Origin of the sequence: Burkholderia sp. CCA53 (genome assembly GCF_001685525.1) — a bacterium.
GTDB classification, from domain to species: Bacteria; Pseudomonadota; Gammaproteobacteria; order Burkholderiales; family Burkholderiaceae; genus Burkholderia; species Burkholderia multivorans.
Genome location: NZ_BDDJ01000001.1, coordinates 568,057 through 621,877 on the forward strand (window position 1 = coordinate 568,057; position 53,821 = coordinate 621,877).

At 67.8% G+C, this 53,821-nt stretch carries 59 protein-coding genes and 2 tRNA genes (2 of these 61 running past the window's edge); 30 read left to right on the top strand and 31 right to left on the bottom strand.

Features of this window, described 5'->3' with window-relative positions; translation table 11 throughout:
* From moaA to BCR55_RS02615, 5 genes are all read left to right on the top strand, one after another.
* A protein-coding gene (moaA, locus tag BCR55_RS02595) for a GTP 3',8-cyclase MoaA (protein WP_065494139.1) crosses the window boundary here: on the top strand, positions 1-992 show its 3' portion. 121 nt of this gene lie to the left of the window's left edge; only the last 992 of its 1,113 coding nucleotides appear in the window; its start codon lies beyond the left edge, outside the window; its stop codon occupies positions 990-992.
* Positions 993-1,012: 20 nt separating this feature from the next.
* Entirely contained in the window at positions 1,013-1,633 is a 621-nt protein-coding gene (mobA, locus tag BCR55_RS02600) for a molybdenum cofactor guanylyltransferase MobA (protein WP_065494140.1), read from the top strand.
* 111 nt (positions 1,634-1,744) lie between these two features.
* The gene (glp, locus tag BCR55_RS02605; protein WP_065494141.1) at positions 1,745-3,037 is read left to right on the top strand and encodes a gephyrin-like molybdotransferase Glp; all 1,293 of its coding nucleotides are present in this window, start codon (positions 1,745-1,747) and stop codon (positions 3,035-3,037) included.
* Positions 3,038-3,082: 45 nt separating this feature from the next.
* Positions 3,083-3,358: a hypothetical protein gene (locus BCR55_RS02610; RefSeq protein WP_065494142.1), complete on the top strand. Its 276-nt coding sequence runs from the start codon at positions 3,083-3,085 to the stop codon at positions 3,356-3,358.
* Positions 3,355-3,840, top strand: coding sequence for a GNAT family N-acetyltransferase (locus tag BCR55_RS02615; RefSeq protein ID WP_006401289.1), 486 nt, complete (start codon positions 3,355-3,357; stop codon positions 3,838-3,840). Before BCR55_RS02610 ends, BCR55_RS02615 begins: the two co-directional genes overlap by 4 nt.
* A 118-nt stretch (positions 3,841-3,958) precedes the next feature.
* Here BCR55_RS02615 and BCR55_RS02620 read toward each other — a convergent pair whose 3' ends face one another.
* The 5 genes from BCR55_RS02620 to pncB form a co-directional block, all read right to left on the bottom strand.
* Complete coding sequence (locus BCR55_RS02620) at positions 3,959-5,437, bottom strand: DNA recombination protein RmuC (protein ID WP_065494143.1); 1,479 nt, start codon at positions 5,435-5,437, stop codon at positions 3,959-3,961.
* Complete coding sequence (locus tag BCR55_RS02625; protein ID WP_006401291.1) at positions 5,434-6,423, bottom strand: D-glycerate dehydrogenase; 990 nt, start codon at positions 6,421-6,423, stop codon at positions 5,434-5,436. Before BCR55_RS02625 ends, BCR55_RS02620 begins: the two co-directional genes overlap by 4 nt.
* A gap of 81 nt (positions 6,424-6,504) precedes the next feature.
* Positions 6,505-7,935 carry a sodium:proton antiporter gene (locus BCR55_RS02630; RefSeq protein ID WP_006411659.1) on the bottom strand — a complete coding sequence of 477 codons (1,431 nt, stop codon included), beginning with the start codon at positions 7,933-7,935 and terminating at the stop codon, positions 6,505-6,507.
* A 40-nt stretch (positions 7,936-7,975) separates the two neighbouring features.
* Entirely contained in the window at positions 7,976-8,638 is a 663-nt protein-coding gene (locus BCR55_RS02635) for a lactate utilization protein C (protein ID WP_006411655.1), read from the bottom strand.
* Between the two features lie 89 nt (positions 8,639-8,727).
* Positions 8,728-9,927 (bottom strand): nicotinate phosphoribosyltransferase, encoded by a 1,200-nt coding sequence (gene pncB, locus BCR55_RS02640; RefSeq protein ID WP_006401294.1) that lies wholly within the window; start codon positions 9,925-9,927, stop codon positions 8,728-8,730.
* Positions 9,928-10,179: 252 nt separating this feature from the next.
* Here pncB and fdxA point away from each other — a divergent pair, with 252 nt between their 5' ends.
* The 8 genes from fdxA (at position 10,180) to BCR55_RS02680 (ending at position 14,577) form a co-directional block, all read left to right on the top strand.
* Positions 10,180-10,503 carry a ferredoxin FdxA gene (fdxA, locus tag BCR55_RS02645; protein ID WP_012213808.1) on the top strand — a complete coding sequence of 108 codons (324 nt, stop codon included), beginning with the start codon at positions 10,180-10,182 and terminating at the stop codon, positions 10,501-10,503.
* 97 nt (positions 10,504-10,600) lie between these two features.
* Positions 10,601-10,676, top strand: a tRNA-Asn gene (locus BCR55_RS02650).
* A gap of 69 nt (positions 10,677-10,745) precedes the next feature.
* Positions 10,746-10,821, top strand: a tRNA-Asn gene (locus BCR55_RS02655).
* 107 nt (positions 10,822-10,928) lie between these two features.
* Positions 10,929-11,411 (top strand): CreA family protein, encoded by a 483-nt coding sequence (locus BCR55_RS02660; RefSeq protein ID WP_006408127.1) that lies wholly within the window; start codon positions 10,929-10,931, stop codon positions 11,409-11,411.
* A gap of 56 nt (positions 11,412-11,467) precedes the next feature.
* Positions 11,468-12,379, top strand: coding sequence for an AraC family transcriptional regulator (locus BCR55_RS02665; protein ID WP_059940816.1), 912 nt, complete (start codon positions 11,468-11,470; stop codon positions 12,377-12,379).
* A 136-nt stretch (positions 12,380-12,515) separates the two neighbouring features.
* A complete protein-coding gene (locus tag BCR55_RS02670) occupies positions 12,516-13,283 on the top strand; it encodes an AzlC family ABC transporter permease (protein ID WP_035489357.1) in 768 nt (255 codons plus the stop codon).
* Positions 13,280-13,618, top strand: a complete 339-nt coding sequence (locus BCR55_RS02675; protein ID WP_006403031.1) for an AzlD domain-containing protein — start codon at positions 13,280-13,282, stop codon at positions 13,616-13,618. Before BCR55_RS02670 ends, BCR55_RS02675 begins: the two co-directional genes overlap by 4 nt.
* 182 nt (positions 13,619-13,800) lie before the next feature.
* Positions 13,801-14,577: a DUF4088 family protein gene (locus BCR55_RS02680; RefSeq protein ID WP_065494144.1), complete on the top strand. Its 777-nt coding sequence runs from the start codon at positions 13,801-13,803 to the stop codon at positions 14,575-14,577.
* A 123-nt stretch (positions 14,578-14,700) separates the two neighbouring features.
* On the opposite strand, the gene BCR55_RS02685 is transcribed toward BCR55_RS02680, so the two are convergent.
* The gene (locus BCR55_RS02685; protein WP_006400675.1) at positions 14,701-15,156 is read right to left on the bottom strand and encodes a hypothetical protein; all 456 of its coding nucleotides are present in this window, start codon (positions 15,154-15,156) and stop codon (positions 14,701-14,703) included.
* A gap of 257 nt (positions 15,157-15,413) precedes the next feature.
* On the opposite strand from BCR55_RS02685, the gene BCR55_RS02690 reads away from it, so the two are divergent.
* From BCR55_RS02690 to fumC, 3 genes are all read left to right on the top strand, one after another.
* On the top strand, positions 15,414-15,635 hold the full coding sequence (locus BCR55_RS02690) for an RNA-binding S4 domain-containing protein (RefSeq protein ID WP_006400677.1): 222 nt from the start codon (positions 15,414-15,416) through the stop codon (positions 15,633-15,635).
* Positions 15,636-15,763: 128 nt separating this feature from the next.
* On the top strand, positions 15,764-17,152 hold the full coding sequence (norM, locus tag BCR55_RS02695) for a multidrug efflux MATE transporter NorM (protein ID WP_006400678.1): 1,389 nt from the start codon (positions 15,764-15,766) through the stop codon (positions 17,150-17,152).
* A 118-nt stretch (positions 17,153-17,270) separates the two neighbouring features.
* Complete coding sequence (gene fumC / locus BCR55_RS02700) at positions 17,271-18,665, top strand: class II fumarate hydratase (protein WP_065494145.1); 1,395 nt, start codon at positions 17,271-17,273, stop codon at positions 18,663-18,665.
* A gap of 52 nt (positions 18,666-18,717) precedes the next feature.
* Here fumC and BCR55_RS02705 read toward each other — a convergent pair whose 3' ends face one another.
* On the bottom strand, positions 18,718-19,230 hold the full coding sequence (locus BCR55_RS02705; RefSeq protein ID WP_006400680.1) for an acyl-CoA thioesterase: 513 nt from the start codon (positions 19,228-19,230) through the stop codon (positions 18,718-18,720).
* An 80-nt stretch (positions 19,231-19,310) separates the two neighbouring features.
* Positions 19,311-19,442 carry a hypothetical protein gene (locus BCR55_RS33760; protein ID WP_006400681.1) on the bottom strand — a complete coding sequence of 44 codons (132 nt, stop codon included), beginning with the start codon at positions 19,440-19,442 and terminating at the stop codon, positions 19,311-19,313.
* Between the two features lie 212 nt (positions 19,443-19,654).
* Here BCR55_RS33760 and BCR55_RS02710 point away from each other — a divergent pair, with 212 nt between their 5' ends.
* Complete coding sequence (locus BCR55_RS02710; RefSeq protein ID WP_006400682.1) at positions 19,655-20,362, top strand: helix-turn-helix transcriptional regulator; 708 nt, start codon at positions 19,655-19,657, stop codon at positions 20,360-20,362.
* Positions 20,363-20,522: 160 nt separating this feature from the next.
* Entirely contained in the window at positions 20,523-23,093 is a 2,571-nt protein-coding gene (locus BCR55_RS02715; RefSeq protein ID WP_065494146.1) for a DUF6600 domain-containing protein, read from the top strand.
* A gap of 96 nt (positions 23,094-23,189) precedes the next feature.
* Here the strand turns inward: BCR55_RS02715 and BCR55_RS02720 are convergent, their stop codons facing one another.
* Both BCR55_RS02720 and BCR55_RS02725 read right to left on the bottom strand, forming a co-directional pair.
* Positions 23,190-24,161 carry a thymidylate synthase gene (locus BCR55_RS02720; RefSeq protein ID WP_006400684.1) on the bottom strand — a complete coding sequence of 324 codons (972 nt, stop codon included), beginning with the start codon at positions 24,159-24,161 and terminating at the stop codon, positions 23,190-23,192.
* Positions 24,162-24,202: 41 nt separating this feature from the next.
* A complete protein-coding gene (locus tag BCR55_RS02725; RefSeq protein ID WP_065494147.1) occupies positions 24,203-25,588 on the bottom strand; it encodes a sigma-54 dependent transcriptional regulator in 1,386 nt (461 codons plus the stop codon).
* A 473-nt stretch (positions 25,589-26,061) separates the two neighbouring features.
* On the opposite strand from BCR55_RS02725, the gene BCR55_RS02730 reads away from it, so the two are divergent.
* Positions 26,062-26,382 (top strand): hypothetical protein, encoded by a 321-nt coding sequence (locus BCR55_RS02730; protein ID WP_065494148.1) that lies wholly within the window; start codon positions 26,062-26,064, stop codon positions 26,380-26,382.
* Positions 26,383-26,411: 29 nt separating this feature from the next.
* On the opposite strand, the gene BCR55_RS32950 is transcribed toward BCR55_RS02730, so the two are convergent.
* Positions 26,412-26,582 (bottom strand): hypothetical protein, encoded by a 171-nt coding sequence (locus tag BCR55_RS32950; protein ID WP_006400687.1) that lies wholly within the window; start codon positions 26,580-26,582, stop codon positions 26,412-26,414.
* A gap of 26 nt (positions 26,583-26,608) precedes the next feature.
* On the opposite strand from BCR55_RS32950, the gene BCR55_RS02735 reads away from it, so the two are divergent.
* Positions 26,609-27,109, top strand: a complete 501-nt coding sequence (locus tag BCR55_RS02735; RefSeq protein WP_006400688.1) for a dihydrofolate reductase — start codon at positions 26,609-26,611, stop codon at positions 27,107-27,109.
* 89 nt (positions 27,110-27,198) lie between these two features.
* On the opposite strand, the gene pmbA is transcribed toward BCR55_RS02735, so the two are convergent.
* Positions 27,199-28,569: a metalloprotease PmbA gene (gene pmbA / locus BCR55_RS02740; protein WP_006406224.1), complete on the bottom strand. Its 1,371-nt coding sequence runs from the start codon at positions 28,567-28,569 to the stop codon at positions 27,199-27,201.
* A 128-nt stretch (positions 28,570-28,697) separates the two neighbouring features.
* Between pmbA and yjgA the strand changes: the two genes are divergently transcribed.
* A complete protein-coding gene (gene yjgA, locus BCR55_RS02745) occupies positions 28,698-29,300 on the top strand; it encodes a ribosome biogenesis factor YjgA (RefSeq protein ID WP_276512803.1) in 603 nt (200 codons plus the stop codon).
* Entirely contained in the window at positions 29,284-29,901 is a 618-nt protein-coding gene (gene mog / locus BCR55_RS02750; protein ID WP_006406226.1) for a molybdopterin adenylyltransferase, read from the top strand. Before yjgA ends, mog begins: the two co-directional genes overlap by 17 nt.
* Positions 29,902-29,917: 16 nt before the next feature.
* Here the strand turns inward: mog and orn are convergent, their stop codons facing one another.
* Positions 29,918-30,553, bottom strand: coding sequence for an oligoribonuclease (gene orn, locus BCR55_RS02755; RefSeq protein WP_006406227.1), 636 nt, complete (start codon positions 30,551-30,553; stop codon positions 29,918-29,920).
* A gap of 117 nt (positions 30,554-30,670) precedes the next feature.
* On the opposite strand from orn, the gene BCR55_RS02760 reads away from it, so the two are divergent.
* The 3 genes from BCR55_RS02760 (at position 30,671) to BCR55_RS02770 (ending at position 33,248) form a co-directional block, all read left to right on the top strand.
* Complete coding sequence (locus BCR55_RS02760) at positions 30,671-31,930, top strand: M48 family metallopeptidase (protein WP_065494150.1); 1,260 nt, start codon at positions 30,671-30,673, stop codon at positions 31,928-31,930.
* Positions 31,927-32,868: a ribosome small subunit-dependent GTPase A gene (gene rsgA, locus BCR55_RS02765; RefSeq protein ID WP_006400695.1), complete on the top strand. Its 942-nt coding sequence runs from the start codon at positions 31,927-31,929 to the stop codon at positions 32,866-32,868. Before BCR55_RS02760 ends, rsgA begins: the two co-directional genes overlap by 4 nt.
* 62 nt (positions 32,869-32,930) lie before the next feature.
* Positions 32,931-33,248 (top strand): DUF2007 domain-containing protein, encoded by a 318-nt coding sequence (locus tag BCR55_RS02770; RefSeq protein WP_006400696.1) that lies wholly within the window; start codon positions 32,931-32,933, stop codon positions 33,246-33,248.
* 72 nt (positions 33,249-33,320) lie between these two features.
* On the opposite strand, the gene BCR55_RS02775 is transcribed toward BCR55_RS02770, so the two are convergent.
* From BCR55_RS02775 to rpsP, 6 genes are all read right to left on the bottom strand, one after another.
* Positions 33,321-34,259 carry a CobD/CbiB family protein gene (locus BCR55_RS02775; protein ID WP_012213825.1) on the bottom strand — a complete coding sequence of 313 codons (939 nt, stop codon included), beginning with the start codon at positions 34,257-34,259 and terminating at the stop codon, positions 33,321-33,323.
* A 120-nt stretch (positions 34,260-34,379) separates the two neighbouring features.
* A complete protein-coding gene (locus BCR55_RS02780) occupies positions 34,380-35,066 on the bottom strand; it encodes a CoA pyrophosphatase (RefSeq protein ID WP_006400698.1) in 687 nt (228 codons plus the stop codon).
* Between the two features lie 87 nt (positions 35,067-35,153).
* The gene (rplS, locus tag BCR55_RS02785; protein WP_006400699.1) at positions 35,154-35,546 is read right to left on the bottom strand and encodes a 50S ribosomal protein L19; all 393 of its coding nucleotides are present in this window, start codon (positions 35,544-35,546) and stop codon (positions 35,154-35,156) included.
* 133 nt (positions 35,547-35,679) lie between these two features.
* The gene (trmD, locus tag BCR55_RS02790; RefSeq protein WP_006400700.1) at positions 35,680-36,474 is read right to left on the bottom strand and encodes a tRNA (guanosine(37)-N1)-methyltransferase TrmD; all 795 of its coding nucleotides are present in this window, start codon (positions 36,472-36,474) and stop codon (positions 35,680-35,682) included.
* Between the two features lies 1 nt (position 36,475).
* Complete coding sequence (gene rimM, locus BCR55_RS02795) at positions 36,476-37,147, bottom strand: ribosome maturation factor RimM (RefSeq protein WP_006406230.1); 672 nt, start codon at positions 37,145-37,147, stop codon at positions 36,476-36,478.
* Positions 37,148-37,189: 42 nt separating this feature from the next.
* Positions 37,190-37,444, bottom strand: coding sequence for a 30S ribosomal protein S16 (gene rpsP, locus BCR55_RS02800; RefSeq protein WP_006400702.1), 255 nt, complete (start codon positions 37,442-37,444; stop codon positions 37,190-37,192).
* Positions 37,445-37,599: 155 nt separating this feature from the next.
* Here rpsP and BCR55_RS02805 point away from each other — a divergent pair, with 155 nt between their 5' ends.
* Both BCR55_RS02805 and BCR55_RS02810 read left to right on the top strand, forming a co-directional pair.
* A complete protein-coding gene (locus tag BCR55_RS02805) occupies positions 37,600-38,739 on the top strand; it encodes a sorbosone dehydrogenase family protein (protein WP_006400703.1) in 1,140 nt (379 codons plus the stop codon).
* A 109-nt stretch (positions 38,740-38,848) separates the two neighbouring features.
* On the top strand, positions 38,849-39,316 hold the full coding sequence (locus BCR55_RS02810; RefSeq protein WP_006400704.1) for an NINE protein: 468 nt from the start codon (positions 38,849-38,851) through the stop codon (positions 39,314-39,316).
* Between the two features lie 37 nt (positions 39,317-39,353).
* Here the strand turns inward: BCR55_RS02810 and BCR55_RS02815 are convergent, their stop codons facing one another.
* Together BCR55_RS02815 and BCR55_RS02820 are read right to left on the bottom strand one after the other, a co-directional pair.
* Positions 39,354-40,532 (bottom strand): PA0069 family radical SAM protein, encoded by a 1,179-nt coding sequence (locus BCR55_RS02815; RefSeq protein ID WP_006400705.1) that lies wholly within the window; start codon positions 40,530-40,532, stop codon positions 39,354-39,356.
* 101 nt (positions 40,533-40,633) lie between these two features.
* Complete coding sequence (locus tag BCR55_RS02820; RefSeq protein WP_006400706.1) at positions 40,634-41,122, bottom strand: winged helix-turn-helix transcriptional regulator; 489 nt, start codon at positions 41,120-41,122, stop codon at positions 40,634-40,636.
* 145 nt (positions 41,123-41,267) lie between these two features.
* Between BCR55_RS02820 and BCR55_RS02825 the strand changes: the two genes are divergently transcribed.
* Positions 41,268-42,554 (top strand): D-amino acid dehydrogenase, encoded by a 1,287-nt coding sequence (locus BCR55_RS02825; protein ID WP_006406234.1) that lies wholly within the window; start codon positions 41,268-41,270, stop codon positions 42,552-42,554.
* Positions 42,555-42,757: 203 nt separating this feature from the next.
* Here BCR55_RS02825 and BCR55_RS02830 read toward each other — a convergent pair whose 3' ends face one another.
* The 5 genes from BCR55_RS02830 to BCR55_RS02850 all read right to left on the bottom strand — a co-directional run bounded on the left by BCR55_RS02830 (position 42,758) and on the right by BCR55_RS02850 (position 47,190).
* The gene (locus tag BCR55_RS02830) at positions 42,758-43,693 is read right to left on the bottom strand and encodes an electron transfer flavoprotein subunit alpha/FixB family protein (RefSeq protein ID WP_006400708.1); all 936 of its coding nucleotides are present in this window, start codon (positions 43,691-43,693) and stop codon (positions 42,758-42,760) included.
* Between the two features lie 15 nt (positions 43,694-43,708).
* The gene (locus tag BCR55_RS02835; RefSeq protein WP_012213833.1) at positions 43,709-44,458 is read right to left on the bottom strand and encodes an electron transfer flavoprotein subunit beta/FixA family protein; all 750 of its coding nucleotides are present in this window, start codon (positions 44,456-44,458) and stop codon (positions 43,709-43,711) included.
* Between the two features lie 228 nt (positions 44,459-44,686).
* Positions 44,687-45,484: a MetQ/NlpA family ABC transporter substrate-binding protein gene (locus tag BCR55_RS02840; protein WP_059940811.1), complete on the bottom strand. Its 798-nt coding sequence runs from the start codon at positions 45,482-45,484 to the stop codon at positions 44,687-44,689.
* Between the two features lie 28 nt (positions 45,485-45,512).
* Positions 45,513-46,166: a methionine ABC transporter permease gene (locus BCR55_RS02845; RefSeq protein ID WP_006400712.1), complete on the bottom strand. Its 654-nt coding sequence runs from the start codon at positions 46,164-46,166 to the stop codon at positions 45,513-45,515.
* Positions 46,156-47,190 carry a methionine ABC transporter ATP-binding protein gene (locus BCR55_RS02850; protein WP_006414351.1) on the bottom strand — a complete coding sequence of 345 codons (1,035 nt, stop codon included), beginning with the start codon at positions 47,188-47,190 and terminating at the stop codon, positions 46,156-46,158. The genes BCR55_RS02845 and BCR55_RS02850 overlap by 11 nt, the downstream gene beginning before the upstream one ends.
* A 217-nt stretch (positions 47,191-47,407) precedes the next feature.
* On the opposite strand from BCR55_RS02850, the gene BCR55_RS02855 reads away from it, so the two are divergent.
* Positions 47,408-48,316 (top strand): alpha/beta hydrolase, encoded by a 909-nt coding sequence (locus BCR55_RS02855; protein WP_065494151.1) that lies wholly within the window; start codon positions 47,408-47,410, stop codon positions 48,314-48,316.
* 15 nt (positions 48,317-48,331) lie between these two features.
* On the opposite strand, the gene BCR55_RS02860 is transcribed toward BCR55_RS02855, so the two are convergent.
* Positions 48,332-49,255 (bottom strand): histone deacetylase family protein, encoded by a 924-nt coding sequence (locus BCR55_RS02860; protein WP_006400715.1) that lies wholly within the window; start codon positions 49,253-49,255, stop codon positions 48,332-48,334.
* Positions 49,256-49,298: 43 nt separating this feature from the next.
* Between BCR55_RS02860 and mltB the strand changes: the two genes are divergently transcribed.
* Entirely contained in the window at positions 49,299-50,642 is a 1,344-nt protein-coding gene (gene mltB / locus BCR55_RS02865; protein WP_083211761.1) for a lytic murein transglycosylase B, read from the top strand.
* Between the two features lie 81 nt (positions 50,643-50,723).
* Here the strand turns inward: mltB and cysM are convergent, their stop codons facing one another.
* The 4 genes from cysM to rfaE1 form a co-directional block, all read right to left on the bottom strand.
* Positions 50,724-51,626 (bottom strand): cysteine synthase CysM, encoded by a 903-nt coding sequence (gene cysM, locus BCR55_RS02870; protein ID WP_006400717.1) that lies wholly within the window; start codon positions 51,624-51,626, stop codon positions 50,724-50,726.
* Between the two features lie 208 nt (positions 51,627-51,834).
* Positions 51,835-52,191, bottom strand: a complete 357-nt coding sequence (locus tag BCR55_RS02875) for a helix-hairpin-helix domain-containing protein (RefSeq protein ID WP_065494153.1) — start codon at positions 52,189-52,191, stop codon at positions 51,835-51,837.
* A 75-nt stretch (positions 52,192-52,266) separates the two neighbouring features.
* A complete protein-coding gene (gene rfaD / locus BCR55_RS02880) occupies positions 52,267-53,259 on the bottom strand; it encodes an ADP-glyceromanno-heptose 6-epimerase (protein ID WP_006400719.1) in 993 nt (330 codons plus the stop codon).
* A gap of 48 nt (positions 53,260-53,307) precedes the next feature.
* Positions 53,308-53,821: the 3' portion of a D-glycero-beta-D-manno-heptose-7-phosphate kinase gene (gene rfaE1, locus BCR55_RS02885; protein ID WP_006400720.1), read on the bottom strand. 437 nt of this gene lie beyond the right edge of the window; 514 of the gene's 951 nt are visible here — the last part of the coding sequence; its start codon lies off the right edge, out of view; its stop codon occupies positions 53,308-53,310.

Here is a 53,821-nt window from a genome sequence, read left to right on the forward strand (position 1 = left end):
TCTCGGTGACGGATCGCTGCAACTTCCGCTGCGTGTACTGCATGCCACGCGAGGTCTTCGGCAAGGACTATCCGTTCCTGCCGCACAGCGCGCTGCTCACGCACGAGGAGATCGAGCGCGTCGCGCGGATCTTCGTCGCGCACGGCGTCGAAAAGATTCGCATCACCGGCGGCGAGCCGCTGCTGCGCAAGAACCTCGAGTTCCTGATCGAGCGGCTCGCACGCCTGACCACGCGCGACGGCCGCCCGCTCGACCTCACGCTGACGACCAACGGCTCGCTGCTGGCACGCAAGGCGCGCGCGCTGAAGGACGCCGGCCTCACGCGCGTGACGGTCAGCCTCGACGCGCTCGACGATGCGCTGTTCAAACGGATGAACGACGCGGACTTCGCGAGCGCCGACGTGCTCGACGGCATCTTCGCCGCGCAGGCCGCAGGGCTCGCGCCCGTGAAGGTCAACATGGTCGTGAAGCGCGGCACGAACGACACCGAGATCCTGCCGATGGCCGAGCGCTTTCGCGGCACCGGCGTGATCCTGCGCTTCATCGAATACATGGACGTCGGCACGTCGAACGGCTGGAACATGACCGAGGTGCTGCCGTCGGCCGACGTCGTCGCGCGGATCGCCGAGCGCTTCCCGCTCGTGCCGCTCGAGCCGCATACGGCCGCCGAAACCGCGCAGCGCTGGGGCTACGCGGACGGCAGCGGCGAAATCGGCGTGATCTCGAGCGTCACGCAGGCGTTCTGCGGCGACTGCACGCGCGCGCGGCTGTCGACCGAAGGCAAGCTCTATCTGTGCCTGTTCGCGTCGAGCGGCCACGATCTGCGTGCGCTCGTGCGCGGCGGCGCGACCGACGCCGAGATCGCGACCGCGATCGCGCGCATCTGGCATGCACGCACCGACCGCTACTCGCAGCTGCGCGGCAGCGCCGCCGCGGCGGACGCGACCGACGGCGCGCGCAAGCGCGTCGAGATGTCGTACATCGGCGGCTGAACGGGCCGTCGCTTTGCACGATGTCCGCTTCCTCCGCCCGCCCCCCGATCGCCGGCCTGCTGCTCGCCGGCGGCCGCGCGACCCGCATGGACGGCGTCGACAAGGGGCTGCAACAGCTCGACGATGCGCCGCTCGCGCTGCACGTGCTGCGCCGGCTCGCCCCGCAGGTCGACGAGGTGCTGATCAGCGCGAATCGCCATCTCGATCGCTACGCGACGCTCGGCGCGCCGTTCGGTGCGCGCGTCGTGCCCGACGACACGGCCGACTTCCCCGGCCCGCTCGCCGGGCTGCTGGCCGGCATGCGCGCCGCGAGCGCGCCGCTCGTCGCGTGTGCGCCGTGCGATTCCCCGTATCTGCCCGCCGATCTCGTCGCGGCGCTGCACGCGGCGCTCGATGCGCAGCATGCGGACATCGCGATGGCGGTCAGCGTCGACGCCCAAGGTGCACGCTCGCCGCAGCCGACGTTCGCGCTGCTGCGCACGTCGCTGGCCGTCGATCTCGCCGCGCGGCTCGCGGCCGGCGATCGCAAGGTGCGTGCGTGGTACGCGCGCCACAAGACGACCGAAGTCGAGTTTCATGACGAGCGTGCGTTTTACAATGCCAACTCCTGGCAGGAACTCGCCGCGCTAGCCCGCCGCTGACGGCGCCGGCGCCGCCGTTCCCGCGCGCCGCCCCGCCGCTCGCGACCGCGCCACGCACACTGCTCGCGCCTCCGGCCACGAACCCTGTACGCCTTGCGGCGCAGTCCGACGATGATCACGCAACCCTCGCCCGCTCCCAGAGCCGCACCCGATTCCGACCTGCCGCTGTCGCTCGCCGACGCGCAGGCGCTCGCCTGCCGTTTCGCGACACCGGTCGCCGCCAGCGAATCCGTGCCGTTGCGCGACGCGCTTCATCGCGTGCTCGCCGCCGACGTGCGCGCACCGTTCGACATTCCCGCGTACGACAATTCGGCGATGGACGGCTATGCGTTCGACGGCGGTGCGTGCGCGTCGGCGCACGGCGACGTCGCGATGCGCGTCGTCGGCGCCGCGCTCGCCGGCCATCCGTTCGACGGCGCCGTGCCGGCCGGCGCATGCGTACGCATCATGACGGGTGCGCCGATGCCGGCCGGATGCGACACCGTGATTCCGCAGGAACGCGTGCATGTCGACGACGACGGAATCCGCTTCGCCGCACGCGAAATCGCGCGCGGCGCGAACTGCCGCAAGGCCGGCGAGGATCTCGCACGCGGTGCATGCGCGCTCGCGGCAGGCCGCATCCTGCGCGCCACCGACATCGGCCTGCTCGCGTCGTTCGGCATCGCGCACGTGACGGTGCGACGGCGCGTGCGCGTCGCGGTGTTTTCGACCGGCGACGAATTGCGCGAGCCGGGCGCCGCACTCGAACGCGGGGCGCTCTACGACAGCAATCGCGCGATGCTGATTGCGATGCTCGAACAGTTGCACGTCGACGTGCTCGATCTCGGCATCGTCCGCGACGATCCGGCCGCGCTCGAAGCAGCATTGCGCGACGCGGTCGCGCGCGATGCCGACGCGGTGATCACGTCGGGCGGCGTGTCGGTCGGCGAAGCGGATTTCACGCGCGACGTGATGGCGCGGCTCGGCGAAGTCACGTTCGCGAGCCTCGCGCTGCGCCCGGGCCGGCCGCTCGCCGTCGGCACGCTCGCGCGCGGCGACGGCGCACCGGGCCACGCGCTGTTCTTCGGGCTGCCCGGCAATCCCGTCGCCTCCGCGGTCACCTTCGACGCCATCGTGCGCGCGGCGCTGCTGACGCTCGCGGGCGCCTGCGTGCCGCCGCCGGCGATGTACACCGCGTACACCACGCAAGCGCTGAAAAAGCGCGCGGGCCGCACCGAATATCTGCGCGGCATCGCGACGCGCGCAGCGGACGGGCGCTGGCACGTCGCACCGGCCGGCTCGCAGAGCTCCGCATCGCTGAGCGGCCTCGCGGCCGCCAACTGTTTCATCGTCCTGGGCCACGATGCCGCGGCAGTCGACGCGGGCGCCCCGGTCGACATCCTGCCGTTCGGCAGCCTGATCTGAATCTGAATCCAACTATCGGTATCTCTCTACGGGGGCATTCTGCACATGAAGAAACAAATCTCGTCGATCGCCGCGGGGCAGACCGCGAAAGCGCTGATCCTCGTCTATCTGACGTTCAGCGTGCCGATCGTGCTGCTCGGCATCCTCGTCGCGTACGTGCGCTACGGGATAGTCGAACTGAGCACGATCCTGAGCGCGCTGTTGCTGAACGCCATCCTCGGCTTCGTGCTGCTATGGATCGCGTGCCACGCGTACAACTGGGTCGCATCGCGCTTCGGCGGCATCGAGATCGTGCTGTCCGACCCGCCGGAGGAAGCGTGAGCGACACGCCGCTGATCCGCGCGGCCGACGCGCGCGACGTCGGCGCGATCCTCGCGCTGATGCGCGAACTCGCCGAATTCGAAAAGCTCGCGCACCTGTTCGTCGCGACCGAGGCCGATCTGGCGGATGCCCTGTTCGGCGCGCATCCGGCCGCCGAAGCGCTCGTCGCCGAGCGCGACGGCGCGATCGTCGCGTATGCGCTGTTCTTCCATAACTACTCGACGTTCCTCGGCCGTCGCGGCCTCTATCTCGAGGATCTCTACGTGCAGCCGTCGCAGCGCGGCACCGGGCTCGGCACCGCAATGCTCAGGCAGCTCGCGGCGCTGGCGGTCGAGCGCCGCTGCGGCCGCTTCGAATGGTCGGTGCTCGACTGGAACCAGCGCGCGATCGACTTCTACGAGAAGATGGGCGCGACCGTGCTGCCCGACTGGCGCATCGTGCGCGTGACGGGCGATGCGCTCGACGCGCTCGCCGCACGCTAGGCGGCGTTCGCCCGTTCGATTCGAGCGCCGAAAGTAATACGCCCGAGCCGGTGCAAATCGGCTCGGGCGTGTCTCATGGGCAGGCGCCGCACCGGCACCGGCGTGTGCCGATACGTGGTCAGGTCTCGTCGGCGTCCGCGCCGTCCGCCGCTTCCGCGCCGAGCAGCCCGGCTGCCGCATCGCCGGGCAGCGCCTCGACCTGCTTCAGCTTGCGGTTCATCACGCGCGTGCGCTGCTCGGCCGCCTCGATCGAGCGCGTGACCGTCTCGAGCTGCGACTTCGTGCGTGCGAGCACGTCGCCGAACTTGCCGAACTCCGTCTTCACCGCGCCGAGCACCTGCCACACTTCGCTCGAGCGCTGCTCGATCGCGAGCGTGCGGAACCCCATCTGCAGGCTGTTGAGCAACGCGGTCAGCGTGGTCGGGCCCGCCACCGTCACGCGATAGTCGCGCTGCAACAGATCGGTCAGGCCCGGACGACGCAGAATCTCCGCGTACAACCCTTCGGTCGGCAGGAACAGCAGCGCGAAATCGGTCGTGTACGGCGGCGCGACGTACTTCTCCGCGATCGTCCGCGCCTCGAGCCGCACGCGGGCCTCGAGCGCGCGCGCCGCGTCTTCGACCGCAACCGCATCCGCACGCTCCTGCGCATCGATCAGCCGCTCGTAATCCTCGCGCGGGAATTTCGCGTCGATCGGCAGCCAGACGGGCGGCGCATCGCGCACGCCCGCTTCGCGCCCCGGCAGCCGGATCGCGAACTCGACGCGCTCCGCGCTCTTCGGCACCGTCGCGACGTTCTTCGCATACTGATCGGGCGTCAGCATCTGTTCGAGCAGCGCCTCGAGCTGCACTTCGCCCCAGGTGCCGCGCGTCTTCACGTTGGTCAGCACCTTCTTCAGATCGCCGACGCCGGCCGCGAGCGTCTGCATCTCGCCGAGGCCGCGATGCACCTGCTCGAGCCGGTCGGACACGAGCTTGAACGATTCGCCGAGCCGCTGCTCGAGCGTCGCGTGCAGCTTCTCGTCGACGACGCGGCGCATCTCGTCGAGCTTCGCCGCGTTGTTGGTTTCGATGTCCTTGAGCCGCTGCTCGAGCGTCGCGCGGACTTCGCCGATCCGTCGATCGTTCGCTTCGGTCAGCTGCGTCAGTTGCCGATGCAACGTGTCGCCGAACACCCGGAGCGCCGCCGTCTGCTCTTCGCGCGCCTGCTGCGCGTGACGCAACATGCTGTCGCGCATCGCGTCGAACTGCTGCGCGTTGCCGGCGACCAGCGTCGCGAGCTGCTGCGCGAATCCTTCGATCTGGTTGTTCTGCACGGTCGCGACGCTCGTCAGCTGCGCCGCGAGCGTCTGCTGAAACTGCGCGAAACTGCCGCCCAGTTCGGTGCGCGCGCCGCGTGCGCTCTCGACGATCTCGCCGCGCAGCTCGCGTTCGAGCCGCTCCAGTGCGCGCGCCTGTGCGTGCGCCGCATCCTCGATCTGGTCGACGAGCACGGCCGCGTCGTCGTGGCGGCCGCCGCCGCGCACCAGCGCGACGACCGCCACCGCCAGCGCGACGGCCAGCACGACGAGCGCGGCTACCAGCAACGCGATCGTCATGCGCGCGGCTTCCCGATCACGTCCGGGTTGATCGGATTCGGCGGCTGCCCGGCACGCGGCCCTTCGCCGAGCGCGGCGATCAGGTTGTCGGCCGCGAGGTTCGCCATCGCGCGGCGCGTCTTTTCCGTTGCGCTCGCGATGTGCGGCGTCAGCACGACGTTCGGCACTTCGAGCAGCGCCGGATGCACGTTCGGCTCGCCTTCGTAGACGTCGAGGCCGGCCGCCGCGATCGTGCCGTTGCGCAGCGCGGCCGCGAGCGCCGCGTCGTCTACGATCCCGCCGCGCGCGATGTTGGTCAGCGTCGCGGTCGGCTTCATCTTCGCGAGCTCGGCCGCGCCGATCGTGTGGTGGTTTTCCTTCGTATACGGCAGCACCAGCACGACGTGATCGGCACGCGCAAGCAGCGCGTCCTTCGACACGTACTCCGCGCCGAGCTCCGCCTCGATCTCGGGCGCGACGCGCGACCGGTTGTGGTAGATCACCTGCATCCCGAAGCCGCGCGCGCGACGCGCGAGCGCCTGGCCGATGCGGCCCATGCCGATCACGCCGAGCGTCGACCCGTAGATGTCGCTGCCGAGAAAGCCGTCGTAGGCCCACTTCTGCCAGTGGCCGGCACGCAGCCAGTGCTCGGATTCGGCGATCCGCCGCGCGGCGGCCATCATCAGCGCCCAGCCGAAATCGGCCGTCGACTCGTTCAGGACGTCGGGCGTGTTCGTCGCGAGCACGTTCGCCGCGTTGAACGCGGCCATGTCGAAGTTGTTGTAGCCGACCGCCATGTTCGACACGACGCGCAAGCGCGGCGCCGCCGCCAGCGTCGATGCGCCGACCGGATCGCCCGCCGTCAGCGCGCCGTCCTTGTCGGCGAGCCGCGCGGCGAGCGCGTCGGGTGCGAGTGCATCGCCGTTGTTCCAGTCGACGTCGAAATACTGCTTGAGCCGTTCGATCACGTCCGGAAAGATCGGACGCGCGACGAGGATCTTCTGCATCGCCATCTCCGCATGCGGCGGACGGCGCGCGACGCGACATGCGCCGCCGGAGCCGCCCGCGTGAGGTTGAAAATCGTCAGCTTACGCCGTGAAGAAGATCCACGACGTCAGCAGGAACACCGGCGCGAGTATCGCGACCGCCCAGCCGAGATACGCGAAAAAGCTCGGCATCTTCACGCCGCGCGACTCCGCGATCGCCTTCACCATGAAGTTCGGCGCATTGCCGATGTAGCTGTTCGCGCCCATGAACACCGCTCCGGCGGAAATCGCCGCGAGCGTCGTCGCGCCGGTCGTCATCAGCGCCTGGGCGTCGCCGCCCGCCAGGTTGAAGAACACGAGATAGGTGGGCGCGTTGTCGAGGAACGACGACAGCAGGCCGGTCGCCCAGAAATACATCGCGTCGATCGGCTTGCCGTCCGGTGCGGTGACGAGATGGACGATCGGCGCGAACGCACCGTCGGCGCCCGCGCGCAGAATCACGATCACCGGCGCAATCGTCACGAAGATGCCCGCGAACAGCTTCGCGACTTCCTCGATCGGAGCCCAGTTGAACGCGTTGCCTTCGCGCGCGGAACGCGGCGTCAGCGCGAGCGACGCGAGCGTCACGCCGATCAGCGCGACGTCGCGCACGAGGTTCTGCAGCGCGACGTGCGTGCCCCATACGTCGAACGCGATCCCCGGTTTCCAGATCCCGCTCATCAGCACGAGGCCGACCACGGCCGCCAGCAGCACGAAGTTGATCTTGCCGTCGATCGACAGCGCGCCGCCGTCGGGCGTCGGATCGAGCGCGGCCGGCCGCTCCTCGCCGCCTTTCCGGTAGAAGTACGTATCGAGCGCGAAGAACAGCGCGAGCAGCACGACGCAGATGAACAGCATCGGCAGCGCCAGATGCACCGTCGTCCAGAAGAAGCCGACGCCGTTCAGGAAGCCGAGGAACAGCGGCGGATCGCCGAGCGGCGACAGCGAACCGCCCGCATTCGCGACGAGGAAGATGAAGAAGATCACGACGTGCACGACGTGCTTGCGGTTGTCGTTGGCGCGCAGCAGCGGCCGGATCAGCAGCATCGCGGCGCCGGTCGTGCCCATCACGCTCGCGAGCAGCGTGCCCAGCGCGAGGATCGCGGTATTGAGCTTCGGCGTGCCGTGCAGATTGCCGTTCACGCAGATGCCGCCGGCGACCGTGTAAAGCGCGGTCAACAGCACGATGAACGGCACGTATTCCTCGAGCAGCGCATGCACGAGCGTGCCGAACGCGGTGCCCGCACCGAACGCGAACGCGAACGGCACGAGGAACACAACCGCCCACGCGGCGGCGATCTTGCCGAAATGGTGATGCCAGAACGCCGGTGCAACGAGCGGGAACAACGCGATGGACAGCAGGATCCCGGCGAACGGGATGCCCCAGAGTGCGGACAGCGTGGCGCCGTCGAGTGTCGCGGCCGAAGCGAACGCGGGCGCCGCGCCGAGCGCAGCCCCCGACGCCATGCCCGCCCACGCGGCATGTCGTTTCATGCGGAGTCTTCCTTGTGGTTGTTCGGTGCCGGCGAACGCGTCACGCGCCGCGTACGACGATCGCATGGACGCGATACGGACCGTGTGCGCCGAGCACGATGGTTTGTTCGATGTCGCCGGTGCGCGACGGACCCGACACGAAGTTGACCGCGCGCGGCAATTCGCCGCGCTCGGCGCGAATCAGCGCGAAGGCGTCTTCATGGCCGGCGACGATCCGCGATGCAGGGACGATCGCGATATGCGTTTCCGGCAGCAACCCCGCGGAGGCGTAGGTGTCGGGGCCGGACAGCAGCACGAGCGAGCCCGTTTCGGCCGTCGCGCAAAAGCAGCCGGTCAACCCGACGAGATCGCCGTCGACCGGCTTGCGGCATTCGACCGACAGCCCGGCCGCCGCCCAGTCGAGATCGGCCAGCGTGCGCCAGGCAATGGCGCGCATCGGCAGTTGCTGCGCGGACAGATAACGCGCGACGGCCGCCGGCACGTCGGCGAGCGAGCCGACTTCGTCGACGGTCGTCGCCATCGCGACCGCTTCCTGCATGAAGGCCGCGACGAGATCGTCGGGCACCGGCGGACGCGGCCCTTGCGGATGACGCGCGAGGTAGTCGGCGACGCCCTCGCGTTCCGCCGCATCCGGCTCGGCCGCGCGGCCCTGCGCCGCACGGATGCGCGCGAGGATGTGGCGACGGGCAGCGGAAGTGTCCATGAAGCGTCCTCGTGACGTTGGCGTTCGATACCGGCCGGATTATACCGGCCGCCTCTTCGCGCACGCACCTTCGGCCGTGCGGCGGGCGCTCACGACGCCGCGTCCTCGTCGGCCGGCTGCGCGATGCCGAACACCTGGCGCAGATACGCAAGATAGGCCTTGTCGTCGCACATGCTCTTGCCCGGCGAATCGGACAGCTTCGCGACCGGCTGCCCGTTGCAACGGACCATCTTGATCACGATCTGCAGCGGCACGTAGCCGAGATCGTTGGTCAGGTTCGTGCCGACGCCGAACGCGAGCTTGCAGCGGCCGCGGAATCGCTCGTACAGCTGCATCACCTTCGGGATGTCGAGCGCGTCCGAGAACACGAGCACCTTCGTGCGCGGGTCGCAGCGGTTCGCGTCGTAATGACGGATCATCCGCTCGCCCCACTCGAACGGGTCGCCCGAATCGTGACGCGCACCGTCGAACAGCTTGCAGAAGTACATGTCGAAGTCGTTCAGGAACGCGTCCATCCCGTAGACGTCCGACAGCGCGATCCCGAGGTCGCCGCGATATTCCTTCGCCCACATCTCGAAGCCGTAGGTCTGCGAGTCGCGCAGCCGCGGGCCGAGCGCCTGGCACGCCTGCAGGTATTCGTGCGCCATCGTGCCGAGCGGCGTGAGCCCGTGCTTCATCGCGTAGTAGACGTTGCTCGTGCCCGCGAACTGCGCGCCGAGCCCGTCGCGCAGCGTGAGCGCGACCTCCTCGTGCCAGACCTTCGAGAAGCGCCGGCGCGTGCCGTAGTCGGCGATCTTGCAATCGGCGAATTCGGGCTTCGCGCCGAGCAGCTTGATCTTCTCGCGCAGCCGCTCGCGGCCCTCGCGATAGTCGGGCTCGCGCTGCGTGTTGCGGAAATAGACTTCGTTGACGATCGCGAGCACCGGAATCTCGAACAGGATCGTGTGCAGCCACGGCCCCTTGATCTCGATGTCGATCTCGCCGTTGCCCTTCGGCGACGGCGTGATCGAAATGTATTTCTCGTTCAGATGGAACAGCGCGAGGAAGTCGACGAAATCGCTCTTGATGAAGCGCATCCGCCGCAGATAGTCGAGTTCGACGTCCGTGAAGCGCAGCGCACACAGCCCGCGCACCTCGTCGCGAATCTCGTCGATGTACGGCACGAGGTCGACGCCGGGCGTGCGGCACTTGAAGCGGTATTCGACGCTTGCGGCCGGGAAGTGATGCAGGACGACCTGCATCATCGTGAATTTGTAGAGATCCGTGTCGAGCAGCGAAGTGATGATCATGATGACGGCACCGCCAGTATCGTGACCAGTGCCGGCGCACCGCGCGCCGCCCGGTCTGCCGGCCATGTTACCCGAATGCGTGCCGGACCATCGCGAAACCGCCGGCGCGCGCCGCGCCCCATAAACTAATCACGAAACGGTATAAGCGGGAAAGCCGAGCACGCGATGCGGGTTTTGCGCATCAGTTACAATGCCGCTTTTGGCGTCAACGCCACCCCATATATACCGACACCGCCAAGCAGGAGCGTTTTAATGACTCACGTTGTGACCGAAGGCTGCATCAAGTGCAAATACACGGATTGCGTGGATGTGTGCCCGGTGGATTGCTTCCGTGAAGGTCCCAACTTTCTCGCCATCGATCCGGACGAGTGCATCGACTGCGCCGTGTGCGTCGCCGAGTGCCCGACCAATGCGATCTATGCCGAAGAAGACGTTCCGGGCGACCAGCAACAGTTCACCGCGCTGAACGCGGAACTCGCGAAGGTCTGGCCGTCGATCACGAAGACGAAGCCGGCACCGGCCGACGCGGACGAGTGGAAGGACGTGCAGGACAAGCTGCACCTGCTCGAGCGCTGATCGAACGGCGGCTGCAAAAAAATTTTAGTACGCAGCCGCTCGAAACTGTTGACAGCCTAGCCAACACTCCATACAATCTCGTTTCTCTGCTGTTTGTTCCCCGATAGCTCAGTCGGTAGAGCGCCGGACTGTTAATCCGTAGGTCCCTGGTTCGAGCCCAGGTCGGGGAGCCAAAAACGCCAAAGGCCCGTTGCAACAAGCGGGTTTTTCGATGGCGACGCAAACGCAGATAACCGATTTATTCCCCGATAGCTCAGTCGGTAGAGCGCCGGACTGTTAATCCGTAGGTCCCTGGTTCGAGCCCAGGTCGGGGAGCCAGACAGCGAAAGGCCCGTCATTCGACGGGCCTTTTGTTTTTCCTCCCCGCCATCGCATCCGCAGCGCATGCTAGAGTTTCTGTCCCGCATTCGCCTCCGGTTCAGTCGATGAAGCCCCGTCTCCTTTCCGTCGTGTCCGCTACCCTGCTCGCCTGCTGCGCCGCCGCGCCGTTCGCGCATGCGGAGGAAGTCGGCAGCGTGAACACCCATTTCCGCGTGACGGGCTCCGACCGCGTGGTCGTCGAAGCGTACGACGATCCGGGCGTCGCCGGTGTCACGTGCTACGTGTCGCGCGCCCGCACGGGCGGCATCAAGGGCTCGCTCGGCATCGCCGAGGATCCGAGCGAAGCGTCGATCGCCTGCCGGCAGGTCGGCCCGATCAGCTTCAAGGAACCGCTGAAGCAGCAGACCGACGTGTTCAGCGAGCGCATGTCGTTCATCTTCAAGACGCTGCATGTCGTGCGCGTCGTCGACAAGAAGCGCAATACGCTCGTGTATCTGACCTACAGCGATCGCATCGTCAGCGGCAGCCCGAAGAATGCGGTCACCGCGGTGCCGGTGCCGCCGGGCACGACGATTCCGCTCAAGTAAGCGCATCGCGCGCGCTCGATCCGCCGCCGAATCGAACGCTGCGCGCGAGCACGACCATGGCCGATCGCCGCCTTCGAGACTCCGCCCGCTACTGGCGTACGCCGCTGCTGCCGGACGCCGATCTCGTCACCGCAACCTATCGCGACCATGCGTTCGCGCCGCACTGGCACGACGCCTACACGATCCCCGTCATCCTCGAAGGCGCGGAGCGCTTCACCTATCGCGGCAGCGGCTACGTCGCGGAAGCGGGCACCATCCCCGTCATCAATCCCGGCGAAGTGCATACGGGCTCGCGCGGCGCGGACGAAGGGTGGCGCTATCGCGTGAGCTACGTGCCGGTCGACTTCATCCGCTCGCTCGCCGATGCGATCGTCGGTCGCCCGCAGAACGCGCCGTGGTTCCCGCCCGACGTGATCCGCGATGCCGATCTCGCCGCGCGCCTCGCGCGCGCGCACCGGATGATGGAAGCCGGCAGCACGGCAACCGCGCGTGCGCGCGACGCGTGGGCCGGCTACAGCGAGGACAGCGACGTACGGCCGCCCCACGCCGCGCGCGCCTACGATCCGCTCGCCGCGGAAACGGCGATGCTCGACGCGCTGTCGACGCTGATCGTGCGGCACGCGGACACGCGGCCGCGCCCCGCCCCGCTCGCCGCCGACGAACCGCGCGTCGAGGTGATGCGCGAGCGGCTCGCGGCCGATTTGACCGCCACCGTCACGCTCGACGAGGTCGCACAGGCGGCGGGGCTGTCGCCGTTTCACGCGGCGCGCCTGTTCACGCGCGCGACCGGGATGCCGCCGCATGCGTGGCGCAACCAGCTGCGGCTGCAGCGCGCCCTCGCGCCGCTGCGCGCGGGCGTGCCGGTCGCCGACGTCGCGGCCGCCAGCGGTTTCGTCGACCAGAGCCACTTCACGCGGCATTTCAAGCGGATGTTCGGCGTGCCGCCGGGACGCTGGCAGGCGCGGTAGACGCGCGGCCGGCCGGATCGCCTCTCTACGCTTGCATGGGTCGGCAGCCGCGGGCACGACCGTTGCGCGCCCGCGCGAGCGCAGCGGCGCAAGAACGTACAAGCCGGCCGCGCGCACGACCGCTATTCTCGCCGACATGGAGACACCGCCCGCATCCCCGACACCGCGCCCGGCCGCACGCCGGCCGCTCAACGAATGGCTCGACGGCGCGCGCGACACGATCCCGATGATGATCGGCGCCGCGCCGTTCGGCGTGATCTTCGGCACGCTGGTCAGCGGCGGCCCGCTCGCCGCCTGGCATGGCGCGCTGATGTCGCTCGCCGTCTTCGCCGGCTCCGCGCAGTTCATCGCGCTCGGCCTGATCGCCGGCAGCGCGAGCTTCGTCGTCGTGCTCGCGACGACGTTCATCGTGAACCTGCGCCATCTGCTCTATAGCGCGACGCTCGCGCCGTACGTCGCGCATCTGCCGCTGCGCTGGCGCGCGACGCTCGGCGCGCTGATGACCGACGAAGTGTTCGCCGTCGCGTACGCGCACTACCGGCATTTCCCGCCCGGCACGATCGGCCCCCACTACTTCTTCGGTTCCGGGCTCGCGATGTACCTGAACTGGCAGATATGGACGCTCGCCGGCATCGGCTTCGGCGCCGCGTTCCCGGGCCTGCAGTCGCTCGGCCTCGACTTCGCGATGGCGGCGACCTTCATCGCGATCGTCGTCCCGCAGCTCGGCACGCTGCGCTATCTCGCGGCGGCCGCAACGGCCGGCACGCTCGCGTATTTCTGGCAAGGATGGCCGTACAAGCTCGGGCTGCTCGGCGCTGTCGCGGTCGGCGTCGCGATCGGCGTGCTGCTGACGCTGCGGCACGAGCGCGCGCAGGCCGGCACGCGCTCGGAGGCCGCATCGTGAGCTACGCGCTGCTGATCCTCGGGATGGCCGTCATTACCTACGCGATCCGCACGACGCTGTTCCTGTTCGGCGAACGGCTGACCTTCCCGCCGCTCGTGCGCACGGCGCTCGCCTTCGTCCCCGTCACCGTGCTGACCGCGATCATCGTGCCGATGACGGTGTCGCCGCACGGCGGTGCGGCCGAACTGACGTGGCGCAACCCGCAGCTCGTCGGGGCGCTGGCCGCGGTGCTCGTATCGGCGACCACGCGCCGCCCGCTCGTGACGATCGCGGTCGGCCTGGCCGTGTTCTTCGTCTGGCAAGGCGTCGTGCTGCCGCACTGGGCGGGTGCCTAGCGGCCGCGCGCCGGCCCGCGCGATCGCGCAGTCGACGCCGCGCGCTCAAGTTTGCGCCGCACGTGTCGATATAGCGGGTGAAGACCCGCCATCGGCCTCCGCACGAACCGGCCCGTCGACGCAGCGCCGGCAGCGGCAGCCGCGTCGGCCGCCGCGCGCGTGGGCCGCCATCGAGACGATTCATGGGCCAGATCACCCTTTCCCTGAAGGACGACACCGTCGCGTCGCTGCGCAAGGACTACGATGCGTTCCTGCGCGTATCGCTGAAACTCGACCCGCATTTCGCGACACCGTCGTTCGAGGACTTCCTGCGCGCAAAGCTGCTCGACAACATGACGCCGCTCACCGAGCACGCGGTGCAGCGCATGCTCGAAGGCGGCCAGTACGCCTGGGCAAAGCGCACGCTCGACAAGGAATTTCCGGATGTCGTCGCGATCCTGATGCGGCAGGCCGGCGAATACGGTTTCGGGTTCGCATCGCGCGCCGAATGGACGCCGGACGAACTCGCGAAGGCCTGCCGCGACTGGGCGAAGGCGATCGTCGCGGAAGCGCAGGCCGACGCGTCGATGGTCGACCCGCTCGCCGCGCAGATCAAGGGCGCGGTGCACGACATCCGCACGCTCGAGGAGATGATGCAGACGCCCGCCTGGCGGCTCGCGGAATCGCTGCGCCAGCGGATCTACGAAGCGAAGCTCGCGTGCGAGATGAGCGTCGGCAGCGCCGCGCGCGACAAGCTCGGCGAACTGCGCGGGCTGTTGCGGCTCGGCCTCTCGCACGGTTCGTTCCAGAAGCAGGAAGCGCAGCAGATCATGGAATACCTGCGGCTGCTGAAACCGGAAATCTTCGTCGACGAGCCGTACGACATCTTCGCGCGGCTCGCCGCGTGGCTGCGCAGCGTGTTCACGCCGGCCGCCGCGCGGCCCGCGCCAGGGCCGGACCACGGCCAGCGCCGGCCCTGAGTTCGCGCCTCACCAACGAAACGGGCGGCCCGGTCCGCCTCAGCGCGAACCGGGCCGCCCGGTGACCGCCGTCATGGCGCGCCGTCAGGGACGAGCGCCGCGCGGCGAGCCGCGATCGCCGGCTTACTGCGAGCCGGCGCCCGCCGACGCACCGCCCTGAACGCCGGCGCCTTCGGTTGCCGCGTCGCCGACCTTCGAGTTCGTCGAGCCTGCGCGATGCTTGGCCGACTTCGCGGTGTGCTTCATATGCTTCTTCGTCGAATGAACGGCCGACCCGGTCGTGTCGTTCGCGCCGTTCGCCGCTGCGCCGACCGAATCCGTCGCACCGCCGACCGCGTTACCCGACCCGCTCATGCCGGCGCCACCCTGCGTACCTGCCGCAGCGCCCGTGCCTGTGCCTGTACCTGCGCCCGTCCCCACGCCTGCGCCTGCACCCGCACCCATTCCGGCGCCCGGCGCCTGCGTCTGCGCGCCAGCGCCGGCCGTGCCCTGCGCAGCCGTACCCGTCTGGGCGAAGGCGGCCGAAGTGGCAAACGCCGTCAGCGCGGCACCGATCAGCATCGTACGAATCTTGGACATGACAATCCTCCTCAAGAGTTGTGGGCGCGAACCGCGTCGGTGCGATCCGTCGCGTCGCCCGCTGCGAAAACATGCAGCAGGTAACGCGAGAGACACGCGGCCGATGCAGCCGGTTCTGCAATCTCTCAGACTGTTACCCACGGTTTCATTTGCTGACGAATCGCTCACACTCGCTCACATCCGGCCCGCTCGCGCGCCGGCGCGCGGTGCCGTATGATGCGGGGCGATTCCTCCCGCGCATCGCGCGCACTCTCGTCATGCCCAATCTGGATTTCACGCTGACCGGCGACTACGTCGAGCTGCACAACCTTCTGAAGATCACCGGCCTCGCCGACAGCGGCGGCACCGCGAAGACGATCGTCGCGTCCGGCGCGGTGAAAGTCGACGGCGCGGTCGAGCTGCGCAAGACCTGCAAGATTCGGGCTGGCCAGGTCGTGCTGTTCGGCGATACGCGCATCGCCGTGCACGGCGGCGCGTAGCGTTCCCCCTGTCCGCGACATGGCCATCGCCGCGCGCGTTCGACACCGTGCGAATAAAGCCGTAAGCTAGCCGTCTCTCAAAATAAATACAGGCAGCGCGGGCCCGCACTCGCGCGAGCGCCCTCTCCATGTCGCATTCCGGTCTTACGCGGACGGCCGCCGCGCCGCCGTCCCTGTCCCGTCACGCCGCCGATACCGCGCGCCTCGCCGCGCCGCTCGCGATCGCACAGCTCTCTCAGATGGCGATGAGCGTCACCGACACGGTGCTGCTCGGCTCGCTCGGCCCCGATTCGCTCGCGGCCGGCGGCCTTGGGGCGAACTTCTTCTTCGTGATCGTCACCGTGCTGCAGGGTGTGCTGTCGTCGGTCAGCGTCAGCGTCGCGCATGCGCGCGGCGCGCAGGCCGACGATCGCGTGCCGCACATCTACTGGACCGGCTTCGTGCTGTCGGTGCTGCTCGCGATTCCGGCGATCGTCGCGCTGTCGCTCGCCGAACCGATCCTGCTGATGTTCCACGAACCGCCGACGCTCGCCCATCACGTCGGCCAGTACACGGGCATCCTGCGCTTCGCGGCGCTCGGCAGCCTGATCGGCGTCGGCCTCATGCGCGCGTTCCTGCCGGCGATCGGCGCGGCACGCCGCTTGCTGTGGGTGTCGATCGGCGGCGTCGGCGTGAATGCGGTGCTGAACTACGGGCTGATTCACGGCGCGTTCGGGCTGCCGCGGCTCGGCTTTCTCGGTTCGGCCGTCGCGACGACGATCACGATCTGGCTGACCGCGCTCGCGCTGATCTGGCTGCTGCACGGGCGCCAGCGCTTTCGCCATTTCGTGACGGCCGCGCGCCCGAAGCTGCCGGTGATGGGCGAGCTGATCGGGATCGGCTGGCCCGTCGCGATCACCTACGGAGTCGAATCGACGCTGTTCCTCGCGACCGGGCTGACGGTCGGCGTGCTCGGCGCGACCTCGCTCGCCGCGCACCAGATCGCGCTGAACGTCGCATCGGTGTCGTTCATGGTGCCGCTCGCGATCGGCCAGGCGGCGAACGTGCGCGTCGGCTACTGGGTCGGCGCCGGCGAACCGGTCGCCGCACGCCATGCGGGCTTCGTCGCGCTCGGGCTCGGCATCGCGTTCATGTCGCTGTCCGGCCTCGTGATGATCGTCGCGCCGCACACGATCGTCGGGCTCTACCTGCATCTCGACGATCCGGCGAACGCCGGCACGGTCGCGCTCGCCGCGTCGCTGCTCGGCATCGCCGCGGTATTCCAGATCGTCGACGGGATGCAGACCGTCGCGTCGGGCGCGTTGCGCGGGCTCAAGGACACGCGCATCCCGATGCTCGCGGCGACCTTCGGCTACTGGGGAATCGGCTTTCCGACCGGCTACTGGCTCGCGTTCCATGCCGGACTCGGCGCGCGCGGCCTGTGGTGGGGGCTCGCGGCCGGCCTCGCGAGCGTCGCCGCGCTGATGGCGTGGCGCTTCCATCTGAAGAGCGCGTCGTTGGCGAGCGCCGCGCGCTGAGCGCGACACGACGCGAAATCGCGGCCGGCGCTATGCTTGTCGCCTGAACACCCACACGCCTCACGATACGCCCTCGCCGCGCGCCGCGCGGCCTTCCCCTTTTCTCGAGGAGTGCATCATGAACGAAGCAGTCCGGATGGAACGCGACACGTTCGGCGAGATCGCCGTCCCGGCCGACCGGCTCTGGGGCGCGCAAACCGAGCGCTCGCTGCAGAATTTCCGGATCTCGACGGAAAAACAGTCGCCCGAGCTGATCCATGCGCTGGCGATCGTCAAGCGCGCGGCTGCGGGCGTGAACCAGTCGCTCGGCGTGCTCGCCGACGACAAAGCGCAGGCGATCATCGCCGCGGCCGACGAGATCATCGCCGGCAAGCATGCGCGCGAATTCCCGCTCGCGGTCTGGCAGACGGGCTCCGGCACGCAGACCAACATGAACCTGAACGAAGTGATCGCGAACCGCGCGAGCGAGCTGATGGGCGGCGAGCGCGGCGAAGCGCGCAAGGTTCATCCGAACGACGACGTGAACCGCGGCCAGTCGTCGAACGACGTGTTCCCGACCGCGATGCACGTCGCGGCCGCGTACGCGATCGTCAATCATCTGCTGCCCGCGCTGCGCACGCTGCGCGCGACGCTCGACGCGAAGTCGAAGGCGTTCGCCGACATCGTGAAGATCGGCCGCACGCACCTGCAGGACGCGACGCCGCTCACGCTCGGCCAGGAGTTCTCAGGCTACGTTGCGCAGCTCGACCAGGGCATCCGGCATGTCGAATCGGCGCTGCCGCATCTTTACGAGCTCGCGCTCGGCGGCACCGCGGTCGGCACCGGGCTGAACGCGCATCCGGAATTCGCGGCGCGCGTGGCCGGCGAGATCGGCCGCCTGACGAAGCTGCCGTTCGTCACGGCGCCGAACAAGTTCGAGGTGATGGCGGCCGCCGACGCGCTGGTGTTCGCGCACGGCGCGCTGAAGACCGTCGCGGCGGGCCTGATGAAGATCGCGAACGACGTGCGCTGGCTCGCGAGCGGCCCGCGCTGCGGGCTCGGCGAGTTGTCGATCCCCGAAAACGAGCCCGGCAGCTCGATCATGCCGGGCAAGGTCAATCCGACGCAGTCGGAAGCCGTCACGATGCTGTGCTGCCAGGTGTTCGGCAACGACGTCGCGGTGAACGTCGGCGGCGCAAGCGGCAATTTCGAGCTGAACGTGTTCCGGCCGATGATCGCGCACAACGTGCTGCAGTCGGTCCGGCTGCTCGCGGACGGCGCGCAGAGCTTCAACGATCACTGCGCGGTAGGCATCGAGCCGAACCGCGCGCGCATCGATTTGCTGCTGAACGAATCGCTGATGCTCGTGACCGCGCTCAATCCGCATATCGGCTACGACAAGGCCGCGCAGATCGCGAAAAAGGCGCACAAGGAAGGCACGACGCTGAAGGCCGCCGCGCTGGCGCTCGGTTATCTGACCGAGGCGGAATTCGACGAGTGGGTCAGGCCGGAGCAGATGGTCGGCACACGCTGAGCGTCGGCCCGCGCGGCGCAATGCAAACGGGGGCGCACGCGCCCCCGCGTCGTCACACTTCGCCCTTCGCGACTTCTTCCGGCTTCATCTCGACGATCTTGTCGAGTGCCGCGCGCACGTCCATCGCGTATTTCGCGAGCCGCTTCTGCTCGTCGGTTTCCGGCACGAACGTCGGCACCGGCAGCGGATTGCCGTTCTCGTCGACGGCCACGAACACGACGAGACAATCGGTCGTCTGACGCAGTACGCCGCCCTTCGGATCGCCGGCATGCACGGACACGTGAATGTGCATGCTGGTGCGCCCGGTCGCGACGACGCGCGCCTTCAGCTCGACGAGGTTGCCGACGAGGATCGGACGCTGGAAGCGGATGTTGCCGACGCTGACCGTCACGCAGTAGCGGCTCGACCAGACCGCCGCGCATGCATACGCGACCTCGTCGATCCATTTCATCAGCGCGCCGCCGTGCACCTTGCCGCCGAAGTTCACGGACGACGGTTCGGCGAGGAAGCGGAATACGGTTTCGTTGCGGTCGAGGGGAGCCGGAACGGGGGACGAATGGGACATCGTTTAACTCCAGGCAACAGCGGCGCTGTAACGGCGCGATTATACGTTGCACTGCGACAACGCGCCGCGCAACGGAGCCCTCAATAGCGGACCGTCACGCCCTGATCGATCGTCCCGTACATTTCGAGGCTGCCGCCTCGCTCGGCGGCGCCGCCCTGCGCGCACGCGGCGCACACGAGCACGGCCGCCAGCAGACAGAAAAACGTCTTCATCGTTGCATCGTGTCGGATCGCGGCGGCCCGCTGCCGCCGCGTTCGCCCATTCTACGCGCGGCGCGGCTGCCGCTGCGGGTCGCGCGTCGCGCGGTCGACGGCTGTCGGCGGCTGTGCCAGCGCGTCGGGCCGCGCCGACATTTCAGCCGGGCCCGAAACATCGAATGCCGGCAGCGCCTACACTGCGAATCATTCCCAGACGCGAGACGACGATGAGCGACCACGACGATCACCACTTTCCGGGCCTGAACCGCATCGGCGCGCTACTGGCCGACCCGGGCCGCGCGGCGATGCTGTGGGCGCTGATGGACGGCAGCGCGCGCCCGGCCGGGGAGCTGACGATGATCGCGGGGCTGTCGCCGTCCGCGGCGAGTGCGCATCTCGCGCGGCTGACCGAAGGCGGGCTGCTCGCCCTCGAGGTGCGCGGCCGGCACCGCTACTTCCGGCTGGCGTCGGCCGACATCGCCGCATCGCTCGAAGCGCTCGCGAACGTCGCGCGCGCGGCCGCGCCGCACCGGCCGGTGCCGCCGCCGTCGCGCACGGTGCCGGCCGAGCTGCGCTACGCGCGCACCTGCTACGACCACATGGCGGGCGAACTCGCAGTGCGCATCTTCGACAGTCTGAACGCGCGCGGCTGGCTGCACGCAAACGGCGATGCCATCGAGACGACCGAACTCGGCGCGCAGGCGCTCGCGCGCTGGGGCATCGACGTCGCGCAGCAGCGTGCGCGGCGGCGCCGCTTCGCGTGCGAGTGCCTGGACTGGAGCGAGCGCCGCGCGCATCTGGGCGGCGCGCTCGGCGCCGCGATGCTCGACAGCTTCTGCGCGCACGGCTGGGTCGAGCGCACGTCGCGCCCGCGCGTGCTGCGCGTGACGGTGCCCGGACAGCAGGCGCTCGACGCCTGGCTGACGACCGGCTGACGCACACATTGCGCGCGCACGACAGCGAGGCGCGATGGACAGGTTTTGTTACATCGCCGCCGATCGGACTTACAAAACGCAGCGCACTGAAACAGGTCGAGCGGATATCGTGAATCGAGCGGCACGAATCGACGTGCCGACATCACGACCATCGCTCACCATGGCTTTTCTGTTCGCGCGCAAGCGCACCACGCGCGTCACGCTGTTCGCCGTCGCGGCGCTCGCCGCGGTGCCGCCCGTTTTCGCGCAGACGGCCGCACCCGCACCGTATGCGGCGGCTGCGCAGCCGTCCGCCGGCGACCCGCCCGGTCGCGTCGCGCGGCTGAACTACCTGTCCGGCGCGGTGACGACCGAGCCGGCCGGCACCGACGCATGGTCGTATGCCGCGGTGAACCGGCCGCTCACGACCGGCGATCAGCTGTGGAACGACGCCGGCGCCCGCTCGGAACTGCACATCGGCTCGACCGCGGTGCGGCTCGGCGCCTCGACGAGCCTGTCGGTGCTGAACCTCGACGATTCGACGACGCAGCTGAAAGTCGGCCTCGGCACGCTCTCGACGCACGTGCGCGCGCTACCGGCCGGCACGTCGTACGAAATCGATACGCCGAACCTCGCGCTCGGCATTACGGCGCCGGGCGATTATCGCGTCGACGTCGCGCCCGATGGCGCAAGCACGACGGTCACCGTGCGCAGCGGCAGCGCGACGGTCTACGGCAGCAACGGCCAATATCCGCTCTCCGCCGGGCAACAGGCCGTGTTTACCGGCACCGACCTGCAGATCGCGCAGCAGTCGGCCGCGCCGCCGCCCGACGCGCTCGACCGGTGGGCCGCGGGACGCGACGCGGCCGAGGACCGGTCGGTGTCGGCCCGCTACGTGTCGCGCGACATCCCCGGCTATCAGGACCTCGACGCGAACGGCACGTGGCGCGACACGCCGGCGTACGGCCCCGTCTGGGTGCCGAACGACACGCCGGCCGACTGGGCGCCGTATCACGACGGCCACTGGATCTGGCAGGCGCCCTGGGGCTGGACCTGGGTCGACGACGCGCCATGGGGCTTCGCGCCCTATCACTACGGTCGCTGGGCCTACGTCGACGATCGCTGGGCCTGGGTGCCGGGGCCGACGGCCGTCAGCGCGCCGCCCGCCTATGCGCCGGCGCTCGTCGCGTTCGTCGGCGGCGGCGACGGGCCCGACTGGAGCGTCGCGCTGACGGTCGGCGGCGTCGCCGCGGCCGGCTGCGCGTGGTTCGCGCTCGGACCGGGCGAGCCGTGGCATCCGGCCTGGGGCGGATGGAGTCCGCACTACTACGAACGCGTGAACCGGAACATCGTCGTGAACCGGATTACCGTGAACAACACCGTGAACGTGACGAACGTGCACAACACGTACGTGAATTTCGGCGCGCCGCATGCGATCGCGGCCGTGCCCGCGACCGCGTTCGTGCACGGCCAGCCGGTCGCGCGCTTTGCGCAGCACGTCGATCCGCGGCAATGGCGCAATGCGCACGTGGTGCCGGGCACGCCGGGCATTGCGCCGGTGCGGCAAAGCTTCACGGGCGGCCTGCGTACCGCGAGCTATCGGCCGCCCGCCGCGATCGGCCAGCATCCGTTCGTCGCCACGCGCAATCCGGCCGTACCGGCCGCGTATCGCGATCAGGCGGCCGCGCATCTGGTGCGCAAGGGCGAACACGTGCCGGGCGCCGGCACGCCGATCGCGAAGACGAGCGTGCCGCCCGATTACGCGGCGCGGCCCGTGCGCGTGCCGGGCGCCGCGCACACGGGCGCATGGGTGATGCGCAACGTGCAGCTCGTGAATCCGCACGGTCCGATCGTGCATCCGGCGCCGCGCAACGCGACGGCAGCGCCGGGCGCCGCGGCGCCGATGCCGGCTCAGGCGGGACGACCCGGTGCGCCGGGCGCCGTTGCATTCGTGGGACCGCATGGGCCGAACGGCGCGAGACCGGCGGTCGACGGACATGCCATGCCGCCTGCCGCGAACGGCGACGCCGCGCACGCGCCCGGCAGCGCGCAGGCGCGCGCAGCGTTCGCCGGCGCGGGAGCAGTCCCGCATCCGCCCGCGACAGCGGCGGGCGTGGCCGATGCCGCGCATGGCGGACAGCCCGCCGCTGCCCGGCCGGAGCCTGCGTGGATGCAGCCGCATACGCCGCTCGCGCGTCAGCGCCCGACTCCGGCGCCGGCCGCTACGGCTGCGCTGCCGGGCGCGGGCGAGCACGCGGCGCCGCCTTTACACGGCGTCGCACAGCCGCCTCAGGCGCAGCATGCGCCCGACGCCCGACAGGCTCCGGAGCAATCGAACGCGCGGCGCGAAGCCCCGCGCACGTCCGCGCAACCGCCGCTTCAAACGGCGCAGATCCCGCAACCGCGCCCCGACTTCCGCGAACCGGCCCGTCACGCTCAACCCCAGCCGCAGCCGGAACGCGCGGTGCCGGCCCCGCGACCGCAGCGCGAATTCGCGCAACCGGCGCCGCGCCACGACGCCGCCCCGCCGCGCGCGAACGAATTCCGGCCGCCCGCGGTGGCGCGCGAAATGCCGCGCCCGCAGCCGCCGGCACCGCGCATGGAATCGCATCCGTCGATGCCTGCACCGCATGTCGAACAGCGCGCGCCGATGCCCGCACCGCATATCGAGCCGCGTCCGCAGCCGGCGCCGCACGCGGAGGCGCCGCATCCCGCCAACCCACCGCACGGCGACGAACGGCGCCGACACTGAGCGGCGCGCCCGCCCAAACGACGAAGGCCCGACCGGCATACACCGGTCGGGCCTTCGTCGTTGCCGAGCGGAACGGCCGAGCCGGCCGCCGGGCCGTCAGACCGCCATCGGCGCGGTCAGCGGCTCATGGTGTCGGTAACCGACCAGCGAGAAATCCGACGGCTCGACGCGTTCGAGCCATTCCGGCTCGTAGACGCCGGTTTTCGCGTATTCCGGCACGCGATCGGCGATCACGAGCCGCGGGCTTTCGTACGGCTCGCGCTTGAGCTGCTGCTGCAGCATGTCGAGCTGGTTCTCGTAGATATGCGCATCGCCGATGAAGTACGTGAACCAGCGCGGCGTATAGCCCGTCAACCGGCCGACGAGCGACAGCAGCGCTGCGCCTTCGGTCAGGTTGAACGGCGTGCCGAGCCCAACGTCGTTGCTGCGGATATACAGGCACAGCGAGATTTCGCGCTTCGCGACGTTGGGCAGGAACTGGTACAGCAGATGGCAGGCGGGCAGCGCGATCTGGTCGAGGACGGCCGGATTCCACGCATGAAACAGAATGCGTCGATCGGCGGGATTCTCCATGATCGTGTCGAGACACTGACGCAGCTGATCGATCGCCTTGTACAGCAGCACCTTCTGCGCGCCATCCTCGTCGAAGCGCGTGACGATCCGGAAACCTCGGCGCTGCGCGTCGGCGAGCTGCGCGTCCGCGTGCGCGTCGAGCACCTTGTAGCCCGGCCACTGGCGCCACTGCACGCCGTACACGTCGCCCAGATCGTCGACGCCCTGCCGGTACGGATTCGCGAGCCATTGCGCGTTCTCGTTCGCGTTGGCGTCCCAGACCTTGCAGCCGAGCGCGCGGAAATCGGCCGCGCTGCGCGATGCGCGCAGAAAGCCGATCAGTTCGCCGATCGCGGACTTGAACGCAAGTTTCTTCGTCGTGACGGCCGGGAAGCCCTGCTGCAGGTCGAACCGCAACATCGCGCCCGGCATGCTGATGGTGCGGATGCCCGTGCGGTTCTCCTGCCAGGTGCCGGTGTCGAGGATGGTGCGAACGAGGTCGAGATACTGTTTCATGCGGGTTCCTTCGGCCGCGAGGGCGGCCGTACCCGCAGATTTTAGCAAGCGTGGCGAGGAAGCTCCGGCGGCGGCGAAAACGGCGCGAGCGTGTCGCCGCGGTCGCGCATCCCATGTGCACACATCAGCCGATACAGCGTCACGCGCGACACGCCCAGTTCGCGCGCGGCGTCCGCGAAACGGCCGCGATGCCGCAGCAGCGCCTGCTCGATCGCCTGCCGCTCGGCCGCTTCGCGCGCCTCGACGAGCGACACCGGCGCGAGCGCCGCATAGTCGTTCAGCTCGAGATCGGCCGCGGTGATCGTCCGACCTTCCGACATCACGATCGCGCGCCGCACGCGATTGATCAGCTCGCGCACGTTGCCGGGCCACGCATAGCCGTACAGCGCGGCGACCGCATCGGGCGAGAACCCGCGCAGACGGCGATGCGCGTCGCCCTTGAAACGCTCGAGCATGTGGCGCGCAAGCACCTCGATATCGCGGCCCCGCGCCCGCAGCGGCGGTTCCTCGATCTTCAGCACGCAGAGACGATGAAACAGATCCTCGCGGAACCGGCCTTCGCGCAGCGCTGCCTCCATGTCGACGTGCGTCGCGCAGATTACGCGCACGTCGACCGGCACCGACGCATGCGCGCCGAGTCGTTCGATCTTCCCTTCCTGCAGGAAGCGCAGCAGGCTCGCCTGGCTCTCGAGCGGCAGATCGCCGATCTCGTCGAGAAACAGCGTGCCGCCGTTCGCGGCTTCGACACGTCCGATCTTGCGCTGATTCGCGCCCGTGAATGCGCCGCGCTCGTAGCCGAACAGCTCGGCCTGCAGCAGCGTCGCCGGAATCGCGCCGCAATTGATCGCGACGAACGGCGCGTGCGCACGCGCCGAGCGCTCATGAATCGCGACGGCCGTGAGCTCCTTGCCGGTACCCGATTCGCCGGAAATGAAAACGGGCGCGTCGGTCATCGCGACGCGCCGGATCGTCTTGAACAACGCGAGCATCGCGTCGCACGTGCCGACCATCTCGCCTTCGCCGCGCCCGCCGGACGCGACCGGATCGCTCAGCGCAATCATGCCGTGCGCATGCCCGACCGTTTCCACGATGCGCGCTGTCTCGTACGGCATCGTCACATAGTCGAAACAGTAATCGCGGATCACATGCCGCAGCATCGGGTCCTGCAACTGGCCGCGACACGTTGCCGCGATCCAGCCGACGTGCTGGATGCTCAGGCACGACTCCAGCTCGCGCAGCTCCGCGGGCTTGAAGCCCGGCGAGAAATCGAGGAATCCCGCGGTGGCGACGCCCTGCTGCACGACGCGCCGTACGTCGCGTACGGTCTCCGCGAGATCGACGCGCCAGCCGCAGTCGTCGAAATGGCCGCGCAATGCGTCGTCCGGCTCGCGCGAATAATAGATCACATGCCGCTGCTCGGCTCCCATATGCTCACCCCGTTCGTCCACCGTGTAACGATTGCCGCGCACGCACGTCACGTGCGAAAAATTCGAATCGGGCCCGGCCCGATGCGCGGCAACAGCAGGCCTCGCATAATGGCGCTTGTCTGGCGTCCAGATTGTTGTTGTCGGATGGTCTCCGTGACAGCCGTCGAACGGCATGAAGCCGTGTCGGCGCATGTGTCGATCCGGCCGACTGCTCAGGATTTCGATCGATCAATCATCTGCACATAGCGCGGGCGCAGCGAAGCGTTCGACATCGACACACGCGCCGATTGTCGTCCCGGATGCGCAGCGATTGAATCCGCAGTATTCCGGAGCCCTGTCGTTTCACGACTGAAACATTTTTTGCGCTTCTTCCCGCGTCGTTCGCGACACGCGTACGCGCATGCCCGTAGCGACAACGCTCTCGCCGCGATGGCATGCATTTCGCTGAATAGCGAATAACAGGGAGAGCGGCCATGCAAAAACGCCTTTTACATTCTTTCATTCCGCTCGCGATTGCCGCCGCGTATGCGTTCGCACCCGCGCACGCGGACGAAAGCGCGCGCGCCGCACACGACACCTGGCTACGCGACGCGGCGCCCGGCATGCGGACGCACGAAGGCGCGGGGATCATCGCGGTGTCGGCGCCGCGGCCGGTGCCGGCCGGCAAGATGTCGGTGACGCTTTGGGATGAAATCGGGCCGCCCGCGCCGTTGCCGACGCCGCTGCCCGCGCCGCAGCCGTCCGATGTCCAGCACGCGATGCACGAAGGCGCGGAAACCAACGTGCATCAATGAAACGTCCGCGCCGATCGCACGACAGTCGATCAGGATCGCGTATCGATCGTCTGTACGGTATCGGCAACACGATCGATCGACATCGCCACCTCGTGCGATGCAACGGTTTCGAGCCCGTCCCCCGGCGGGCATTTTTTTGTCTGCACGCAGGCGCAGCGCGCCGCGAGGAGGCGCGCCCGTTCCGGTAGAATCGGCGCCATTCCGGTTCTTCCTCTCTCCGACCTTCATGACGACGTTGACCTTGATCGTCGCGCGCGCCCGCAACGGCATCATCGGCCGCGACAACCAGCTGCCCTGGAAACTTCCTGAAGACCTCGCGTTCTTCAAGCGCACGACGATGGGCGCGCCGATCGTGATGGGACGCAAGACGCACGAGTCGATCGGCCGTCCGCTGCCGGGCCGCCGCAACATCGTCGTCACGCGCGACGCGTCGCGCCGCTTCGACGGCTGCGACACCGTCACGTCGCTTGCCGATGCGCTCGCGCTCGCCGCGCGCGACGGTGCCGCGGAAGCATTCCTGATCGGCGGCGCGCAACTGTATGCGGAAGGCCTCGCCCAGGCGGATAAGCTGATCGTCACCGAGATCGATGCCGACTTCGAAGGCGACGCATCGTTTCCGGCGCCCGATCCCGCACAGTGGCAGGAAGTGTCGCGCGATGCGCATCAGGCTGCCGCGCCGAACACGTTCGGTTACGCATTCGTCGTCTACGCACGCAAGCGCGGCTGATACGTACCGCTCCATAAAAAAACCGACCGGCTCGCGCCGATCGGTTTTTTTTCGTCCAAGCGCGCCGCCGACGCGGCGCAGTGCCGTGCTTACTGGCCGGCGATCGTCATCTGCTCGATCAGCACCGAGCCGGTTTCCTTCGTGCCGCGCACAATCGAATCCGCGCCGATCGCGACGATGTGCCGGAACATTTCCTGCAGCGTGCTTGCGACGGTAATCTCCTCGACCGGATACTGGATCACGCCGTTCTCGACCCAGAAGCCCGCCGCGCCGCGCGAATAATCGCCGGTCACGTAGTTCACGCCCTGCCCCATCAGTTCGGTCAGCAGCAGGCCCGTGCCGAGCTTCTTCAGCATTGCGTCGAAATCGTCGCCCGGCTGCGTGTTCGAGCTGCGCAGCGCGAGGTTGTGCGAGCCGCCGGCGTTGCCGGTGGTCTGCGTGCCGAGCTTGCGCGCCGAATACGTCGACAGGAAATAGCCTTCGACGACGCCGTCCTTCACGACGCTGCGCGAGCGCGTGCGCACGCCCTCTTCGTCGAACGGCGCGCTACCCATCGCGCGCGGCACGTGCGGATCCTCGACGATCTGCACGTGCGGCGCGAACACCGGCTTGCCGAGGCTGTCGACGAGGAACGACGTCTTCCGGTACAGCGCGCCGCCGCTCACTGCCTGCACGAACGCGCCGAGCAGACCGGCCGCGAGCGGTGCTTCGAACAGCACGGGCACCTTGCGCGTGTCGAGGCGACGCGCGCCCATGCGCGCGAGCGCACGCTCCGCGGCATAGCGGCCCACCGCTTCCGGCGCGGCGAGATCGGCCGCGCTGCGCTTCGACGTGTACCAGTCGTCGCGCTGCATGTGACGGCCGCTGCCCGCGATCGGCGCGCACGCGATGTAGTGACGCGAGTACGGATAGCCGCCGAGGAAGCCGCGCGACGTGGCGAGCACGAACTGCGAATGCTGCGCGGACACGCTCGCGCCTTCCGAATTGCGGATCTGCGGGCTGACCGCGAACGCGGCGTCTTCCGCGCGGCGCGCGATGTCGACGGCTTCGTCGGCCGACAGCGCCCACGGGTGATAGAGATCGAGATCGCGCGGATCGGTCTCGAGCAGTTCGGCTTCGGCGAGGCCGGCCGCGTCGTCCTCGGCCGTGAAGCGCGCGATGTTGTAGGCCGCCGCGACCGTATCCTTGATGGCGGCCGGCGAGAAATCGGACGTGCTCGCGTTGCCGCGCTTCTTGCCGATGAACACCGTCACGCCGACCATCTTGTCGCGATTGTGCTCGATCGTCTCGACCTCGCCGCGGCGCACCGAGACGGACAGGCCGTCGCCTTCGGAGATTTCGGTCGCCGCGTCCGTCGCGCCGAGCGCCTTCGCATGGCGAAGAATGTCCGAGGCGATTTCTTTGAGCTGATCCTGCGTGTGCGGGAAATAGCGCGCTTGTACGTCGAGATTGGCTGCCATCGTCGTGATATCCGGTGGCGGGCAGGCCGCCCGCATGGTCAAAATGTTGCGTATCCCGCGATCATAGCAAGGTCCGGGGCCGGATACCGACAAGCTGGGCGCATGCGCGCCGCGATACAATGCCGCCCATGAACCGCAAAACCCGAATCCAGCCGATCGAGCATGCCGACGACGACGTCCACAACGGCTACGATCGCCCCAGCAAATCCCAGTTGAAGCGCGAAATGCACGCGCTGCAGGAACTTGGCCAGGCGCTCGTCGACCTGCCGAAAGACGCGCTCAAGCGCATGCCGATGCCGGAAGACCTCGCGGACGCCGTCCGCGAGGCGCGCCGCATCACCGACCACGAAGGCAAGCGCCGCCAGCTGCAATACGTCGGCCGCGTGATGCGCTCGCTGACCGACGACGAAACGGCTGCGCTGCGCACCGCACTCGACGCGCAGCGCGGCGTGAACAAGGCCGCGACCGCGCGGCTGCACTGGATCGAGCGCACGCGCGAGCGGCTGCTCGCCGACGACGCGGCGCTGACCGAATTCATTCGCCAATATCCGGACGCCGACGTGCAGGAAGGCCGCACGCTGATCCGCAACGCGCGCAAGGAAGCGCAGCTCGGCAAGCCGCCGCGCTACTTCCGCGAGCTGTTCCAGTGGATCAAGACCGCGAGCGGCACGCCCGACACCGACGATACGGCGTCCGACGAAGCCGGAGACGACGATGACGACGCAGCGTAATCATCCCGACGAGCTCGTGGTCGGCCTCGTGTCGATCAGCGACCGCGCCAGCACCGGCGTCTACGAAGACCAGGGCATTCCGGCGCTGCAGGCATGGCTCGGCACCGCGCTGACGTCGCCGTGGCGCGCGCACACGCGGCTGATCCAGGACGACACGGCGACGATCTCCGCGACGCTCGTCGAGCTCGTCGACGTCGCGCGCTGCGATCTCGTGTTGACGACCGGCGGCACGGGGCCAGCGCGTCGCGACGTGACGCCCGAGGCGACGCTGGCGGTGGCCACGAAGGAAATGCCGGGATTCGGCGAACAGATGCGGCAGATCAGCCTGAACTTCGTGCCGACCGCGATCCTGTCGCGGCAGGTCGCGGTGATCCGCGAAACGGCCGACCACGCGGCGCTGATCATCAACCTGCCGGGGCAGCCGAAGTCGATCCGCGAAACGCTCGAAGGGCTGCGCGATGCCGACGGCAAGTCGACCGTGCCCGGCATCTTTGCCGCGGTGCCCTACTGCATCGACCTGATCGGCGGGCCGTACATCGAGACCGACGCCGCGGTGGTCGCGGCGTTTCGGCCGAAAAGCGCGCAGCGCGCGCCGCGCTGAGCGCGTGCCGGGCCGCTCAGGCGGCCGGCGCCGACTCGCCCGCCGATGCGGCTGCGGAGGCTGCGGAAGCCGCCGGAATCAGGAAGTGCTGGCGATAGTACTTGAGCTCGTCGATCGATTCGTGGATGTCGGCCAGCGCCGTATGCATCGCACGCTTCTGGAACCCCTTGTAGATCGCCGGCTGCCAGCGGCGGCAGAGCTCCTTGAGTGTGCTGACGTCGAGGTTCCGGTAGTGGAAGAAGCGCTCGAGCTCCGGCATCCAGCGCGCCATGAAGCGGCGGTCCTGGCAGATCGAGTTGCCGCACATCGGCGACTTGCCGGGCGGCACGTATTGCGCGAGGAAGGCCTGCAGCTGCGCGGCGGCCTCCGCTTCGGTCACGGTCGATGCGCGCACGCGGTCGATCAGACCCGAGCGGCCGTGCGTCGACTTGTTCCAGTCGTCCATCTTCGCGAGCGTTTCGTCGCTCTGGTGGATCGCGAACACGGGACCTTCGACGGCGATCTCGAGCGTGGAGTTGGTCACGACGACCGCGATCTCGATGATGCGGTCGTTATCCGGGTCGAGGCCCGTCATCTCCATGTCGAGCCAGACGAGATTCAACTCGTTGCGCACGAGTGCGGGCTGGCTGGCGGAAGCGGCGGTATCGGTCATGAGTCATCCTGGAAAATGGCGGACGGCGCGCGGCGCCGTCCGGACGGCCGGCCTCGCCTCTGCGGGCGCCGTCCGCAAGAACATATAATTCTCGCATAGAACCCTTTGGCGCCTTCGATGTCACCCTTTTCGCTCACCCTGCTGTTCGCGTGCGCCGTGCTCGCGATGGTCGTCACCAAACTGTGGCTCGCGTCGCGGCAAATCCGCTTCGTCGCCGCGCATCGCGACCGCGTGCCCGCGCAGTTCGCCGCCAAGGTGCCGCTCGGCGCGCACCAGCGCGCGGCCGACTATACGGTCGAGCGCACGCGCCTGACGATGCTCGAGATCGTCGTCAGCGCGGGCGTGCTGGTCGCGCTCACGCTGCTCGGCGGCGTCGGCGCACTCGACACGCTGCTGACCGGCTGGTTCGGGCGCGGCTACGGGCAGCAGGTCGCGCTCGTCGCCGTCGTGCTCGCGATCACCGGCGCGATCGACGTGCCGTTCGAGTATTACCGCCAGTTCGGGATCGAGCAGCGCTTCGGCTTCAACCGGATGACGAAGCGGCTGTTCTTCACCGACATGCTGAAGAACATGCTGCTCGGCGCCGTACTCGGGCTGCCGCTGCTGTTCGTCGTGCTCTGGCTGATGAACCAGGCCGGCAGCCTGTGGTGGCTGTGGGCGTGGCTCGTCTGGGTCGCGTTCCAGATGCTCGTGCTGCTGATCTATCCGACCTTCATCGCGCCGCTCTTCAACAAGTTCGAGCCGCTGACCGACGAAGCGCTGCGTGCGCGGATCGAATCGCTGATGAAGCGCTGCGGTTTCGCCGCGAAAGGCCTGTTCGTGATGGACGGCAGCCGCCGCTCCGCGCACGGCAACGCCTACTTCACGGGCTTCGGCGCATCGAAGCGGATCGTGTTCTTCGATACGCTGTTGGCGCGGCTGTCCGGCCAGGAAATCGAGGCGGTGCTCGCGCACGAACTCGGCCATTTCAAGCGGCGCCATGTGATGAAGCGCATGCTCGTGTCGTTCGTGCTGAGCCTTGCGCTGCTCGCGCTGCTCGGCTGGCTCGCGCAGCGCACGTGGTTTTACACGGGGCTCGGCGTGATCCCGTCGCTCGATTCGAGCAATGCAGGCGTCGCGCTCGTGCTGTTCTTCCTCGCGATTCCCGTGTTCCTGTTCTTCGCGACGCCGTTCGGCAGCCTCACGTCGCGCAAGCACGAGTTCGAAGCCGACGCGTTCGCGGCCAGCCAGACCGACGCGCAGGACCTTGTCAGCGCGCTCGTGAAGCTGTACGAGGACAACGCGTCGACGCTGACGCCCGACCCCGTCTACACGGCCTTCTACTACTCGCATCCGCCCGCGTCGCAGCGGATCGACCGTCTGCTGCAGCAAGCATGAGCCGGCCGACCTCCCGCAAGCCGGCCGCGCGCGCATCGGGCGCCGAACGTGTCGAAGGCCGCGTGATCGCGGCGCACGGCCGCCACTACATCGTCGCGCCCGACGACGGCGGCCCAATGCTCCAGTGCTTTCCGCGCGGCAAGAAGAGCGACGTCGCGGTCGGCGATCGCGTCGTCTACGAACGCACGTCGGCCGATCAGGGCGTGATCGTCGAGATCGGCGAGCGGCGCAACCTGCTGTATCGGTCCGATCAGTTCAAGTCGAAGCTGTTCGCCGCGAACCTCGACCAGTTGCTGATCGTGCTCGCGACCGAACCGTACTTCAGCGAGGATCTGCTCGGGCGCGCGCTGATCGCGGCCGAGGCCAATGAGCTCAAGCCGATCGTCGTGCTGAACAAGATCGACGTCGAGGCCGCGCTGCCCGTCGCGCGCGAGCGGCTCGCACCGTACCGCGCGCTCGGCTATGAGGTGCTAGAGCTGTCGGTGAAAGGCGCGCCGGACGACGCGCGCGCACAACTGATGCCGCATCTGGCCGGCCGTTCGACGATCCTGCTCGGTCAGTCGGGGATGGGCAAATCGACGCTCGTCAATCTGCTCGTGCCGGAAGCCGAAGCCGCGACGCGCGAAATCTCCGCTGCGCTGAACAGCGGTCGCCACACGACGACGTTCACGCGCCTCTATCCGCTGCCGGGCGGCGGCGCGCTGATCGATTCGCCCGGTTTCCAGGAGTTCGGCCTCTACCATCTGACCGAAGGCCGACTCGAACGCGCGTTTCCGGAATTCCGTCCGCTGCTCGCACACTGCCGTTTCTATAATTGCCATCATCTGCACGAGCCGGGCTGCGCGATCCTCGAAGCCGTCGCCGACGGTCGCATCGCGCCATCACGGCATGCGCTGTACGCGCAGCTCGTTCACGAGGCGAGCCAGGTCGTGCGTTGACGGCATCACGCCGACCGCATGCGGCCGGCGCGCTACCCTTTCTCGCCATCCGAGGAGCCGCGATGCGTTTCAAGGCGCCCGATCTCGCCACCGCACAGCACTGGGCGAACGTCCTCGAGGCGGCCGGGATCGGCTGCGAGCTGCACAACCGCTATGCGACCGGCGCACTCGGCGGCATTCCGGTCGACGCGTGCGCGCCCGAGCTATGGCTCGACGACGAACGCGACGACGCGCTCGCGCGCCGGCTGCTCGACGCCGCGTCGCGCGGCCCGGCGGCCGGCGCGGCGCCATGGCGATGCAGGCAGTGCGGCGAGGCGCTCGAAGCGCAGTTCACCGCGTGCTGGCATTGCGGCACCGTGCGCGATCCGCGCGACGACTGATCGGCATCACGGCAAAAGCACAAAGGCCGGCGTCCAGCCGGCCTTTCGCACATGCACGACGCGACGAACGCGTCACGATACCCATACCGCGAGCGTCAGCATCAGCAGCAGAATCATCCACAGGATCACCGCGCGCCATACGAGGCCGACGGCCGATTGCAGCGTGCGCGGCGTGCAATCGTCGCCGACCGACAGCGGACCGCTGTCGCCGACCGCCAGCGCATCGAGGCTCGACGGCTCGGCGAGCGGCCCCGCGAGCCGCGCGCCGAGCGCGCCGCTGCCCGCCGCGAGCAGCACGCCGTCGTTCGGATCGGGCCACTGGCGCGTATGGTTGCGCCAGGCGTAGATCGCATCCTCGAAGTTGCCGACGATCGCGAAACCGAGTGCGGTGAGCCGCGACGGAATCCAGTCGATCACGAAGAACGCGCGCTGCGCGAACGTCGAAAATGCGGCCGTGCGGTCCTCGCCGGGCGTCGCCCAGCTGCGCGCGAGATATTCGGAGATCCGGTACAGCACCGCGCCGGCCGGGCCGATCGGCAGCACGTACCAGAAGAACACGCCGAACACGTGACGATGCGATGCGACCACGGCATGGATCAGCGTATGACGGACGATTTCGCCGACCGGCATGTCGACGGTATCGATGCCCGTCCACTCGTGCAGGATTTCGCGCGCGCGCGGCACGTCGTCGTTGTTGAGCGCGAGATGGATGTCGGTGAAGTAGTGGCTGAACTGACGGAAGCCGAGCGTGAAATACACGACGGCGACGTTCCACAGGAACGCGAGCACGAAGCTCACCTTGTACAGCAGGAAGTAGATCAGTGCGACGACCAGCACCCACGGCAGCACGACCGCGAGCCACGCGAGGATGCCGTGCTTCTGTTTGCCGGCGTCGAGCCCATGCGCAACGGTTTCCGCGTGAAACTGGAACAGCGCGAACACCGGATTGCTCGGCGACAACGCGCGGACCTGTTCGATGATGAGGGCGAGAAGAACCGAGAAGAAAGTCATGCGTGGCGCCGTCTTCGGAGTTATGTCATTTTTGGCGTAACGATAGCACAGCGTAAGCCACGGATGGCTTCTGGCGCCGCCGCAGCGCGCGCGGCCGCACGCGCGACGCGGTGCGCCGTGTCAGCCGGCGGCCAAGAAGCGATACAGATTGCGCAACATGCCCGCAGTTGCGCCCCAGATGAAGTAATGGCCGCCCGCCTCGCCGTTCGGATAAGGCATCGCAAAAAAACGACGTTCTCCGCCGTCCCAGCGGAACACGCGCACTTGGTGATTGGCGGGATTCATCAGAAACGCGAGCGGCACCTCGAAGATCTCGGCGACTTCGAACGTGTCGGCCTGCACGGTGAACGGCGGATGCACGAGGCCGACCACCGGCGTGACGCAGAAGCCGGTGCCCGTCAGGTAGTCGGGCAGCGCGCCGAGGATCTCGACGCGCTCATGCGCGAGGCCGATCTCCTCCTTCGCCTCGCGCAGCGCGGTGGCCGTCGCATCGCGATCGTACGGCTCGCGGCGACCGCCGGGGAAGCTGATTTGGCCGGCGTGGTCGTTCAGGTGATCGGCGCGCTGCGTCAGCAGCACGGTCAGGCCCGTGTCGCGCGCGACGAGCGGCACGAGCACCGCGGCGCTGCGCGGATCGACGCCTTCCTGCAGCCGCGCCTCGACGGGCTCGACGCTCCATTCGAGCGTACGGGCAAAGCGCTCGCGCAGGCCGGCCGGCGTCAGCAGCGGCGGCTGAATCGGCGGCAGGCCAGCGCCGGTACCTTCGACGGGCAATACTTCGGGATCGATGATCGGACGGCGATTCAATGGCGCTCTCGGGTTCGTGTCGTATCGAGCATATTGTCGCGCCAGAATGAAAAAAGCACCCGGGTGGGTGCTTTTTCCTTACAGCTCTTACTCTTGGGATGCTGCTGCAGCGCGATCCTTCGACACCAGCTTTTCCTTGATTCGAGCCGACTTGCCCGAACGCTCGCGCAGGTAGTACAGCTTCGCACGACGCACGTCGCCGCGGCGCTTCACGACGATGCTCGCCAGCAGCGGCGAGTACGTCTGGAACGTACGCTCGACGCCTTCGCCCGACGAAATCTTGCGGACGATGAACGACGAGTTCAGACCACGGTTGCGCTTCGCGATCACGACGCCTTCGTAAGCCTGAACGCGCTTGCGGTTACCTTCAACCACGTTCACGTTCACGATCACCGTGTCGCCCGGGGCGAATTCGGGGATCGTCTTGCCTGCGAGCGCGCGCTCGATTTCTTCCTGCTCAAGTTTTGCGATCAGATTCATCACTGACTCCTAAAGCCATCGTGTCGGCGTTTGCGCCCGCCTGCTTCCAGGCCTGGCCCCGATAGAGGATGGATTCACATCAGGCACCGCACACGCATGTACGGCACCGCCATTTCCCGCCCGCGATGCCGCCTCAGGAGGCGTCCTTCGCTTCGCGTGCGAGGTTCGCAAGCCATGCCTCGTCGGCACGGCTCAGCAACTTCTCGCGGCGCGCCCGGACGATCAGGTCCGGCCGCTTCCGCCATGTGTTTCTCAATGCTTCCTGGCGCCGCCACCGCTCGATTTCGGCATGATGCCCGCCGAGCAGCACGTCCGGCACGCGCATGCCCTCGTACTCCTCGGGACGCGTGTAGTGCGGACAATCGAGCAGGCCGTCGACGAAGCTGTCCTGCACGGCCGACTGCGCATCGTTGAGCACGCCCGGCAGCAGTCGCACGACTGCGTCCATCATCGCCATCGCCGGCAGTTCGCCGCCCGACAGCACGAAATCGCCGAGACTGATTTCCTCGTCGACGCAGCGGTCGAGCAGCCGTTGATCGATCGCCTCGTAACGGCCACACAGCACGACGACGCCGGGCTCCTGCGCCATTCGCGTCACACGTTCGTGCGTGAGCGGCGCGCCCTGCGGCGACATCATCACGACACGCGTGCTCGCGATGCCCTGCTCCGCCTGCGCAGCCTTCGCGGCGCCGATTGCGGCCTCGAGCGGCCTGGCCAGCATCACCATGCCCGGACCGCCGCCGTACGGACGATCGTCGACCGTGCGGTAGTTGTCCGTCGTGAAATCACGCGGGTTCCAGGTACGCAGCCCGAAGCGCCCCTGCTTCACGGCCCGGCTGGTGATACCCCAGTCGGTCAGCGCGCGGAACATTTCGGGAAAGAGCGTGACGACATCGAACTGCACCGCGCGCTCCGTGACCTGGTTCATTTCAGTAATCGGCTTCCCAGTCGACGACGATGCGACGCGCCGCCTGGTCTACCGTTTTGACATACACGCCGACGAACGGGATCAGCCGCTCGGCAGCCGCCGGGCGGCCATCCTTGCCGACCGACGGATACTCGACACGCATGATCGAATGCGCGCCGTTGTCGATCATCCCGACCACCTTGCCGAGCGTCGCCGACTGCTCGTTGACGACGTCAAGGCCGATCAGGTCGACCCAATAGAATTCGTCCGCGGCCAATGCCGGGAAATCTTCCCGGCGCACGAACACACGAAAGCCGCGCAGAGCCAGCGCGGCATCGCGGTCGCCTACGCCCGCGGGTTGCGCGACGACCGTGTCGCCGTGCGTCTTGGACTGCACGATACGCGCCGAAAACCGCTGCGTACCCTTTTCCAGCCACCAGCGACGCGCGCTGAGCAGCGCATCGCCACCGCGGCCGGCGTCGGCATGAGTCGCTACCTTGACCCAGCCCTTCAGGCCGTACGCGTCGACTACCGCGCCGACCTCGACCGCATCGTCGGGAAGCGCCTGCACCGCGTCGAGGCCGCCCTGTTCGGCAGCCGCGCCTGCGGGCGCACCGCGCTCGACCGGCTTGCGGACGAATGCGCCGAACGACGCCCGCCCGCGCCTTGCATTACCGGAATCGTGATCCGACATCAATACACCTCACAGCCGGCACGACCGGCACACCGGGCCATGTCAGGCAGCCGGCTGCGCCTTTTGCGCTTCCTTCACGAGACGCTGGACGGTCGGCGACAGTTGCGCGCCCACGCCTTGCCAGTACGTCAGACGATCCTGAGCGATACGCAGCGCTTCGCCCTTCGTCGCGACCGGGTTGTAGAAGCCGACGCGCTCGATGAAGCGGCCGTCACGACGGTTGCGCGAATCGGTAGCAACGATGTTGTAGAACGGGCGCTTCTTCGAGCCGCCGCGAGCCAGACGGATGATAACCATATGAAATCCTTCGGGAAAACCGGGTTCGAAACTACTGAAACACGCGATTATAGCCGGAAACCGGAGGTACAACAAACACTTACGCGCAAAAAATCCACGGACGGCCTGCGGGCGCGGCATACAATCGTCGTGTCAGCGACCGCTCCCGCGCCGCCATGCCGCTCTTTCGCGCCCTTCCGACGTGCCGCACGCCGCGCCGCCTCGCCACGTTGCTCGCCGCCCTTGCCTGCTCGGCCGCAGCCGCGAGCGCCGCGGCGCGGCTGCCCGTCGACGAACTCGTCGTGCCGCCCGGCTTCCACGTCGAGGTGCTTACCGACGCGGTGCCGAGCGCGCGCGAAATGGCGTGGTCGCCGCGCGGCGTGCTGTACGTCGGCACCCGCGAAGGCCGCGTGCATGCGTTCACGATGCAGGGCGGCCGGATTGGCGCGCACTACGTGATCGCGTCCGGGCTCGACATGCCGGTCGGCGTCGCGTACCGCGACGGCACACTCTATATCTCCGCCGTGTCGCGCATTCTACGCATCGACGGCATAGACGACCGGCTCGCGAAGCCGCCCGCGCCGGCCGTGGTCACCGACACGCTGCCCACCCAGCATCATCACGGCTGGAAATTCATTGCGTTCGGTCCCGACGGCAAGCTCTACGTGCCGACCGGCGCGCCGTGCAACGTCTGCCTCGCGGACCGCAACCGCTACGCGATCATCGCGCGGATGAACGCCGACGGCAGCGGCCGCGACGTGTTCGCGCGCGGCATACGCAATACGGTCGGCTTCGCATGGCATCCGGATACGGGCGAGCTCTGGTTTACCGACAACGGGCGGGACCTGATGGGCGACGACGTGCCGGACGACAAGCTGAACCGCGCGCCACGCGCCGGGCTCGACTTCGGCTTCCCCTACTGCCATGGCGGCGATACGCCCGACCCCGAATTCGGCAGCGCCGACGTATGCCGCCGCTACGTGCCGCCCGTGCTGAAGCTCGGCGCGCACGTGGCCGCGCTCGGGATGCGCTTCTATACGGGCCCGATGTTTCCGGCGTCGTACCGCAACAACGTCTTCATCGCCGAGCACGGGTCGTGGAACCGCAGCGCGAAGGTCGGCTACCGCATCATGCGCGCGATCGTCTCCGCGGACGGCAGCCACGCTCGGCAGACGCCGTTCGTCACAGGCTGGCTGCGACCGGACGGCAGCGTTTGGGGCCGCCCCGCCGACGTGCTGCCGCTGCCCGACGGTTCGCTACTCGTCAGCGACGATTACGCAGGCGCGATCTACCGGATCACGTATGCGGCACCTTGACGCAGCGTGCGGATGACCGGCCCCGACCGGGCATCGTAGAATGCGTGCCGGGCCGTGCGCCCGCGCCGGCCTGCCGGCTGCCCATGCCAACGACAATACGCCGCCATCCATGTCCAGCAGCACCGCTTCGTCCCGCCGCTTCCGCTCCAAGACGCTCACCGCCGCCCTCGCCTTCCTGTTCGGTTCGCTCGGCGCCCACCGCTTCTATCTGTACGGCTTTCGCGACGTCTTCGGCTGGGCGCACATACTCGCGACGCTCGTCGGCATCCCCGGCTTCCTGCTGCTCGCGGCGACGCAGCGCAGCGCGACGCTCGGCTGGTGGCTCGCGGTGCCGGGCGCGATCTCGCTGCTGGCCGCGTTCCTCGCCGCGCTCGTCTACGGACTGCGGCCGGACGAGAAATGGGACGCGCAATTCAACGCCGGAACCGGCAAACATAGCCGCTCGGGCTGGACCGTGATCTTCGTCGTGATCTTTTCGCTGCTGATCGGCGCGTTCCTGCTGATGACCGCGCTCGCGCTGTCGTTCCAGACGTATTTCGAAGCGCAGGTCGAAGCGGCGAAGCAGATTTCGCAATGAGCGCCGGTGTGCGGGCGCCGACCGCGTCGCACACCGATCAGAACAGGCTCATCTGCACGTCGTCGCGCACCGGCTGGGCGGGCGCCCTGCGCGTAGCGCGCGGCGCGGCCGCCACGCTCGCAGGTGCCGCACGAAACTGCGAGAGATCGAGAATGCCGTGCCGGCGTTCGTTCAGCCCGAGCCGCTTCACCGCCTGCCGAAACCGCTGTCGCAGCAGGTCGGCCCAGATGCCCTCGCCCTTCATCCGCTTCGCGAAATCGGAGTCATAGTCCTTTCCGCCGCGCATGTCGCGCACACGATTCATCACGCGGTCCGCCCGATCGGGAAAATGTGCGGCCAGCCAGCTCTTGAACAGCGGTGCGACCTCCCAGGGCAGCCGCAGAATGATGTAGCTCGCGTGCGTCGCGCCGGCTTCCGCGCACGCTTCGAGCACACGTTCGAGATCGGGCTCGGTGACGAACGGAATCAGCGGTGCGATGCTCACGCCGACCGGCACGCCCGCGTCCCGCAGCGCGCGAATCGTGCGCAGCCGGCGCGCCGGCGTGGCCGCGCGCGGCTCGAGCGTGCGCGCCAGATCCGCATCGAGCGTCGTGATCGTGACCGCGGCCATCACCTGCCCACGTTCGGCCATCGGCGCGAGCAGATCGAGATCGCGCTCGATCAGCGACGATTTCGTGATCGCCGCAAACGGCAGCCCGCGATCGTGCATCACCTCGATCACGCTGCGCGTGATCCGCAAGTCGCGCTCGACCGGCTGGTAGGCATCGGTGTTCACGCCGAGCGCGATGGGCTCGGGCACATAGGACTTGCGCGAAATCTCGCGTTCGAGCAGTTCCGCCGCGTTGATCTTCGCGTAGATGCGGCTCTCGAAGTCCAGCCCCGGCGACAGCCCCAGATAGCTGTGCGTCGGCCGCGCGAAACAGTAAATGCAGCCGTGTTCGCAGCCGCGATACGGATTGAGCGACACGCTGAACGGGATATCGGGCGATTGATTGCGCGTCAAAATGCTCTTCGCGCGCTCCTCGAACACCTGCGTGCGCAACGGCGCGGGCAGATCGGCATCGTCCGACACGTGCGCCCAGCCATCGTCGACGGCCTCGCGCAACGCGCTCTCGTACCGCCCCTGCAGATTGTCGACGGCGCCGCGCCCCTTGAGGGGCACCGGCGGCGCTATCGGAAATTCATTGTCGGACCGATCGTCCATCTGCGCACCCATTCGCCTTCACCCAATACTGGATATTTATACAGTATCGGGTGAAGGCTGCCAAGTGCGCGATAAGGGGTCGGACGGCCGGGTCGGACGGCACCCACGCGCTCTCAGTCGCCAACCGAAATCGTCAGCGTTTCCTTGATCTCTTCCATCACGACGTAGCTCTTCGACTGCACAGCGCCCGGCAGCTGCAGCAGGATGTCGCCGAGCAGTTTCCGGTAGTCGGCCATCTCCCCGATGCGCGCCTTGATCAGATAGTCGAAGTCGCCCGACACGAGGTGGCATTCGAGCACCTCGTCGATCTTCATGACTTCGCGTCGGAACTGCTCGAACATGTTGCCGCCCTTGTGGCCGAGCGTGATCTCGACGAACACCAGCAGCGCCGCGCCGAGCTGCGCGGGATCGACGCGCGCGTGATAGCCAGTGATCACGCCGTCGCGCTCCATGCGGCGCACGCGCTCGATGCACGGCGTGACGGTCAGCCCGACCTGCTCGGCGAGGTCCTTCATCGCCATCCGGCCGTCCTCCTGCAGCAGTTTCAGGATGCGGCGGTCGAGCTTGTCGAGCGTGCGTACTGGCTGGCGTTGCGTTCTCATTGGTTTATGCTGAAAACCTGAAAAATACGATAACAAAACCTACAGATTCGACAATACCATAGCGCAAAAAACTAGATCAGTCAGAGGTTACACGGAGACGCAGGTGCGCCCGGCCTCGAGCTGATTTCTTCGATGTGGAGCAGCTATGCGAGTCGTCATTCTGGGCAGCGGTGTGGTGGGCGTGGCAAGCGCGTATTACCTCGCGCGCGCCGGTCATGAGGTCACGGTGATCGACCGGGAAGCCGGCCCGGCGCTCGAGACGAGCTTCGCGAATGCCGGCCAGATCTCGCCCGGCTATGCGGCGCCGTGGGCCGCGCCCGGCGTGCCGCTGAAGGCCGTCAAGTGGATGTTCGAAAAGCATGCGCCGCTCGCGATCCGGCTCGACGGCACGCGCTTCCAGCTCCAGTGGATGTGGCAGATGCTGCGCAACTGCACGGCCGAGCGCTATGCGGTCAACAAGAGCCGTATGGTGCGCCTTGCCGAGTACAGCCGCGACTGCCTGCAGGCGCTGCGCGCCGACACCGGCATCCAGTACGAGGGCCGCACGGGCGGCACGCTGCAGCTGTTCCGCACGCAGCAGCAACTCGATGGCGCGGCGAAGGACATCGCGGTGCTGCGGGAAGCGAACGTGCCGTTCGAACTGCTCTCGCCGGCCGAGCTGAAGAACGCGGAACCGGCGCTCGCGGCCGTCTCGCACAAGCTCACCGGCGGCCTGCGTCTGCCGGGTGACGAAACGGGCGACTGCCAGCTGTTCACGACGCGCCTCGCGGCGCTGGCCGAATCGCTCGGCGTGAAATTCCGCTACAACACGCCGATCGACGGGCTCGCGATCGCGGGCGGCAAGATCGCGGGCGTGCAGTGCGGCAGCGAGACGGTGCGCGCCGACGCGTACGTGGTCGCGCTCGGCTCGTACTCGACGAATTTCGTCGCGAACCTGATGAAGATCCCGGTCTATCCGCTGAAGGGCTATTCGATCACTGCGCCGATCGTCGATGAAGCGGCCGCGCCGGTGTCGACGGTGCTCGACGAAACCTACAAGATCGCGATCACGCGTTTCGACCAGCGCATCCGCGTCGGCGGGATGGCGGAAATCGTCGGCTTCGACAAGACGCTGCGCGCGGCACGCCGCGAGACGCTCGAAATGTGCGTGAACGATCTGTTCCCGGGCGGCGGCGACACGTCGAAGGCCACGTTCTGGACGGGCCTGCGCCCGATGACGCCGGACGGCACGCCGATCGTCGGCCGCACGCCGGTGTCGAACCTGTTCCTGAACACGGGCCACGGCACGCTCGGCTGGACGATGTCGTGCGGCTCCGGCCAGCTGCTCGCCGATCTGATTTCCGGCAAGAAGCCGGCGATCCAGGCGGACGATCTGTCGGTACATCGCTACCTGAAGGAAGTCGCAGGCCAGACGCGCCCGGCTTACGCATAAGCGGCGACGGCCGCGCGAGCGGCCGGCCGTGCGACGAGAAAGCGCCCCTGCGGGCGCTTTTTTGTTGACGGGACGAGACGCACGGCGCGACGGACATTCGCGCCTCCGTCCCGCCGCTTTCCGCCGAAACGAAAAAGGGGCGCTCGTCGCGCCCCTCGTTTCGCTGCTTGACGCTGCTTATCGCCGCGTCGCGTCACGCCGCATCAGCCAAGCTCGCTGACGAGCTCCGGCACGAGCGTGAACAGATCGCCGACAAGACCGTAGTCGGCCACGCTGAAGATCGGTGCCTCGGGATCCTTGTTGATCGCGACGATCACCTTCGAATCCTTCATGCCGGCCAAATGCTGGATCGCGCCCGAGATGCCGACCGCGATGTACAGCTGCGGCGCGACGATCTTGCCGGTCTGGCCGACCTGATAATCGTTCGGCACGTAGCCGGCATCGACTGCCGCGCGCGACGCGCCGAGTGCGGCCGACAGCTTGTCAGCCAGCGGCTCCAGCACCTTCGTGTAGTTCTCGCCGCTGCCCAGGCCACGACCGCCCGACACGATGATGCTCGCGCTGGTCAGCTCCGGACGGTCCAGCTTCGTCACTTCACGGCTGACGAACTGCGACACGCCTGCATCGGCCGCCGCTTCGATCTTCTCGACCGATGCGCTGCCGCCTTCGGCCGCGACCGGATCGAAACCCGTCGCCCGCACCGTGATCACCTTGATCGGGTCGCTCGACTGCACCGTCGCAATCGCGTTGCCGGCGTAGATCGGGCGCTCGAACGTGTCGGCCGAATCGACCGCCGTGATGTCCGAGATCTGCGCGACATCGAGCTTCGCGGCGATACGCGGTGCGATGTTCTTGCCGTACGCGGTCGCCGGCGCGAGGATGTGCGAATAGTCCTTCGCGATGTTCAGCGCCGTTGCTTCGACGTTTTCCGCGAGGCCCGCTTCGAGCTGCGGCGCGTCGGCCAGCAGTACCTTCGACACGCCGGCGATCTTCGCTGCCGCATCGGCTGCGCCCTGCGCGTTGTGACCTGCGACCAGCACGTGAATGTCGCCGCCGATCTTTGCCGCCGCCGCCACCGTGTTCAGCGTCGCGGCCTTGATCGACGCGTTGTCGTGTTCTGCAATTACCAGAATCGTCATTTCTTTCCGCTCCCTTTACAGCACCTTGGCTTCGGTCTTCAGCTTCTCGACCAGCGTCTTCACGTCCGGCACCTTCACGCCGGCCGCGCGCTTCGGCGGCTCGACCACCTTCAGCGTCTTCAGACGCGGCGCGACATCCACGCCGAGGTCTTCCGGCTTCACCGTTTCCAGCGGCTTCTTCTTCGCCTTCATGATGTTCGGCAGCGTCACGTAGCGCGGCTCGTTCAGGCGCAGGTCGGTGGTAACCACCGCCGGCAGCGTCAGCGACAGCGTTTCCGCGCCGCCGTCGACTTCGCGTGCCACCGTCGCCTTGCCGTCGGCGATCGTCACCTTCGATGCGAACGTCGCTTGCGGCAGGCCTGCCAGCGCGGCGAGCATCTGGCCGGTCTGGTTCGAATCGTCGTCGATCGCCTGCTTGCCGAGGATCACGAGCTGCGGCTGCTCCTTGTCGACGAGCGCCTTCAGGATCTTCGCGACGGCCAGCGGCTCGACGCCGTCGTTCGACTCGACGAGGATCGCGCGATCCGCACCGATCGCGAGCGCCGTGCGCAGCGTTTCCTGCGCCTGCGCCACACCGACCGACACGGCGACCACTTCGGTCGCGACGCCCGCTTCCTTCAGGCGCACGGCTTCTTCAACGGCGATTTCGTCGAACGGGTTCATCGACATCTTCACGTTCGCGATGTCGACGCCCGTGTTGTCCGACTTCACGCGGACCTTCACGTTGTAATCGACCACTCTTTTCACTGGCACCAGGATTTTCATGCACACGCTCCAAAGTTACGAATACGACCAGAGGCCATTCTATAGCGAGGCCCCATGACTGCGCGGCCAACGGGCCAATCCATCGCGGCTGTCGAGGATAACGCTCCTCCGCGGCGCGCCGGCAATAGCGAACGGTCGTTCTATTTTAAAAGAGAAAAAACCCGGACGCAAAGCCCGGGTTTTCGATCAGCGACTCTAATCACCGTCGGGCACGCGAGACGCAATGCGTCACCAGGCGGCGATCACGGCGCCGCCGAACTTGCCGTCGATGAACTGCTTCACCTCCGGCGAATGATAGGCCGCGACCAGCTTCGCGACCCACGGCTTGTTCCGGTCCGCCTCGCGGATCGCGATGAGGTTCGCGTACGGGCCGTTCGGACCCTCGATCGCGATCGCATCCTGCTTCGGCTTCAGCCCCGCTTCCATCGCATAGTTCGTGTTGATCGCCGCCGCGTCGACGTCGCCGAGCGAACGCGGAATCTGCGCCGCGTCGAGCTCGACGATCTTCAGCTTGCGCGGATTGTCGACGATGTCGAGCGGCGTCGCCTTGAGCCCCGCATCCGCCCGCAGCTTCAGCACGCCCTGTTTCTGCAGCAACAGCAGCGCGCGGCCGCCGTTGGTCGGATCGTTCGGGATCGCGACGCGCGCGCCGGGCTTCAGTTCGGCCAGCGATTTCACGCGCTTCGAATAAATGCCCATCGGGAACGTGACGGTGTCCGCGACCTTGATCAGCTTGTAGCCGCGGTCCTTCACCTGCGCCTGCAGATACGGATCGTGCTGATAGCTGTTCGCGTCGAGATCGCCGGCCGCGAGCGCCGCGTTCGGCTGCACGTAGTCGGCGAATTCGACGATGCGCACGTCGAGTCCGCTCTTCGCCGCGACCTTCTTCACGACCTCCATGATCTGCGCGTGCGGGCCGCCCGTCACGCCTACCTTGATGGTCTCCGCCTGCGCGGCCTGCGCGCCCGCGAACAGCGCGGCTGCGCCGAGCGCCGCCGCGAACTTCAGCATGAAGCGTCGTTGCATCGTCTCCCCCGATGAGAATGAATGTCGCTTACTTGTGGCTCAGGCGCCGGACCAGCCAGTCGCCGAACGACTGCACGATCTGCACGAACACGATCAGGATCGCGACGACCGTCCACATCACTTCCGGCAGATAGCGCTGATAGCCATAGCGGATGCCCAGATCGCCGAGGCCGCCGCCGCCGATCGCACCTGCCATCGCCGAATAGCCGACCAGCGACACGAACGTGATCGTCAGCCCGGCGACGATGCCCGGCAGCGATTCCGGCAGCAAAACCTTGAAGACGATCTGCGACGTCGTCGCGCCCATCGACTGCGCAGCTTCGATCAGGCCGCGATCGACTTCGCGCAGCGCCGTCTCGACGAGTCGCGCGATGAACGGCGCGGCCGCGAGCGTCAGCGGCACGACCGCCGCGGCCGTGCCGATCGACGAGCCCGTGACGAGCCGCGTAAACGGAATCACCGCCACGAGCAGAATGATGAACGGCGTCGAGCGCACCGCGTTGACGACACCGCCGAGCACGCGATTGACCGCGAGGTTCTGCAGCACGCCCTGCCGGTCGGTCAGATAGAGCAGCACGCCGAGCGGCAGCCCGACGAGCGCGCCGACCGCCCCGGAGATGCCGACCATGATCAGCGTCTCCCAGAACGACTGCACGAACATATCGAACATCTCACTCAACATACGAAAGCTCCTCGACCACCACACCTTGCTCGCGCAGGAACGCGAGCGCCTGTCCGACCTTGCCCGGCTCGCCGCCGGCCAGCACCGCGAGCGAACCGAACGCCTGCCCCTGGATCTCGTCGATCTGGCCGTGCAGGATATTGAAATCGAGTTCGTAGCGGCGGATCGTCTCCGACAGGATCGGCTGGTCGACGCCGGACCCGGTGAACGCGAGGCGCAGCAGATGCCCGCTGCCCGTCTTCAGCCGCTCGGCGACGCGCGCCTTCAGCGCGGGCGGCAGCTCCTGCGCGATCACGTCGCCGATCAGCGCGCGCGTGACTTCGTGATGCGGCTGCAGGAACACGTCGATCACGCGCCCCTCTTCGACGACGCGACCCGCATCGAGCACCGCGACGCGATCGCAGACCTGCTTGATCACTTCCATCTGGTGCGTGATCAGCACGATCGTCAGCCCGAGCTCGCGGTTGATCCGTTTGAGCAGGTCGAGAATCGAGCGCGTCGTTTCCGGATCGAGCGCGGAAGTCGCTTCGTCGGACAGCAGCACCTTCGGCTTGCTCGCGAGCGCACGCGCGATTCCGACGCGCTGTTTCTGGCCGCCGCTGATCTGTGCCGGGTAGCGGTCCTTCTGCGCGGACAGCCCGACGAGCTCGAGCAGCGGCAGTACCGCGGCCTCGATTTCGGCGCGGCTTGCGCCCGCGAGCTCGAGCGGCAGCGCGACGTTGTCGAACACGGTGCGCGACGACAGCAGATTGAAGTGCTGGAAGATCATCCCGATCTGGCGACGCGCCTCGCGCAGTTCGCCCGCCGACAGCAGCGTCAGATCGCGGCCCGCGACCGTCACGTTGCCCTCGCTCGGCCGAGTGAGCAGGTTGATGGTGCGCACGAGCGTGCTCTTGCCGGCACCGCTTCGGCCGATGATGCCGAACACTTCGCCCTGCGGAATCGTCAGATTGACGTTGTGCAGCGCTTCGACCCAACCGTTCGGGCCCGGAAAACGCTGCGACAGATTGCGTAATTCGATCATGTAAACAAAACGGCGACCGGCTGGCGAGCAGGCCCGCCAGTCGGCCGCCGATGCATCTGGAATAGCCGGCGATTTTACCGCAAACGTCTCATTCCACTTAATAATCGATTTCGATCTTTTCATAACCGCACGATATTAGAGGAACGCCGCGAGCGCGCCGACGCGGCGGCGCGACTATGATCCCGACACGCCGACGAACCAACGGGAGACACGCGAGATGACGGTTACGACCATGCAGACCGAGGCGCCGGCCGACGCACGCACGGCGCCCGCGCCGCACATCGGGCGGCTGCGCACGGCGGACGGAGTCGAGCTCGCGTCGTACCGTTGGCCGGCCGACGCCCGCGCTGCGCCGCCGCGCGCGACGGTCGCGCTGCTGCACGGCCTTGCCGAACACGCGGGCCGTTACGCGCCGCTCGCAGCCCGTCTGAACGCGGCCGGCATCGACCTGCTCGCGATCGACCTGCGCGGCCACGGCCGCTCGCCCGGCAAGCGCGCCTGGGTCGCGCGCTTCGACGAATACCTCGACGACGCCGACGCGCTCGTGGACGAAGCCGCGCGCGCGCCGACGCCGCTGTTCCTGATGGGCCACAGCATGGGCGGTGCGATCGCCGCGCTGTACGCGATCGAGCGCGCGCCGGCGCGCGCATGCACGCTGGCCGGCCTCGTGCTGTCCAGCCCCGCGCTCGCGCCGGGCCGCGACGTGCCGCGCTGGATGCTCGCGCTTAGCCGCCTGATCAGTCGAGTCTGGCCGACCTTCCCGGCGATCCGGATCGACGCGGCGCTGCTGTCGCGCGACGCGGACGTGGTCGCCGCGAATCGCGCGGATCCGCTCGTGCATCACGGCCCCGTGCCGGCGCGCACGGGCGCGGAAATCCTCGACGCGATGGCGCGCATCGAGCGCGGCCGCAGCGCGCTGCGCGTTCCGGTGCTCGTCTACCACGGCACCGCGGACAAACTGACCGAACCGGACGGCAGCCGCACGTTCGGCGCGCGCGTCGGCTCGGCCGACCGCACGCTGACGCTATACGAAGGCGGATTTCACGAAACGATGAACGACATCGAGCGCGAGCGCGTGATCGATGCGCTGATCGGTTGGATAGATGCGCGCGTGCCGGCGCGCTGAGTGCGCGCCGGGCCGTCAGATGCCGGCGAGCACGCGCAGATGCGCGACGACGCTGCGGCCGAGCGCGGACAGGTTGTAGCCGCCCTCGAGACAGCTGACGATGCGGCCCTGCGCATGCCGGCGCGCAACGTCGACGATCTGTGCGGTGAGCCACTCGAAATCGGCTTCGACGAGACCGAGATTGCCGATGTCGTCCTCGCGATGCGCATCGAAGCCCGCCGATACGAACAGCATCTGCGGCTTGAACGCGTCGAGACGCGGCAGCCAGAACATGTCGACCGCCTCGCGGATCGCCATGCCGTTGCTGCGCGCGGGCATCGGCAGGTTCACCATGTTCGGCGCCTGATGATCGACGCCCGAGAACGGATACAGCGGATGCTGGAAGAAGCTGCACATCAGCACGCGCGGGTCGTTCGCGAATGCGGCCTCGGTGCCGTTGCCGTGATGCACGTCGAAATCGACGATCGCGACGCGCTCGAGGCCGTGCACGTCGAGCGCGTGCCGCGCCGCGACCGCGACGTTGTTGAAGAAGCAGAAGCCCATCGCGCGCGCCGGCTCGGCATGATGGCCCGGGGGACGCACGCTGCAGAACGCGTTCGCGTAGCGGCCTTCGATCACTGCGTCGGTCGCCGCGACCGCGGCGCCGGCCGCGCGCAGTGCGGCGCGCCACGTGTCGCGGTTCATCAGCGTATCGGGGTCGATCTCGACGTAGCCGTCGACGGGCGTCAACCCGCGCAGATAGTCGATGTGCGCCTGCGTATGCACGCGGCCGAGCGCGACTTCGCTCGCGAACGGCGCCGTTTCGTGCACGATCAGATCGTCGATGCGGCTCGCGATCAGCTGATCCTGGATCGCCGACAGCCGGGCCGGGCATTCCGGATGCCACTGCCCCATCTCGTGCAGCATGCAGTCGGGGTGCGTATAGAAGGCGGTTGCCATAACGTGTCATCTGCAGCGCTGGATGCGCCGCAGGTCTCCATCAATGATGTCCATCGTCTGCCGCGAATTCGCCGCTAACTTACCACATCGCACGCCCGCTTCGCGTCGGCGCGCGGGATGCGTCGGGTATACTGCGCCGAACACAATCGCCCTGTCCGAGCGCTTCGACATGAATTTCAGCAAGCCTGCCGCCCTTCTCTCCGCGCTGTTCCGCGCTCGCCTTCCGCTCGTCGTCGCTGCCGTCGCCGCATTGTGCGCGGCGCCCGCCGGCGCACAGACGGCGTCCGCGAAATCCAGCCTGCGCGTCGCGCAGGCGCAGCCGCAACAGCCGGTGCAGCCGGGCCAGACTTTCGAAGAAGAGATCGTTCCGCAGCGCTACGCGAACAATCCGAAGATCGATGCGTTCATCGACGACATGGCGAGCCGCAACGGTTTCGACGCCGCGAGCCTGCATGCGCTGTTCTCGCGCGTCAGCTACTCGGCGACGGCCGTCAAGCTCGTGCGGCCCGCACCGACGCCGACCGTGAAGAACTGGCGCGTCTATCGTTCGCGCTTCATCGAGCCGATCCGCATCAACGCGGGCGTGAAGTTCTGGAAGGCGAACCAGGCGACGTTGCAGCGCGCGTCGCAGGAGTTCGGCGTGCCGCCGGAAGTGATCGTCGGCATCATCGGCGTCGAAACGATCTACGGCCGCTACATGGGCAACTTCCGCGTGCTCGATGCGCTGACGACGCTGGCGTTCGACTATCCGGACACGCCGAACCGCGACAGCCGTCAGGCGACGTTCCGCAAGAACCTCGAGGATTTCCTCGTGTGGACGCGCGACAGCCAGCTCGACCCGACGACCGTGCTCGGTTCGTACACGGGCGCGATCGGCATTCCGCAGTTCCTGCCGAGCAGCATCCGCGAATATGCGGTCGACTACGACGGCACCGGTCGCGTCGATCTGCGCAGCAGCCCGGCCGATGCGATCGGCAGCGTTGCGAACTATCTGAAGCAGCACGGCTGGGAAACCGACCGTCCCGTGGTGTGGCAGATCACGCCCGATACGGGCAGCCTCGGCATCGCGCAGGCAGCCGCGGACGGTCAGCCCGAACCGCACTGGGCGCTGTCGCAACTGCTGCGCGCCGGCATGACGCTGAACGAGCCGACGGTCAACATCACGACGGAAGCCGGCACGCCCGTTACGGTCGTGGACTTGCCCTCGCCGGGCAGTGCGACCGAATACATGCTCGGCCTCAAGAACTTCTACGTGCTGACGCGTTACAACCGCAGCTTCTTCTATGCGCTCGCCGTGTATCAGCTCGGCGAAGCGGTGAAGGCGCAGATGGAAGCGAGCGGCGCACTGCCGCCGAGCGATGCGGACCCGCAGTCGACGTCGCAGTAATCCCGCCCGCCATCAACAAAAAACGCCGCTGCATGCGGCGTTTTTTGTTGTTGAAGCGCGGCCCGTGCGAGCCGCGCAGCGTCACGCCGGAAACACGCCGGTAGACAGATAGCGGTCGCCGCGATCGCAAATGATGAAGACGATCGTCGCGTTCTCGACCTGACGCGCGATGCGCATCGCGACTTCGCATGCGCCGCCCGACGAAATGCCGGCAAAAATGCCTTCGACCGATGCGAGCCGGCGCGCCATCGTTTCGGCTGCGGCCTGGCTCACGTTCTCGACGCGATCGACGCGGCTGCGCTCGAAAATCGTCGGCATATAGGCTTCCGGCCACTTGCGAATGCCCGGAATGCGCGAGCCGTCTTCCGGCTGCGCACCGACGATCTCGATCGCCGGATTCTGTTCCTTCAGATAGCGCGACGTGCCCATGATCGTGCCCGTCGTGCCCATCGCGGACACGAAGTGCGTGACGCGCCCTTCGGTGTCGCGCCAGATCTCCGGGCCGGTGCCTTCGTAGTGTGCGATCGGATTGTCGGGATTGCCGAATTGATCGAGGATCACGCCCTTGCCTTCGCGCTGCATCTGCTCCGCGAGATCGCGCGCCAGTTCCATCCCGCCCTTCACCGGCGTCAGGATGATCTCTGCGCCGTACGCGGCCATGCTCTGCCGACGCTCGACGGACAGATCCTCGGGCATGATCAGCACCATCTTGTAGCCGCGGATCGCGGCGGCCATCGCGAGCGCGATGCCGGTGTTGCCGCTCGTCGCTTCGATCAGCGTATCGCCCGGCTTGATGCGGCCGCGTGCCTCGGCCTTGCTGATCATCGACAGTGCCGGGCGATCCTTCACGGACCCGGCCGGATTGTTGCCCTCCAGCTTCGCGAGAATCACGTTGTTGCGCGCGCGAATCTCGTCGTCCGGCAGGCGGACCAGTTGCACGAGCGGCGTGTTGCCGATCGTGTCTTCGATAGTTTTGTAAGCCATGGAGATACCGTGAGTGCGAGGCCGATCAATCGGTCGATTGTAAACCACCGCCCGTCGCCGCGCCCGCAACCCACATTGCAACGATGGAATACGCGACGTGCCGCGCAACGTGCGCCCGTCAGCGCATCCACGCAAAAAACCCGCGGCATGCCGCGGGAAGCCGTCGCAACGACGGCGACTGAAGGAGCCTGTCGTTTCGTCCGGCGCGTTACTTCTGTGCCGTGCGCGTGGGTGCGCCTGCGGGTTTTGCGGCGGCGGGCGATGCGGCCTTGCCGGCCGCAGGCGAACCAGCCGCGCTTGGGCCGGCCGCACCAACGGTCAATCCCTCCTTCTGGAGGCGCTCGACCGTGTGCCCGCCCATCCCTTTCACGCGCGACGCGAGATCGGCGGCATCCTTGAACGGACCGCGCGCGCCGCGCTCGTCGAGAATCGCCTTCGCGCGCGCAGGACCGATGCCCTTGATTCCCATCAGCGCGTCTTCGTTCGCGCTATTGACGTCGACGGCAGCCCACGCGGAAGCGAATACGCCGAACAGCGCCGCCGCTGCAAACCACTTTCTGATCATGTCCTGGATCTCCCGATGAAAAACGGCCGGCGGCTGCCGACCGTGAGACCCAGTCTAGCGATGCAACGCTCGCGCTTAAACCTGGCCGGACAGCCAACGAACGTAGCGGTCGACGCCTTCCTGCACGGTCAGGAACGGCGCATCGTAGCCGGCCGCACGCAGCTTCGTCTGGTCGGCCTGCGTGAAGCACTGGTACTTGCCGCGCAGCGCGTCCGGGAACGGCACGTATTCGATCAGCCCCTGCTCGACCTGCTGCGCAAGCGTCAGCGGCGGCAGATTGTCGAGTGCGCGCAGCGTGTTCACGACCGTCGATGCGATGTCGTTGAACGGTTGCGCGCGGCCGGTGCCGAGGTTGAAGATGCCCGATTTCTCCGGATGATCGAAGAAGAACAGGTTCACCTTCGCGACGTCCTCGACCGACACGAAATCGCGCGTCTGCTCGCCCGCCGCATAGCCGTTGTACTCGCCGAACAGCTTCACCTTGCCTTCCGCGCGGAACTGGTTGAAGTTGTGGAACGCGACCGACGCCATGCGGCCCTTGTGCGTTTCGCGCGGGCCGTACACGTTGAAATAGCGGAAGCCGGCGATCTGGCTCTTCGCATTCGGCAGCACGCGGCGCACGACCTGGTCGAACAGGAACTTCGAATAGCCGTACACGTTCAGCGGCGCCTCGACGCTGCGCTCTTCGACGAATCGCGTGGAGCCGCCGTAGATCGCCGCCGATGACGCATACAGGAACTGCGCGCCCTGCGCGAGGCACGCGTCGAGCACGGCGCGGCTGTAGCGGAAGTTGTTGTCCATCATGTAGCGGCCGTCGGTTTCCATCGTGTCCGAACAGGCGCCTTCGTGGAACACCGCACGCACCTTGCCGAAATCGCCGCGCGCGAAGCGCTCGACGAATTCGGTCTTGTCGAGATAGTCGTCGATCTCGCAATCGACGAGATTCTTGAACTTGTCCGCGCGCGTCAGGTTGTCGACCGCGATGATGCGCGTCTCGCCGCGCTCGTTGAGCGCCTTGACGATGTTCGCGCCGATAAAACCGGCCGCGCCGGTGACGATGAGAGTCATGATCGTCCTGCCTGGAAAAGGAAGCGGTTCGCGCGTGGCGCGACTCGCTTAGTGAAACAGTTCGTCGTAGTCGACCGTGGCGGTGCCGAGCTTGCCGACCACGATGCCGGCCGCGCGATTCGCGAGCACCACCGCATCGACGAGCGGCACGCCGGCGCCGAGCATGGTCGCGACCGTCGCGATCACCGTGTCGCCCGCGCCCGACACGTCGAACACCTCGCGTGCGAGCGCCGGCGCGTGCAACTCGCCGCTCGCGGAAAAGAGCGTCATCCCCTCTTCCGAACGCGTGAGCAGCAGCGCATCGATGTCGAGCTCCGCGCGCAGCTTCGCAACACGCGCGCGCAGATCGTCTTCCGATTTCCACTGACCGACGACCTCGCGCAACTCCGCGCGGTTCGGCGTGATCAGCGATGCGCCGCGATAACGCGCCCAGTCGTCGCCCTTCGGATCGACGAGTACCGGCTTGCCGGCCGCGCGCGCCTTCTCGATCATCGTCGTCACGTGCGTGAGACCGCCCTTTGCGTAGTCGGACATCAGCACGACGTCGTGCTGCGGCAGCAGC

Coding starts and splice junctions, on each gene's coding strand:
- mobA (WP_065494140.1), top strand. CDS start 1,013: ATGTCCGCTTCCTCCGCCCGCCCCCCGATCGCCGGCCTGCTGCTCGCC.
- glp (WP_065494141.1), top strand. CDS start 1,745: ATGATCACGCAACCCTCGCCCGCTCCCAGAGCCGCACCCGATTCCGAC.
- BCR55_RS02610 (WP_065494142.1), top strand. CDS start 3,083: ATGAAGAAACAAATCTCGTCGATCGCCGCGGGGCAGACCGCGAAAGCG.
- BCR55_RS02620 (WP_065494143.1), bottom strand. CDS start 5,437: ATGACGATCGCGTTGCTGGTAGCCGCGCTCGTCGTGCTGGCCGTCGCG.
- BCR55_RS02625 (WP_006401291.1), bottom strand. CDS start 6,423: ATGCAGAAGATCCTCGTCGCGCGTCCGATCTTTCCGGACGTGATCGAA.
- BCR55_RS02630 (WP_006411659.1), bottom strand. CDS start 7,935: ATGAAACGACATGCCGCGTGGGCGGGCATGGCGTCGGGGGCTGCGCTC.
- BCR55_RS02635 (WP_006411655.1), bottom strand. CDS start 8,638: ATGGACACTTCCGCTGCCCGTCGCCACATCCTCGCGCGCATCCGTGCG.
- pncB (WP_006401294.1), bottom strand. CDS start 9,927: ATGATCATCACTTCGCTGCTCGACACGGATCTCTACAAATTCACGATG.
- fdxA (WP_012213808.1), top strand. CDS start 10,180: ATGACTCACGTTGTGACCGAAGGCTGCATCAAGTGCAAATACACGGAT.
- BCR55_RS02660 (WP_006408127.1), top strand. CDS start 10,929: ATGAAGCCCCGTCTCCTTTCCGTCGTGTCCGCTACCCTGCTCGCCTGC.
- BCR55_RS02665 (WP_059940816.1), top strand. CDS start 11,468: ATGGCCGATCGCCGCCTTCGAGACTCCGCCCGCTACTGGCGTACGCCG.
- BCR55_RS02670 (WP_035489357.1), top strand. CDS start 12,516: ATGGAGACACCGCCCGCATCCCCGACACCGCGCCCGGCCGCACGCCGG.
- BCR55_RS02680 (WP_065494144.1), top strand. CDS start 13,801: ATGGGCCAGATCACCCTTTCCCTGAAGGACGACACCGTCGCGTCGCTG.
- BCR55_RS02685 (WP_006400675.1), bottom strand. CDS start 15,156: ATGTCCAAGATTCGTACGATGCTGATCGGTGCCGCGCTGACGGCGTTT.
- BCR55_RS02690 (WP_006400677.1), top strand. CDS start 15,414: ATGCCCAATCTGGATTTCACGCTGACCGGCGACTACGTCGAGCTGCAC.
- norM (WP_006400678.1), top strand. CDS start 15,764: ATGTCGCATTCCGGTCTTACGCGGACGGCCGCCGCGCCGCCGTCCCTG.
- fumC (WP_065494145.1), top strand. CDS start 17,271: ATGAACGAAGCAGTCCGGATGGAACGCGACACGTTCGGCGAGATCGCC.
- BCR55_RS02705 (WP_006400680.1), bottom strand. CDS start 19,230: ATGTCCCATTCGTCCCCCGTTCCGGCTCCCCTCGACCGCAACGAAACC.
- BCR55_RS33760 (WP_006400681.1), bottom strand. CDS start 19,442: ATGAAGACGTTTTTCTGTCTGCTGGCGGCCGTGCTCGTGTGCGCCGCG.
- BCR55_RS02710 (WP_006400682.1), top strand. CDS start 19,655: ATGAGCGACCACGACGATCACCACTTTCCGGGCCTGAACCGCATCGGC.
- BCR55_RS02715 (WP_065494146.1), top strand. CDS start 20,523: ATGGCTTTTCTGTTCGCGCGCAAGCGCACCACGCGCGTCACGCTGTTC.
- BCR55_RS02720 (WP_006400684.1), bottom strand. CDS start 24,161: ATGAAACAGTATCTCGACCTCGTTCGCACCATCCTCGACACCGGCACC.
- BCR55_RS02725 (WP_065494147.1), bottom strand. CDS start 25,588: ATGGGAGCCGAGCAGCGGCATGTGATCTATTATTCGCGCGAGCCGGAC.
- BCR55_RS02730 (WP_065494148.1), top strand. CDS start 26,062: ATGCAAAAACGCCTTTTACATTCTTTCATTCCGCTCGCGATTGCCGCC.
- BCR55_RS32950 (WP_006400687.1), bottom strand. CDS start 26,582: ATGGCGCCGATTCTACCGGAACGGGCGCGCCTCCTCGCGGCGCGCTGC.
- BCR55_RS02735 (WP_006400688.1), top strand. CDS start 26,609: ATGACGACGTTGACCTTGATCGTCGCGCGCGCCCGCAACGGCATCATC.
- pmbA (WP_006406224.1), bottom strand. CDS start 28,569: ATGGCAGCCAATCTCGACGTACAAGCGCGCTATTTCCCGCACACGCAG.
- yjgA (WP_276512803.1), top strand. CDS start 28,698: ATGAACCGCAAAACCCGAATCCAGCCGATCGAGCATGCCGACGACGAC.
- mog (WP_006406226.1), top strand. CDS start 29,284: ATGACGACGCAGCGTAATCATCCCGACGAGCTCGTGGTCGGCCTCGTG.
- orn (WP_006406227.1), bottom strand. CDS start 30,553: ATGACCGATACCGCCGCTTCCGCCAGCCAGCCCGCACTCGTGCGCAAC.
- BCR55_RS02760 (WP_065494150.1), top strand. CDS start 30,671: ATGTCACCCTTTTCGCTCACCCTGCTGTTCGCGTGCGCCGTGCTCGCG.
- rsgA (WP_006400695.1), top strand. CDS start 31,927: ATGAGCCGGCCGACCTCCCGCAAGCCGGCCGCGCGCGCATCGGGCGCC.
- BCR55_RS02770 (WP_006400696.1), top strand. CDS start 32,931: ATGCGTTTCAAGGCGCCCGATCTCGCCACCGCACAGCACTGGGCGAAC.
- BCR55_RS02775 (WP_012213825.1), bottom strand. CDS start 34,259: ATGACTTTCTTCTCGGTTCTTCTCGCCCTCATCATCGAACAGGTCCGC.
- rplS (WP_006400699.1), bottom strand. CDS start 35,546: ATGAATCTGATCGCAAAACTTGAGCAGGAAGAAATCGAGCGCGCGCTC.
- trmD (WP_006400700.1), bottom strand. CDS start 36,474: ATGAACCAGGTCACGGAGCGCGCGGTGCAGTTCGATGTCGTCACGCTC.
- rimM (WP_006406230.1), bottom strand. CDS start 37,147: ATGTCGGATCACGATTCCGGTAATGCAAGGCGCGGGCGGGCGTCGTTC.
- rpsP (WP_006400702.1), bottom strand. CDS start 37,444: ATGGTTATCATCCGTCTGGCTCGCGGCGGCTCGAAGAAGCGCCCGTTC.
- BCR55_RS02805 (WP_006400703.1), top strand. CDS start 37,600: ATGCCGCTCTTTCGCGCCCTTCCGACGTGCCGCACGCCGCGCCGCCTC.
- BCR55_RS02810 (WP_006400704.1), top strand. CDS start 38,849: ATGTCCAGCAGCACCGCTTCGTCCCGCCGCTTCCGCTCCAAGACGCTC.
- BCR55_RS02815 (WP_006400705.1), bottom strand. CDS start 40,532: ATGGGTGCGCAGATGGACGATCGGTCCGACAATGAATTTCCGATAGCG.
- BCR55_RS02820 (WP_006400706.1), bottom strand. CDS start 41,122: ATGAGAACGCAACGCCAGCCAGTACGCACGCTCGACAAGCTCGACCGC.
- BCR55_RS02825 (WP_006406234.1), top strand. CDS start 41,268: ATGCGAGTCGTCATTCTGGGCAGCGGTGTGGTGGGCGTGGCAAGCGCG.
- BCR55_RS02830 (WP_006400708.1), bottom strand. CDS start 43,693: ATGACGATTCTGGTAATTGCAGAACACGACAACGCGTCGATCAAGGCC.
- BCR55_RS02835 (WP_012213833.1), bottom strand. CDS start 44,458: ATGAAAATCCTGGTGCCAGTGAAAAGAGTGGTCGATTACAACGTGAAG.
- BCR55_RS02840 (WP_059940811.1), bottom strand. CDS start 45,484: ATGCAACGACGCTTCATGCTGAAGTTCGCGGCGGCGCTCGGCGCAGCC.
- BCR55_RS02845 (WP_006400712.1), bottom strand. CDS start 46,166: ATGTTGAGTGAGATGTTCGATATGTTCGTGCAGTCGTTCTGGGAGACG.
- BCR55_RS02850 (WP_006414351.1), bottom strand. CDS start 47,190: ATGATCGAATTACGCAATCTGTCGCAGCGTTTTCCGGGCCCGAACGGT.
- BCR55_RS02855 (WP_065494151.1), top strand. CDS start 47,408: ATGACGGTTACGACCATGCAGACCGAGGCGCCGGCCGACGCACGCACG.
- BCR55_RS02860 (WP_006400715.1), bottom strand. CDS start 49,255: ATGGCAACCGCCTTCTATACGCACCCCGACTGCATGCTGCACGAGATG.
- mltB (WP_083211761.1), top strand. CDS start 49,299: ATGATGTCCATCGTCTGCCGCGAATTCGCCGCTAACTTACCACATCGC.
- cysM (WP_006400717.1), bottom strand. CDS start 51,626: ATGGCTTACAAAACTATCGAAGACACGATCGGCAACACGCCGCTCGTG.
- BCR55_RS02875 (WP_065494153.1), bottom strand. CDS start 52,191: ATGATCAGAAAGTGGTTTGCAGCGGCGGCGCTGTTCGGCGTATTCGCT.
- rfaD (WP_006400719.1), bottom strand. CDS start 53,259: ATGACTCTCATCGTCACCGGCGCGGCCGGTTTTATCGGCGCGAACATC.